Annotated in this window: 39 protein-coding genes and 1 pseudogene; 33 read left to right on the top strand and 7 right to left on the bottom strand. The window is 36.7% G+C overall.

The features are described 5' to 3' along the window. Window positions 1–70: 70 nt before the first annotated feature. Both ACIQYG_RS24230 and ACIQYG_RS24225 read right to left on the bottom strand, forming a co-directional pair. Complete coding sequence (locus tag ACIQYG_RS24230) at window positions 71–1,006, bottom strand: site-specific integrase (protein ID WP_402843423.1); 936 nt, start codon at window positions 1,004–1,006, stop codon at window positions 71–73. Between the two features lies 1 nt (window position 1,007). Then, window positions 1,008–1,967, bottom strand: a complete 960-nt coding sequence (locus ACIQYG_RS24225; protein WP_402843420.1) for a hypothetical protein — start codon at window positions 1,965–1,967, stop codon at window positions 1,008–1,010. Window positions 1,968–2,196: 229 nt separating this feature from the next. Here ACIQYG_RS24225 and ACIQYG_RS24220 point away from each other — a divergent pair, with 229 nt between their 5' ends. The 18 genes from ACIQYG_RS24220 to ACIQYG_RS24135 all read left to right on the top strand — a co-directional run bounded on the left by ACIQYG_RS24220 (window position 2,197) and on the right by ACIQYG_RS24135 (window position 26,482). Then, a complete protein-coding gene (locus tag ACIQYG_RS24220) occupies window positions 2,197–2,391 on the top strand; it encodes a transposase (RefSeq protein WP_402843418.1) in 195 nt (64 codons plus the stop codon). After that, the gene (locus tag ACIQYG_RS24215) at window positions 2,391–2,693 is read left to right on the top strand and encodes a helix-turn-helix domain-containing protein (protein ID WP_402843415.1); all 303 of its coding nucleotides are present in this window, start codon (window positions 2,391–2,393) and stop codon (window positions 2,691–2,693) included. Before ACIQYG_RS24220 ends, ACIQYG_RS24215 begins: the two co-directional genes overlap by 1 nt. Before the next feature lie 42 nt (window positions 2,694–2,735). Further along, window positions 2,736–3,572, top strand: a complete 837-nt coding sequence (locus ACIQYG_RS24210) for a hypothetical protein (RefSeq protein ID WP_402843412.1) — start codon at window positions 2,736–2,738, stop codon at window positions 3,570–3,572. Window positions 3,573–3,586: 14 nt separating this feature from the next. Next, complete coding sequence (locus ACIQYG_RS24205; RefSeq protein WP_402843410.1) at window positions 3,587–4,462, top strand: ATP-binding protein; 876 nt, start codon at window positions 3,587–3,589, stop codon at window positions 4,460–4,462. A gap of 29 nt (window positions 4,463–4,491) precedes the next feature. Continuing rightward, window positions 4,492–4,917, top strand: a complete 426-nt coding sequence (locus ACIQYG_RS24200) for a COG3415 family protein (RefSeq protein ID WP_402843408.1) — start codon at window positions 4,492–4,494, stop codon at window positions 4,915–4,917. Between the two features lie 575 nt (window positions 4,918–5,492). Continuing rightward, window positions 5,493–5,954 carry a YciI family protein gene (locus ACIQYG_RS24195; RefSeq protein ID WP_402843405.1) on the top strand — a complete coding sequence of 154 codons (462 nt, stop codon included), beginning with the start codon at window positions 5,493–5,495 and terminating at the stop codon, window positions 5,952–5,954. 290 nt (window positions 5,955–6,244) lie between these two features. Further along, window positions 6,245–6,754, top strand: coding sequence for a S16 family serine protease (locus tag ACIQYG_RS24190; protein ID WP_402843402.1), 510 nt, complete (start codon window positions 6,245–6,247; stop codon window positions 6,752–6,754). After that, on the top strand, window positions 6,751–7,629 hold the full coding sequence (locus ACIQYG_RS24185) for a hypothetical protein (protein WP_402843400.1): 879 nt from the start codon (window positions 6,751–6,753) through the stop codon (window positions 7,627–7,629). The genes ACIQYG_RS24190 and ACIQYG_RS24185 overlap by 4 nt, the downstream gene beginning before the upstream one ends. A gap of 59 nt (window positions 7,630–7,688) precedes the next feature. Continuing rightward, the gene (locus ACIQYG_RS24180; protein WP_402843397.1) at window positions 7,689–8,672 is read left to right on the top strand and encodes an ATP-grasp domain-containing protein; all 984 of its coding nucleotides are present in this window, start codon (window positions 7,689–7,691) and stop codon (window positions 8,670–8,672) included. 487 nt (window positions 8,673–9,159) lie between these two features. Beyond that, the gene (locus ACIQYG_RS24175) at window positions 9,160–10,764 is read left to right on the top strand and encodes a GMC oxidoreductase (RefSeq protein WP_402843394.1); all 1,605 of its coding nucleotides are present in this window, start codon (window positions 9,160–9,162) and stop codon (window positions 10,762–10,764) included. Between the two features lie 621 nt (window positions 10,765–11,385). Further along, window positions 11,386–14,553, top strand: a complete 3,168-nt coding sequence (locus ACIQYG_RS24170; protein ID WP_402843391.1) for a helicase-related protein — start codon at window positions 11,386–11,388, stop codon at window positions 14,551–14,553. A 24-nt stretch (window positions 14,554–14,577) separates the two neighbouring features. Continuing rightward, entirely contained in the window at window positions 14,578–15,300 is a 723-nt protein-coding gene (locus ACIQYG_RS24165) for a DUF4391 domain-containing protein (RefSeq protein ID WP_402843388.1), read from the top strand. 1 nt (window position 15,301) lies between these two features. Next, on the top strand, window positions 15,302–17,185 hold the full coding sequence (locus ACIQYG_RS24160) for a site-specific DNA-methyltransferase (protein WP_402843386.1): 1,884 nt from the start codon (window positions 15,302–15,304) through the stop codon (window positions 17,183–17,185). Window positions 17,186–17,200: 15 nt separating this feature from the next. Continuing rightward, on the top strand, window positions 17,201–20,287 hold the full coding sequence (locus tag ACIQYG_RS24155; protein WP_402843383.1) for a restriction endonuclease: 3,087 nt from the start codon (window positions 17,201–17,203) through the stop codon (window positions 20,285–20,287). 1,367 nt (window positions 20,288–21,654) lie between these two features. Beyond that, the gene (locus ACIQYG_RS24150) at window positions 21,655–22,995 is read left to right on the top strand and encodes a sensor histidine kinase (protein WP_402843381.1); all 1,341 of its coding nucleotides are present in this window, start codon (window positions 21,655–21,657) and stop codon (window positions 22,993–22,995) included. After that, window positions 22,992–23,627: a response regulator gene (locus ACIQYG_RS24145; RefSeq protein ID WP_402843378.1), complete on the top strand. Its 636-nt coding sequence runs from the start codon at window positions 22,992–22,994 to the stop codon at window positions 23,625–23,627. Before ACIQYG_RS24150 ends, ACIQYG_RS24145 begins: the two co-directional genes overlap by 4 nt. 406 nt (window positions 23,628–24,033) lie before the next feature. Further along, window positions 24,034–25,374: a peptide MFS transporter gene (locus tag ACIQYG_RS24140; RefSeq protein WP_402843375.1), complete on the top strand. Its 1,341-nt coding sequence runs from the start codon at window positions 24,034–24,036 to the stop codon at window positions 25,372–25,374. A gap of 400 nt (window positions 25,375–25,774) precedes the next feature. Continuing rightward, window positions 25,775–26,482: an SH3 domain-containing protein gene (locus tag ACIQYG_RS24135; protein ID WP_402843373.1), complete on the top strand. Its 708-nt coding sequence runs from the start codon at window positions 25,775–25,777 to the stop codon at window positions 26,480–26,482. Between the two features lie 2,679 nt (window positions 26,483–29,161). Here the strand turns inward: ACIQYG_RS24135 and ACIQYG_RS24130 are convergent. After that, a complete protein-coding gene (locus tag ACIQYG_RS24130) occupies window positions 29,162–29,575 on the bottom strand; it encodes a hypothetical protein (RefSeq protein ID WP_402843370.1) in 414 nt (137 codons plus the stop codon). Between the two features lie 702 nt (window positions 29,576–30,277). On the opposite strand from ACIQYG_RS24130, the gene ACIQYG_RS24125 reads away from it, so the two are divergent. Next, a complete protein-coding gene (locus tag ACIQYG_RS24125) occupies window positions 30,278–31,309 on the top strand; it encodes a hypothetical protein (RefSeq protein WP_402843367.1) in 1,032 nt (343 codons plus the stop codon). A 150-nt stretch (window positions 31,310–31,459) separates the two neighbouring features. Here the strand turns inward: ACIQYG_RS24125 and ACIQYG_RS24120 are convergent, their stop codons facing one another. Genes ACIQYG_RS24120 through ACIQYG_RS24110 form a run of 3 tightly spaced genes read right to left on the bottom strand, consistent with a single transcriptional unit; the run spans window position 31,460 to window position 34,352 of the window. After that, entirely contained in the window at window positions 31,460–32,518 is a 1,059-nt protein-coding gene (locus ACIQYG_RS24120) for a polysaccharide pyruvyl transferase family protein (protein ID WP_402843364.1), read from the bottom strand. Window positions 32,519–32,523: 5 nt separating this feature from the next. Further along, complete coding sequence (locus ACIQYG_RS24115) at window positions 32,524–33,654, bottom strand: glycosyltransferase (protein WP_402843362.1); 1,131 nt, start codon at window positions 33,652–33,654, stop codon at window positions 32,524–32,526. Next, window positions 33,651–34,352: a glycosyltransferase family 2 protein gene (locus tag ACIQYG_RS24110; protein ID WP_402843360.1), complete on the bottom strand. Its 702-nt coding sequence runs from the start codon at window positions 34,350–34,352 to the stop codon at window positions 33,651–33,653. Before ACIQYG_RS24110 ends, ACIQYG_RS24115 begins: the two co-directional genes overlap by 4 nt. Before the next feature lie 185 nt (window positions 34,353–34,537). On the opposite strand from ACIQYG_RS24110, the gene ACIQYG_RS24105 reads away from it, so the two are divergent. The 14 genes and pseudogenes from ACIQYG_RS24105 to ACIQYG_RS24040 all read left to right on the top strand — a co-directional run bounded on the left by ACIQYG_RS24105 (window position 34,538) and on the right by ACIQYG_RS24040 (window position 47,147). Then, the gene (locus ACIQYG_RS24105) at window positions 34,538–34,765 is read left to right on the top strand and encodes a DUF2642 domain-containing protein (RefSeq protein WP_402843357.1); all 228 of its coding nucleotides are present in this window, start codon (window positions 34,538–34,540) and stop codon (window positions 34,763–34,765) included. Next, window positions 34,765–34,962, top strand: a complete 198-nt coding sequence (locus ACIQYG_RS24100) for a hypothetical protein (protein WP_133352823.1) — start codon at window positions 34,765–34,767, stop codon at window positions 34,960–34,962. Before ACIQYG_RS24105 ends, ACIQYG_RS24100 begins: the two co-directional genes overlap by 1 nt. A 1,210-nt stretch (window positions 34,963–36,172) precedes the next feature. Next, the gene (gene nikA, locus ACIQYG_RS24095) at window positions 36,173–37,798 is read left to right on the top strand and encodes a nickel ABC transporter substrate-binding protein (protein WP_402843354.1); all 1,626 of its coding nucleotides are present in this window, start codon (window positions 36,173–36,175) and stop codon (window positions 37,796–37,798) included. Between the two features lie 17 nt (window positions 37,799–37,815). Continuing rightward, a complete protein-coding gene (gene nikB, locus ACIQYG_RS24090) occupies window positions 37,816–38,760 on the top strand; it encodes a nickel ABC transporter permease subunit NikB (protein WP_402843351.1) in 945 nt (314 codons plus the stop codon). Continuing rightward, window positions 38,757–39,587 (top strand): nickel ABC transporter permease subunit NikC, encoded by an 831-nt coding sequence (gene nikC / locus ACIQYG_RS24085; protein ID WP_034306314.1) that lies wholly within the window; start codon window positions 38,757–38,759, stop codon window positions 39,585–39,587. The genes nikB and nikC overlap by 4 nt, the downstream gene beginning before the upstream one ends. An 18-nt stretch (window positions 39,588–39,605) precedes the next feature. Next, a complete protein-coding gene (gene nikD, locus ACIQYG_RS24080) occupies window positions 39,606–40,433 on the top strand; it encodes a nickel import ATP-binding protein NikD (RefSeq protein WP_402843348.1) in 828 nt (275 codons plus the stop codon). 33 nt (window positions 40,434–40,466) lie between these two features. Continuing rightward, the gene (gene nikE, locus ACIQYG_RS24075) at window positions 40,467–41,288 is read left to right on the top strand and encodes a nickel import ATP-binding protein NikE (RefSeq protein ID WP_402843345.1); all 822 of its coding nucleotides are present in this window, start codon (window positions 40,467–40,469) and stop codon (window positions 41,286–41,288) included. Between the two features lie 270 nt (window positions 41,289–41,558). Next, window positions 41,559–42,042, top strand: a pseudogene (locus ACIQYG_RS24070) (DUF2975 domain-containing protein). A gap of 10 nt (window positions 42,043–42,052) precedes the next feature. Continuing rightward, complete coding sequence (locus ACIQYG_RS24065) at window positions 42,053–42,274, top strand: helix-turn-helix domain-containing protein (protein WP_402843344.1); 222 nt, start codon at window positions 42,053–42,055, stop codon at window positions 42,272–42,274. Window positions 42,275–42,380: 106 nt separating this feature from the next. Further along, window positions 42,381–42,734 carry a hypothetical protein gene (locus ACIQYG_RS24060; protein ID WP_402843342.1) on the top strand — a complete coding sequence of 118 codons (354 nt, stop codon included), beginning with the start codon at window positions 42,381–42,383 and terminating at the stop codon, window positions 42,732–42,734. A gap of 130 nt (window positions 42,735–42,864) precedes the next feature. Next, complete coding sequence (locus tag ACIQYG_RS24055; protein ID WP_402843340.1) at window positions 42,865–43,539, top strand: hypothetical protein; 675 nt, start codon at window positions 42,865–42,867, stop codon at window positions 43,537–43,539. 166 nt (window positions 43,540–43,705) lie between these two features. Continuing rightward, on the top strand, window positions 43,706–44,713 hold the full coding sequence (locus ACIQYG_RS24050; RefSeq protein ID WP_402843338.1) for a ketoacyl-ACP synthase III: 1,008 nt from the start codon (window positions 43,706–43,708) through the stop codon (window positions 44,711–44,713). 272 nt (window positions 44,714–44,985) lie between these two features. Next, complete coding sequence (locus ACIQYG_RS24045; RefSeq protein WP_402843335.1) at window positions 44,986–45,948, top strand: proline dehydrogenase family protein; 963 nt, start codon at window positions 44,986–44,988, stop codon at window positions 45,946–45,948. A 314-nt stretch (window positions 45,949–46,262) separates the two neighbouring features. Next, the gene (locus ACIQYG_RS24040) at window positions 46,263–47,147 is read left to right on the top strand and encodes an aminoglycoside phosphotransferase family protein (RefSeq protein WP_402843332.1); all 885 of its coding nucleotides are present in this window, start codon (window positions 46,263–46,265) and stop codon (window positions 47,145–47,147) included. Window positions 47,148–47,284: 137 nt separating this feature from the next. Here the strand turns inward: ACIQYG_RS24040 and ACIQYG_RS24035 are convergent, their stop codons facing one another. Next, complete coding sequence (locus ACIQYG_RS24035; protein WP_402843329.1) at window positions 47,285–47,650, bottom strand: hypothetical protein; 366 nt, start codon at window positions 47,648–47,650, stop codon at window positions 47,285–47,287. Window positions 47,651–47,983: the final 333 nt, after the last annotated feature.

Genomic DNA, 47,983 nt, shown 5'->3' with positions numbered 1-47,983 from the left:
AAACTACGTCAGACTTAAACTGAACCGCCGTATACCGAACGGTATGTACGGTGGTGTGAGAGGTCGGAGGCTAGGCACCTCCTCCTACTCGATTTAATTGAGGATGTCCATCATTTCTTGCTAGGATAAACTGGTTATCTAAATAATTTGGCCCTTTCTGTAATTTTATTTCTTTTTGCTTGATCTCATGTCGCTTTAACATTAATACGAGTCTTTCATCAATTCGAATGGTTCGGATTGAGCCTGATGTTTTTGGTGGGAGTAACTCATACTTTTTTATATTGTTACTTGGATTGTATAAAGTCTTAGTAACACGCAATGACCCTCTTTCATCATCAAAATCAGTCCACTTAAGAGCAAGTAATTCTCCAATACGCAAACCAGTATAGGCAAGCGTGGTAAATATCAAAGAATCCATTTCTAAGCCATCTGAATCAGCATAACGTAAGAATAGTGCCAGCTCTTCTTTTTCTAAAAATTTTATCTCCTCTTCTTGGCTTTCAATCTCTTCTACCTTAACTTGATATTTAGGCAAATGAGTATTTTCGGTCGGATTAAGTTTTATGAGACCCAGTTCAACCGCATGATTAAAGATCATTCGACCGCAAGCATGAATGCCACTTAAATAATTCCGGCTGTATTTTTCAGACAACTCAACTATTCGCTTTTGGTACATTTGTTTACTAATCTTTTTAAGTGGATATGTCCCCCATACAGATATAAAGTGTTTCATTTCCTTGCTACGTGCCCTTACACTACTTATTTTAGAATTTTGGGCGTATACCATTATCCAGTCTTCTGCAAAGGATTTAAAAGTCATTTTAGTTTCTTTTACAAAAGCTCCATTTTCAATTTCTGCCTCAACTTTTCGAGCGGCTGAAACTGCTTCTTTTTTCGTAGCAAAGCCCGATTTGGTTTTTTGTTTCTGTTTTTGAGTAAGTGAATCTATCCCAAGAGAGACTGTATAAGCCCATTTTCCATTACTTCTTTTTCGTATATATGCCATGTTAAATTTCTCCTTTTTGTTTTTTTTCTTTTTTTAGTCGGTTGTTGAATGCCATTTCACAGCTAGACCTTTTTCGTCCTGGAAGTACCGAACAAAACCGCTGACGCTGGTGAGTTACTTCGAAGAGTTGTCCGCAGTTTTCGCAAAGTCGCATTTCAGTGGAACTGTTTATAGATAGATTTAAATAAAAGTATGCTGCTTCGAATAAATCTCTAAATATCGAAATAGGTGTAGGTATGTCTTGTTGTCTTTTAATCTTATAGGAGAAGAGGGACTTTTTTTCGATTTCTTTGATTAACATCCGTTGTGCATGTACTTTTGAATTTTCTCTTTTCTTGGGAGCTGTTGGAAGTGTAGAAAAATCATTGGTATTTAAAGCTTTAAAGTAAGAAAAGATCCTTTGGTATTCATGAATCTTTGTGTAGAAGTCTTCAAGAGACATCCAAATGATATTAATATCATTTTCAGGTATTTTTGTTTCAAGGACTGAAATGGTTACACCAGTTGGAAGCCCCCATGTCTTACAAAAATTCATTAAATCTTGAAAGCAATTAAAGTCCCATTTGGCAAATTCAGTGTAAAGAGTTCTTCCAAATTCGTTCAAATTATATTCATTTGTCACTTTTTTGTCAGGAAACAACTTACTTAAATAATCTTCTTTCTCTATAGTCGTTAAAGCCTCTTTTGCAACTAAATAAGCCGCCTTATACTTATAGTTTTTTAACTCAGATTCAGTATCAATACGTTCAATTTGACCATTTGTGTTTTCCCCGTAAAGATGTCCGTTAAAATTAATAGGAACATCTGTAGGCAAAGGAATTATTTTTTTGGGGGCAAAACCTTCATAAGGGATTGCATTCATATTATTTTCAGAAAAAGATAATTTCTCTTTTAATTCATAGTCTTGATAAACATAAAATGGGTTATCTACTTTCATTTCAGTTAAAAAATTTTTTTTCATTTGTCGTTTCCCTTCTCTGATAACCTCCGAAAGGGGCTATTTTTTTGTTTATTTGGAATAATTTTGTGCTTTTAAAATGCAGGATAATAAAAAAACTACATAAAACAGTTTAATTTACGGTATTTTAAGTGTTGATATAAATTCCCTTTTATTGTACATTATCCTTAAAGCGATAACAACATGAAACACAACAAAAAGTATTTATTTTATGTGTAAAGGGGGACGTCATATGTTCAAACGTAATAAAGAAATTAGGAAAGCTAAAGGAATTATTCCATTTTGGATAATTGCAGAGCGACTGGGGGTTCATGAAAATACATTTCGAAATTGGATGAAAAGCGAAATGTCAGAAGAACGTAAGGAAAGTGTCATCAGTGCTATAGCTGAAATCAAGGATGAAATCGAAAAAAAAGGTGATTTATAATGGTAGAAAAAAATATAATTCAATTTTCATTGAATGAAGAAGGATTAAAAGAACTATATCTCACTGAAGTTCATAAGCATCTTGAAAAAATCGAAATGGATACTATTCTCATGGACAGCAAGCAATTGTGTCAGATGTTAAGTCTTTCATGGCCTACTATAGAAAAATTGTTTCTGAGTGACCACAGATTTCCTAAAATAAGGGTCGGTAAAAAATGGGTGTTTAATAGGAAAGAAGTTCAAGTATACATTAATCTTTGGACAGATGAAATACGACAACTGGGTGGCAAGGTCAATATATAAGGGAATGCATTAAAGATCTTTTGGAGAAGCAGGTGAGGCGATATGACTGGATGGGTAAAGGTCCATCGAAAGTTACTAGATAAGCCGATTTGGATTAATTCCACACCGGAACAAAAAACAATATTAATTACGCTGCTAATGATGGTAAATCATCAAGAAAGGGATTGGGAATGGCAAGGTAAGCCTTATAGAGTTGCTCCTGGACAAGTAATAACAAGCTTGGAATCTATCGCTAATAAATGTGGTAAAGGCATTTCACTACAAAATGTAAGAACGGCGGTAAAACGTTTTGAAAAATTTGAATTTTTAACAAACAAATCAACAAATAGAAACCGACTAATAACTATTGTTAATTGGAGTCTCTATCAAAACAATGAGAACGAATTAACAAGCTCTTTAACAAGGAGCCAACAGGCACCTAACAAACAGGTAACACCTAACAAGAATGATAAAAAAATAAAGAATGAAAATGAAATCAAAAAGTTTAAGTCGGAAAGCTACGACGAAGAGAGTGTTCCATATAAGTTGTCCTTGAGGCTATTGAAAAAAATTAAAGTTAATTCACCTGGTTTTAAAGAACCGAACCTTCAAAAATGGTCACATGATTTTCGTTTAATGATGGAAAGAGATAAACGATCGAAAGAACAGATTGCATATCTAATAGATTGGTGTCAGAAGGATTCCTTTTGGAAGTCGACTATACTTTCTCCAGCTAAATTAAGAAAGCAATTTGATCAATTAGCAATCAAAGCTAAATTGGTTCACAAGAGAAGTATTCAGGACTTTTCAACAGAACGCCCTAGTCATTGGGGAGAGCCAAAACCTTTAACATCAGAGGAGTATACCCGTATGAAAAAATCAGAAGCTGAATTGCTTTAATAGGAGGGTTGGAAGTGCAAGATATCAATCGCTTTTTAAATATTGAAGATGTCTTAAAAGATGCAGCTAAAAAGATAAATCAAATATTATCTGATCGCGATGACTTCGAAGTAAAAGGTCAATACAACTTACCCTGTTCAGTTTGCGGAGATGAAACGGCCAGCCGTTTATTTTATCGTATATTTAATCAACAGGATTGGTTTCCAGTCGAGAAAATGATGAATTGTCACGCTTGTAGGGAAAAAGAGGCTTTTAAGGATTACCAAGAAAGAAGTTTACAGGAATTAAAGGCATCAATAAGTGAAAGATTTGCTAAAGAATACTTTCTTCCTCCTGAACCTTTAATGAATGCTGGCTTCAGTAACTATCAGGAAACAGATAACATTACTGCTGGAGCTAAGGAAAGGGTTATTTTATTCACGAAATCATTTTTGGAATTTCCAGAGAAACCTTACAATCTTTTGATTATGGGAAATCCGGGAACAGGTAAAACACATTTGTGTGTAGCAATGGCCAGGAACATTAAACAAAAAGGTTTTACCGTGGGCTTTTTAACCACGGGGAAATTGCTCTCGATTATTAAAGAAACTTACCAAAAGGGAGCTTCTAAAACAGAAAAAGCGATTTTAAGAGATATTTCAAGACTTGACTTACTTATTCTTGATGATGTTGGATCTGAAGCAATAGGAGGAAACGATGATTGGAGAAAAGGCATGATTTTTGAAATTGTAGAAAGTCGGTCTGGTAAACCGACGATCTACACAAGTAATTTAACGGATGTAGATTTGCCCGTTGCCGTGGGAAAAAGAGTCTATAGCCGTCTTCATGATAATACACAATTCATTGATTTATTTACAGATGATTATAGAAAAAAATTTCGGATTAAATAGCTAATTAAAATGAAGAGGGATGTGGAACAATGACTAAGATTGCCAAACTAGACCAAAAAGATCAGTTTATTGGATTAAGAGCCAAAGAAGTACCATATGAGCAGATAGCTTTGCAATTAGGGGTAAGCAAGCCTACTCTTATTAAATGGGGAAAGGACATGGAAATCGAGATCAGCAATCGCAGGGCGTTAGAACTGGAAGCCTTACAAGATAAGTATTATGTCTCCAAAAAGAAGCGGGTGGAATTTTTCGGGGAACAGTTAAACCGCTTGTATGCAGAATTGCAGGAACGTGATTTATCTGAAATCCCAACAGAAAGGTTATTTGATTTGACGATGAAGACAATGGCAAGTTTAAAACAGGAAGAAACACCAATTAACTTAAAGGAAAAAAAAAGTTTGCAAGATTCCTTGATGGATGCCTTTGATGAAACCGTGGTGGAATGGCGGGCATAAAGGTGAACAGAAGTTATACGCTGGTTATCGAAAAAAGATTTTTAAGAGTGGGGTCGCAGGGAGCAAGCCGCGTGGATAGGGCAGAACGTGAGTAGCAACCCAAATAGCGAGTTGACCAAAAGTTTACCATTATTTTACCGATATACAGAGCTTTCCTTATGAGGAAGGCTTTTTTTCAGTCTTTTGGAAGATATTCGAAAGTTACGATAGAGTGTAAAAAGTTAAACAAGAGTAATAATGATGAATTGTTCTTTCGCCAGTTCTAATTTAGCTAAGACTTCTTCCAATTTGTTTATTGTCTCTACTTATTTTAGCTACATAAACAACAGAGTAAAAGAAAACAATCAAGTACTGACCTCTACGCTGCCAGGGGGGTTTCAAAAAGTAAATGTGCTAAATAAAATAAATAACAGTAAAATTAGCGGGATTTAAAGTAGAAATTAGAATAGGTAATGAGGTATTGGTTGCTTCATCCTAAAATCTTCCTCTAAAAATCTCCTTGAAAGGAAAGTGTATATTAGGAAAATGATATGAGCATAATTATGATGCAAGGTGAAATGGATAGGAGGTAGCTTATGAGGAAAAATCCCAAAATGCGGGAGTTGTATCTAACATTATTAAAAGAACAGCAGTCGGCTCAGGTTTTCTTTGGCGGATGTGTTAAGGATGGTAAGGATGGTAAGGATGGTAAGGATGGTGACGGAGGACGTTCTTTAAGGAGCATAACATTAACATCAACCGAAGGGTACCATATTAGCCCGGAAAAAAAAGCCTTTGTGGTAACCTATCGAGAAAAGGCAATAGAAGGTGAGATAAGTAATGAACTGTTAAATGAGCACTTGTCATATCTTCAGAAATTATGTTCAGAGGATATATTGATATTTAGCGGTGCAAATACTTCAAGCGAACAAGGATTGCTAATAATAATAAGTGATTCGCTAGAAACAGCAGCTACCACTGTCAAGGATGATCCGCTTTTTAAGAATGGTTATTTTGCAAAATTTGATGTAGAGGAGTTCTCTAGTTTCAAATGCTAAATTCTGTTAGTTTGAGCTAGTATATAGAATGGATTTAGAAATTTGGAAAGATAACTTTTTGTAAAAAATATATGTTAATTATATTAATAACCGATATGTGAGCTCAACGTACATGGCTTAACTTTGTGAGTGTTAAACTAAATAGACAGGCTCTGTTTTATTGGGGGAATACTTTTCTCATATTTATTAAAAAGATGAACTTAATGACCGCTTATGTAGCTGAATTTTAGTATCGGGACATTATAGTAGAAACTGTGTACTTACTACATTTTTGCGTTGGAGGACTATTTTTGAATTACTCACAAGGTTGGTTAGTTGGACAAGATGGTACTCAAGGATACCTGGTCCCTTTTGAGGTTTGTGTTCGTTTAAATGGTACCTATCAGATAACATGGTCAGGGCCTGTAAGTCAAGACATGATACAGAGCTTTTCCTTGTGCTCTTGGGCTGTACAACTTCTTCTTGAAAAGAAGGGTAAAATTTTTAAATCATTTGACTGTCATTTCCATTTTCCTCTTCATCGAATTAATGGTTCTGGTGTTTCGTGTAGACTAGCTATTGCTTATTCTCTTCTCGAAGCATTTGGAAATAAGTTGTTGCTTCCCGCGACAGAAGTAGCTTTAACGGGAGATCTAAACTTATACGGAGAAATTCTGCCAGTTGAAGGAGTTTCCCAAAAAATTAATGTTGTTCAGGAGGCAGGCTTTAAGCACTTATTCGTATCAAATCTACAACCTGAAACATCCAATTTACTATTTAAAATTCATCATATTGAAGAATTGATAGGAAGGGAAATATGAAATTATTAATAGGTGATAAAACTAATAATACATTACGATTAATATATGACTATCTCTTGAACAATACTAGTGAACAAACGATTTGGCTTGAAGGTAGGGACATAGTAAACGAAGTAATAATTCATGATCAAATCGCCGTAGACACACAAGGAGTAAGAATGAAATGGAATTATCAAGGAACAGAAATTACACCTGATTGCATTTCAGGTGTAATTAACTTACTCTCATATCTTCCTTTATCTTTGTTTGACCAATTTGTAAAGGAAGACCAAGAATATGCGAGGGAAGAATTCACTTCTTATCTGTTATTTAGCCTAAATCAATTTAAGAATGTTATTAACCCACCGTGGGGGGGGAGTTTATCGGGTTATTGTCATAGTCTCCCATATCAATGGATGTTAACGCAGAAGATAACTGAAGGCATTCAAGTACCTAAGTCCTTTTTCGGTTTTACAAAAGACGCTCCAGTTGATTTATACCTAGGACTTAATTCTATAGTTTCAGATAATGCTTTTAATAGTCACTTTTGGAAAACAGGATTACCTAAAAGTATAGTTCAAGACAATTATTATTTATTTTATCAAAGGCCTCCTGGAACCCCATTTGTTATTATTATCTTAGATAATAATATTTGGATTCATCCACTAGGTCAGGACATTAATCATTCTAATGCTATAGAAGAGTTAAGGGAGGGATGCCAGATCCTTATGAAGCATTATCATCTTAGATTAGCTGAGATACTTTTCTTTTATGATGAGCATACAAATTCATTTACATTTGGAAGTATTAATCCTTCTGTAGATGTTAGGCACTTATCGCGTCAAAATACTCCGGATTTTCTAAAAAGTATTTCTATAATCCTAGAGAATAAGTAATGTGGTAACTTGAAAGTTAAATATATAAAATCATTTATTTTCTTGAGGAGGAGGAAGGTATGTACAAACGCTGTTTAATTACTCCAGAATTACGCCCCCATGTTAAAGGTTATAAGGTAAATAAATTGATTCCACAAGATAATTGTTTAACGAATACTTCGAAAAATGAATATCTCTCTGCAGCTACAATTTTGATTATTTCATCAAAAGAAGACGGAACTGCCTCTTATTTTGAAAATTATATTAAAGATAATGATTATCCGGTAGAAACACTATTTATAGAAGATGTACTTGCTATAGGCGAATTTATTCGTAATTTGCAAATTAGTTCTAATCAGGATAAATATCCAAGTATATATTATAGAGGAGGTGGATCTAACTGCGAGAAATATAATGAAGTTTTAGATGTAATGCATGATTTGCTCACCTTTTATCCAGGTACTATAGTAAACCGTCCATCAAGATTATCATTAAACCTTTCAAAACCACTACAGATGGCTGCAGTTGCTAAAAAAAGTGATAAAAATGTAAAACCAATACCAACTTTTCTAAGTAATTTACATCTTCATACCTTAGGTTTCTCTTCTGATAAAACAATTATTAAATCAGCAAGTAGTATTCGTTCGATTGTTGTTAATTTATCAGACCGAAGATTGTACAAGGATATGGGTGATTTAGCTTGTCCAGTACACTTGCAACCAAAAATTCAGGGAATCAATATACGTGCTCACGTATGTGGTGATGCTGTTTATGCAATGCATATCAACGCAGAGGAGGACATTCTTGACTATCGATACGAGACAAAATTATGTATGAGAAAAGAAGAGCTTCCCCAAAATATAGCAGCATGGTGTATTCAGGCAGCTAGAAACGAAGGGTTAGACTTTGCTGGAATTGACCTTATTTATGAAAAAACAACCAACTCATATTGGTTCCTTGAAGTTAATCCTACACCAGGATATCACTTTTTTGAACAGTATCTCGTTGATTCAGGTGAAAATGCTGTAATTTCAGAATGGTTACTACAAACACTCATTAGTTAATAAAGTTTTTTGTAATGGAAAGTTATATAGATTATTATAATTTACTTAGATGTTGAAATAACATTTCTTTTGGTGAACTGGGAAGTATTTCATAAAAAATTATAATGTCGACAGTGAAAATCAAGTTTTGACAAAATTTTCAAATATTTCTCAATTATAAAATTACAAGTATGAACAGATTGGAATTTATTAGCTAACTTGTAATCTTTTATTTCACCTTCGTACTATCTCCTAGGAAGATAAGTTGATTAAATCAGTCATTTTAGAACTTAGGGTAATTGATGAAAATATGGTTTGTGGATACGTTTGTATATCTGGATTTTCACTTTACCACTATTACATTCATTATAAGTCTCATTTAAATTAGGAGAACAATACAAATTGCTTTGTCCTTCAGGCAGATGTACCAAACCTCTGGTCCAGATTAGCTGAAAACAGTGTTTTGTTTTATCGAACTGCTAAAAAGTGTGAAGAAAGGAGAAAAATATTGCGGATACATGTAGCAGATAATTTTGACACTTTGAGAAGTATTGCTATAAAACATAAAATTGACTTGCCGGATATTCTTGCTTTAAATCCTCTAATCCCTGAACCAGACCAAAATATCTCAGGAATTGCTGTAAAACTTCCCACAAAATTTACTTCGATTAAGGATAAGGATACATGTCTCGGAGTTATTCCAGCACCTATTTCAGAGGGAGCTTGGATTCCATTGACCACTTTAGATGAGATGGCGCAAAACGAATATGACGTACTCATTATAGGTAGCGGCGCAGGCGGAGGAGCTGTTCTCTGGAGATTATGTTCACAATGGGGGATTAACAATAAGAGGATCGGTATCATTGAAGCCGGAGATCTTCTCATTCCCACGAACGCACATAATATTGCAACTATGGGAAGTAAACATGTTGCAGACTATTTTTTGAAAAGTTCCTTCCCTGTTGCCAACACTGGTTTTCGGGAAGTGATTGCTCTAGGAGGAAGGATGCTTTTTTGGAATGGAATAAGTCCTCGTATGCACCTTCATACCTTTGGGAAATGGCCAGTACCGGTAAATGAGATGACTAGGTACTTTAACATTGCGGAACAATCTATGAATGTTACTCAAGAATATACAGCGGGATCTCACATCAACAAAGTCTTACTAGATAGGCTTTGGGAGAACGGCTGGGTAGAAGCTATGAATACCCCCCTTGCAGCCGACCTTCAATCAACTAAGGATGGTGAGCTTCATTCAAATGTGTTTTTTAGTACAATCTTATATTTTGCTAGGGCATTAAATTATAGGTCCTTTGATTTAGCTGTCAAAGCTCGTGCCTTACGGGTAATTGTTGAAAATAATAAGGCCGTTGCAGTAGAAGTGATGTCATTAAGTAAAAAATCTTATTTTCTAAAAGCTAAAACAATTATTATGGCTGCAAGCACGATTCAAACACCACGTATACTGTTACATTCGGGTATTACCGGAATAGCATTAGGACATTACTTGAGTGGTCATTCTTATGTTACTACCTATACAAGGATCAATAAATCATATAGCCAAGATGTTTTAGGACCAGTTTCAATCTTGATTCCTGAGACAAATGTTCGGCCTTATCAAGTGTCGATTGAGAACTACCTTGATCAGATTTCGCATGGAAACCAACGGCCTTTTAAGGACCAGCATTATATGGCATTGTATGGTATGGTTACAGCCGAGCCGCGGTTCGAGAATCAAATCATTCTAGACTCTAGAATAAAGGATGAGTATGGCTTACCTGCAGTTAATGTAGATTTTACTCTAAGTGAACGAGATAAATCAATTCAGCAACAAGCCGAAAAAATTTTGAAGAAGATAGTATCAGATTTAGGGATGCCTATCAATGAAATAACAAGAATAACTAGCCTCGGTCACCTTGCATCGGGGACTTGCCGAATGGGTTTAGACCCGGCAGTCTCAGCTACTGACCTTAACGGACAAATTCATGGGGTTTCTGGTCTTTACGTAGCTGATAATAGTGTCTTACCTTGGCTGGGTGCCGCAAATCCGACACTTACTACTATTGCCTTAGCGATTCGAACGGCGGATCATATAATTGGCCAGCTAAAATAAATTTTTACAAGTATTCTGGAGTTATTACCGTTCCTGTATAGGTCTCGCACACAAAAGAAAGATTGCTTGTTTATAAAGGATGTAGAAACACAAAATTCTAAGCGTCAAGTATACTTCTCTTTATTCGGTAAACGAGCTTCAAAAGCACAAGGGAAATCAAAGAAAGAAAAAAGAAAATAGAAAAACTTGGTTCTTTTTATTGTGATCAAGGGGTGGTATTCTGTACCTTCGATGGAAACCTCAAGGGTGGAAGCAATCTAATAAAGCGTGATAAATTCTATGGAGAGTAAGTAGTTAGCTCTATAGCCTAAGGACAAGCGAAAGGCCATTATTAACTCAAAAAGATCGTTTCTTCGGAAAGGGTCTTTTTTGTCAGGTATAGTCACAGATTTGGTCGCGACATCTATTTTCACGTTCGATAAACTCCAGAGATAATCTACGACCCTCAGTCGAACCCCCTTTTATCTATAAGGGAGGTGAAACGATAGTTCGAACTTCTAAGAAACATGGCAATTTCCAAACTAAATAAAAGTGAATAAATAGTATAATGGAATTAAAGTATATTGAACTATTAATGAATTATAAAAGTATGTTACTCGTAGCATAATATGAGGTGGACTGATGGTTAATTCTTTAAACTCAAATGATCAAATAATTAATTCTATAAATCAAATTTTAATAGAGAAAAAGGAGTGTGTTATTAATATAGTTAATGATAAATTAACACTCTCTGTTTTTTCTCTATTAGAGCAGAACTTACACAATGTAAAAGAAATAAATCTGATAATTCGAGATACACAAACGGTGCCAAATACAAAAGAAATCTTTCGGGAGTTTGACATTGAATCTAGCCCCAGCGATTTGTTGTTTAACGATTATGACATTGTCCAAAAAAATAAGCTTGTTCATTTTTCGAAAGCGAAATCGATGTACGAATTTATTAAGAGTCATGTCAATATCCGAAAAACAAGGCCGAATTATCAAATAAAAGGGAACGTTATTTTGATTGATGAAGACTTTATGATTCAAGGGTCATCTTCTCTTGAGATTTCAGAGCGAGCATCAAAAGGCCAAATGAAAATTGTCAATTTTGACACAATGATCAATGCCTCTATGGATAAAGACCAGATTGTCGATATCAAAAAACGCTACGAGCAGATATGGCACTCACAGGAAGCAACCGAAGATTATAAAGAGGAAATCTTAAAAAGTTTGAACTACGTATATAAAGAGCATCCTCCTGAATTTCTTTATTACTTTACATTAAATGAACTGTTTGGCTCACAGCTTGATCACGGTATCGAAAAGTTCGAACAGGATAACAACCATTTTAAAAAGACAAAAATCTGGAATATGCTGTTTGACTTTCAAAAAGATGCTGTTTTATCAGCTATTCAAAAAATCAGCAAATTCAACGGCTGCATCATTGCGGATAGCGTGGGGCTAGGGAAAACCTTCGAAGCGCTAGCTGTAATTAAATATTTTGAGCTTCGTCAGGATAACGTACTTGTCCTCACCCCGGCCAAGCTTTATGACAACTGGAACTCATTTAAAGGTGCGTACAAAGACAGTTTAGTAGATGAAGTTTTTAACTATAAAATTATGTTTCATACAGATTTATCGAGATATAAAGGTGATTCTAAAAGCGGTTGGGACCTTTCCCGGTTCGATTGGACCAAGTTTGACTTAATTGTTATTGATGAATCACATAACTTCCGTAATCGTACCGAAAAAGATGAGGGATTTACACGTTATCAGCGATTGCTGCAGGAAGTCATTAAGAAAAACCTAAATACGAAAGTTCTGCTTTTGTCTGCTACACCTGTAAATAATTCATTGACTGATTTGAAAAATCAAATCAGTATCATTACAGCAGACCGGGATTTCGCTTTTGAGGATGAAGGTATTGCAAGTGTCGATAATTTATTGAGAAGAACAACAGCGATTATTAATACGTGGGATAAAGAACCTATGAAAGACAAAAAAGAACTTTTTGACCGGCTTCCATCTGAGTTTTATAAATTGCTGGAAATGATTACGATCTCCAGAAGCCGAAAACATATTACAAACTATTATGGATCAGAAGAGGTGAAAAGTTTTCCAGAGAAATTGAAGCCGGATACGTACACGCCTGATATTGATACGCGTAAACAATTTCTCAACTTTGAAGAGACGAATATTACTCTTGAAAGCTTGAAGCTCGCTGTCTACACACCGATGGCTTATATCAAAAGTGTACATAAGCTTGAATATCAGGAAAAATACCAATCCAAATCAGCGGATGGACGAGTGCTGCTTAGTAATGAGTTACGGGAATTTGGTACAAAAACACTTCATCGGTTTAACTTATTTAAAAGGCTCGAGAGTTCAGTGTTCTCATTCTCTGAAACAATTCGACGGCTGATTGAGCGGATAGATAATTATATAATGGTGCTTGAAAAAAATGATAGTTCACTTGTCTATGAAGACAACGATGATTCAGAAGGAGAAGTGCTTGATTATAAATATGCAATACATGTAAAGCATTTAAATTTGAGTCATTTTCTTGAGGACTTGTATTATGATAAACACATTTTGGACGGTTTGTATAAAGATATTCAAACTGTACTGGACAATGACCGTGATCAAAAACTGCATGTTCTCTTAAACTTGGTGCGTGATAAAGTTAGGAAAACACCTATCAACAGCAGCAATAAAAAAGTACTAATCTTTACGGCTTTTGCGGATACAGCGAACTATTTATACAGCAGTTTGGAAGGGGAGCTAAAAAAAGAGGGGGTATACTCAGGAGTTGTTTGTGGTTCATATAAACCGAAATCAAACAATCCGACAGTACATCCTGAGTTTAATTCAATCTTATCCTCATTTTCACCAAAATCTAAAATGAAAGTAGACCTCCCAACCGAGCAACAAATCGACATTTTGATTGGAACGGATTGTATTTCGGAAGGGCAGAACTTGCAGGACTGCGACTGCGTTATCAATTACGATATTCAATGGAATCCTGTGTCGCTCATTCAGCGGTTCGGACGCATTGACCGGATTGGTAGTCAAAACAACCAAATTAAAATGATTAATTTTTTTCCTAATGTGGAGCTTAATGAATACTTGAATTTGGAGCAGCGTGTCAAAGGAAAAATGTTGTCGGTTAACATTACTTCAACGGGGGATGAAGATATTTTAACGCCGGAAATGAACGATCTTCAATTCAGGAAGCGCCATCTGGAACGGTTGCGTGAAGAAGTAGTTGAACTGGAAGAAGTCGGTGACAATATTTCATTAACTGATCTCAATATGAATGATTTCCTTTATGATCTCGCGGAGTATACGAAGCGTCACCCTGAAATCAAACAAGTACCGCGTGGTATTTATTCGGTAACCGATGGTGAAGTTCCGGGAGTGATTTTCTGCTTTAAGCATAAATTCATTGTTGGAAAACCGAAAAGTGACAGTTCTCTTTATCCATACTATCTTGTTTACATTGATAATAAGAAAAATATTTTGATGGGAAGTTCTCATGCACGTGATATTTTAAGAGAGTTCAGGAAAATGAGCTACCAGAAAGATGAGCCCGTAGAATCCTTTTATCAATTATTTTATAAACGGACGAATAGAGTAAAAGATATGAGTCATTATTCAAAGCTTCTCTCTGCCTGTATACAGTCGATTCAAAAAACGGAGTCTAAAGCGGCAGAGCAGACGATCTTTGATTTTGGCGGTTTCAACAATAATTTTGCAACCGAAGATACGGATGATTTTGAACTCATTTCATTGCTTGTCATTGAATAGAACACGAAAGTTTTGGTGAGGTAAATGTTCGGCATACCAGAAAAGTATAAAAAATTTCAATTGTTTTCTGTTTCGTCTATGATTCCAAAAGATTTAAAATTGGCTGAGCGTAAAAAAATGAAAGAAGCTATTCAAAAAGTGGAATTGGTTGCGCAAGTGGAAAATGAGATTATTCCATCTCTTATTAATGAAACACATAATTGTCAGGTCATTGTGTTTTTAAATATTAGGCTTAAAAGCTTAAAGGAGGCCACTTTTGTCTCCAATATGCTTCAGCAAAAAATGAAGCCATTTTGCGTGATTCGGCTTTATGATTCGACAAATGAACTGTATTCATTCGCACATAAGCGGGTGAGCAAAGTAGAAGAAGCCGGAATTGTCGTGGAAAATGTATTTTTGACGAAGATAATGCCGATTTTCATTAACGATGAGCAAAAACGTTTGATGGAGCAGTTTTCTTATTTTGACGCGATCATTAATAAAACAACGAAATATGTGTTTTATTTAGAAATGTCTATTAAGACATATATCATTTCACACTTAAAGGTTTTTTCCAAAACAAGACAACTGCTTGAAAGCAACATCTGGTTTAATGAGGATGACATGATTATGGCGTATGAAACGATTATGCAGATGGATCGCTTAAGAACACAGTTGTTAAAAGCTGATCGCGCGGTGGATAAAGTAAAAATCAATGGTGAATTAAAAAAGCTAATTCACGTATTAAATGAGAAACTGGAGGATTAATATGGAGTACTCAAAAGTACCGCAGGAAATATTCAATAAAGTAAACGAAAACGTCAAATCCCTGGGGCAACTTTTTCCGTCAGCAGTGAAAGATGGAGAAGTCGATTTTGAAGCGTTAAAAGAAGCGCTCGGTGAGCATCAGGAAGTCAGTAAAGAAAAATATGAACTTACATGGGTAGGCAAACAAAACGCCAAAAAAATTGCTGATGTTGATGTGCTTGGCCGTACATTAAAATTTATTCCGGAAGACAGTAAAGATGCTGATATAACAGAAAACTTGTATATCGAGGGAGACAATCTAGAGGTATTAAAGCTTCTTCGCCAAAATTATTACAATTCGATTAAAATGATTTACATTGACCCTCCATATAATACAGGGAATGACTTTGTGTACCATGATAACTTTAAAATGAGCGAAAGAAAGAGTGCAGAACTAGAAGGAGAAATCATTGATAATGAACGGTTGATTATTAACCAAAAAAACAGTAATAGATTTCATGCTAACTGGTTGAATATGCTTTATCCACGTTTAAAGGTAGCTAAAGATTTACTTAATGATGATGGCCTGTTGTTTATGAGTATCGATGAAAATGAGTTAAAGAATGCTCGATCTATTTTAGATGAAATTTTTGGTGAAGATTGTTTTATTGCGTCTTTCATTTGGAAGAGGAGACAAAATGTAGATAGTAGGTCGAAAAATGGTGTTTCTCAAGACCACGAATACATACTTTGTTTTGGTAAAATGAGTTCTGGTAGGATTCGAGGTAGCGAAAAAGATTTTGGTAAATATTCAAATCCCGATAATGATCCACGCGGTGACTGGATGAGCGATAATATGATCGGATTAGCAACTAAAGAACAAAGGCCGAATCTTCATTACAATCTAGTAAATCCTGTAACCAAAATCGTATACGCATGTCCAACTACAGGGTGGAGATATGAGAAAAAAAGAATGGAGCAATTAATCTCTAACAATGAAGTTTTGTTCCCAAAAAATCCAAATGGCAGACCCCGTCGTAAAAAGTTCGTAAAAGATTTAGAGAGTGATTATACGGGATATTCAACAATATTAAAAGCTGCATTTAATGCTGAAGCTACTAGAGAAGTAAGAGCCTTATTTGATGGGATTGAGCTTTTTGACTTTCCGAAACCCGTTGATTTAATAAAAAAATTAATAGAGCAAGGTACTGACAAAGATTCATTGATACTAGATTTCTTTTCAGGTTCAGCTACAACTGCACATGCCATTATGCAATTAAACGCGGAAGATAGTGGGAATCGCAAATTTATTACCGTGCAAATTCCAGAAAAAGTACAAGATGAACAACATAATTACCCTACAATAACAGAAATTGGGAAAGACCGTATTCGTCGAGCTGGAGAGAAGATTAAAGAGGAGAATGCTGCTAAAACAGGTATTGAGAGCCTAGATGTCGGGTTTAAGGTGTTCCGGATTGAGGATACGAATATCCGCTGGACACATGAGGCGCTGGGAGAAGGTCAGATGACAGCGAATGAAGCAGAGCTTACAGATAAAGATATGCTAGACTTTATGCCTGGTTTTACTGACCTGGATGTAGTATACGAAATTATGCTTCGTCAACGTGATATTCCCTTATCAAGCAAAGTAGAACAACTTTCGGATATAGGCGCGCGGACGTATATGTTTGCTGATAGTTATACTGTGTGTCTTGAAGAAACGGTTACGGAAGAGTTGATTGAAAAACTTGCTGCAATGGAGCCGTTGCCGATTAAATTTGTGTTTAGAGATAGTGCCTTTGAAGACGATATTTCGTTGAAGGATGAGACGTTTAGACGTTTGCAGTTGCTCATTGCACGAAATACAGGGGAGGAGAAAAGGACGTATACAGTAGAGTTTTTGTAAGGAAGGAGTGGAGAGATGAGTAAAGTAGCATTTCAGTTTGATGATTCATTGCACCATCAGAAAAAAGCCATTGAATCAGTTGTTGAGCTGTTTAGAGGATTACCGAGACAACTTTCTGGCATTTATGAAAATACGCGCCGGGCAAAGAAAATTGGCGAGGGTGACCCGGTCCGCAATCCGGAAATTATTGAAGGAAAAAGGCTTCTTGATAATTTACGCAATGTGCAGCTAAAGAACCATCTATTTGCGGATACGGAGATTGTCGGAAACAATTTCACCATTGAAATGGAGACCGGAACCGGGAAAACATATGTATATTTGCGGACGATTCTGGAATTAAATAGAGAATATGGCTTTACAAAATTTATGATCGTAGTACCCTCGATTCCAATTCGAAAAGGTGTCGAAAAATCTATTGATCAGCTGAGGGAGCATTTTAAGGGACTGTATAATATCGATATTAAGAAGCATAGTTTTATTTATGACAGTAAAAATCCGAAGAAAGTTAGTACTAGTCTTATTGAGACGAAAGAATTGAGTATTTGCGTCATGAATATTCAGGCATTTAACAAAGACAAAAATAAAATTCGCCAAGAAGACGAATACGGTCAAATACTCTGGGAAGACATACTGAGAATTCGCCCCATTGTCATCATTGATGAGCCGCAAAAAATTGAAGGGACAGCGAAAAAACCATCAGCTTCCGCAAAAGCGATTCAAGAGATCAATCCATTATTTACACTTCGCTATTCGGCGACACATAAACAGCTTTACAACCAGCTTTATAAGCTCGACTCTTATGATGCATTTAAAGGTGATCTCGTTAAACGAATTGAAGTGAAAACAGTAAATGCGGTCATTTCAAAAGACGAGCCATTTATTCGCTACGTACAGTTTACGAAAGAATTAAGAGCGCGCATCGAAATATTTTCTCAGGAACAAGGGGGTTTTATTAAGTTTAAAAAAATAAATGTGCGCGGTGGGGATTCACTATACGAACTGTCTGGTGGCTTGCCTCAATACAGGAACGTCCGTATTCATGCCGACCCGCATAAGCTGGAGACATTGAAAATTGCATATAAAAGTGAGATAAAAGAGTTAACTCAGGGACAGAGCACACATGAGTTTACACCGAATGATGCTGTTCGCATTCAAATCCGGCTAGCAATTCAAAGTCATCTGGACAAGCAGTTTGCGATACTTGACAAAGGTGAAAAAATTAAAATTTTATCCTTGTTTTTCATTGATTCCGTATCGAAAGTGCGTGACAACAAGCAGCAGGATGGACGAGGAGAATATTTACGCATTTTTGACGAAGAATATTCAAATATGATCAAATATGAAAAATATGAAAAAAAATTCCAAAAATACAAAGGCCTATTTAACAAATACGATATCGTTGATCAAGTACGGGAAGGATACTTTGCAGTTGATAAAAACAAAAAAGAAGTCGAAGTTGACGGTTGGGATAGCAGCGTTAATTTTGATGAGATCAAGCTAAAGGCGAAGCCGCAAGAAGATGTTGAACGTGGAATTGATCTTATTCTGGATAAGAAAGATGAGTTAATTTCATTTAACGAACCGCTTTCGTTTATATTCTCTCACTCAGCATTGCGAGAAGGCTGGGATAACCCGAATGTGTTTACAATTTGTACATTAAAAAGCGGTGGTTCTGATATTGCGAAGAAACAGGAGATCGGACGCGGATTGCGGCTAGCAGTTGATGTTAACGGAAAGCAGCATAAAGAAGAAGCTATTAATGAGCTGACGATCATCGCAAATGACACATATGATCACTTTGCGGAAGTACTGCAAAAAGACTTCAATGAAGGTTCATCGTTCAATAAAGATGAAGTCACAGCGGATGTGCTCATTGAAACGTTACAATCAGCTGGTATACCGCATGAGAAGGTCACTGCTGAATTTGTGAATGTTTTCAGAGAAGAGCTTAAAATAAAAGGAATCATTTCCGCAAGTAATTTATTAACGAAAAGTGCGGATAATATTAAAGATATTGACTTTACGGATGAAACGCTTAAGGAACATAGTCAGATGATCCTCGAACAGTTTACGAATCACATGCGTAAAAAAGGTTCAAAAAAAATACCGATTAAAAATGGCGATAATGATGCACCTGAAAATGAACAGCATTCGTATGTATCGGAAGAAGATTTTAACAAAATTTTGGAGAGTTTAACCGAAAAATTAACGAAGCGGTCTATGTACAAAGTGCAAATCGATAAGGACAAGTTTATTAATGATTGTATAGTAGAGCTGAGTGAATACTTAAAACATATCAATGTCAGCCGTGATTATATTGTTACAAAAGGTCAAAATAAGTACAATGACGTGAAGAAAATGAATCTATTAAAAAAAGATGAATATACGTTTGAACTCGGTATAACAGAAGCCCTAGAACAAAAAAGTGAATTCGAAATCGTAAATCACATCATGCATCATACAATGATGCCGAGACTCGCAATTATCAAAATCCTCCGCCCACTTGAGCGAAAAGAACTACTAAACAGTCAGGATATTCTTGATCAGGTGACCAGGAAAATTCAGGAGATGCTTAAAGATGCGAAAGCAAAAGCATTACGTGAGGATGGATATTATGAAGTAATTGACGGCTATAATCTTGACAGCGGCAAAGTATTTGAGGTGGAAAGAATCATAGACGAAGAGCTGCTGAAAAAAGAGAAGGCAGTTTATGTAACGAATGCAGAACAACGGAAAGCAATTAATAAATTTTACCGAATGGACAGCGAAGGTGAATACGACTTCGCCCAAAAACTCGAAAGTAATCAAAACGTACTGTTATTTACCAAATTGAAAAAGGGCGGCTTCATCATCGACACTCCATATGGAAACTACTCCCCGGATTGGGCTGTTGTCTACAAATTAAATGACACCGAAGCAAGACTGTTCTTTATCGTCGAAACAAAAACCGATAAAGCCGAAAAGGACTTAACAGAAGTTGAACGAACCAAAATTAAATGTGGTATCGAACACTTCAAAGCCGTCTCCCCAGAAGTTACATTCGACTGGGTGCAAGACTATAATGACTTTAAACGGAAATTTGGGGTTGAGGATAAGTTTTAGAATTATAAATCACAGGAATATCGAACTATTTATTCCTACTTGAATTTTAAATTCAGCGTAGAGAAAGTACTAAGTAAGGGAATATATATGTATAGGAAGTCCGCTACGTTTTTAGTCTTGTAGTGGACTTCTTTTTTTGATCTGATAAAGAGAATTTAGATTTTCTTCATAAACTACCCTGGGAATTTTTAATCTTTCTAATGGTGCATCAAATGGTTAGTTCCCACAAAAGAAACATGGGGTGGAAGGTGCTTAATATTATTCTAAGTAGTAAATATACCCCGAGAGTTAACGTTATATTATTATATTTAACAGATAAGAGTGTTTAACAACCTAGTAGTATTACAAAACATTATAGACAAAGTAAATGATATCGAATTAAATAGTTGGAAGTCACTAATTTTTTGAACACATTCTGACCTCTAAATATATATGGAACGGTATATTATTTCATTATTTGTTTAATAAAATTACTAGACCTTGATAGGAAAAGGGTAGTTTTATTTCGTGTTTCTGCCTATTTGATGCACATATAAATGAACGTAAAAGATACGTTTGAAAAATTCTTAATTGGGAAAAAGGTTGGACAAAGTGACCTATCCAATGATCATAAAAAATGCTCATAATTTTGCTCATTGCTTTTTTTTCTTCTGTTTTAAAATATTTTAAATGGAAGCTAAAAAACCAATAATATCAATGATTTTATAAAACTGTTTTTTTCTATTATATATCTTGATGAATGGGCGGCATGATGTAATCATCGCTTAAATCCCTTAATGTAGGGGTTTAACGAGAGATTCAGTCATGAATGCTCACCTAACATGTTAATATTTTTAAAGTTGAAGGCCTCCCACAGTTTTACTGTGGGAGGCCTTTTCTTTATATTTGAATTCTGTATGTCCTAATCGTTGTTAATTTTTTTTATTCCTGCACCTGCTTCGATCAGTAAGGAGGTATGCGTGCCAGAATGAATGCAGCTGGATTTCCTTGTTGATATGCGGTGACTTCTTAAGTAGACGTTGTATACAGGCAGTTTTTACCCCAATGATTTGTTAGAATCATAGAATCCTGGCATAAAACTGACTCTCCTATCCAAATCAGGAACATATTGATAGACCTAACACATAATGGTTGTGCGAGCTATGGATAAGCCTAATAATTTCATGTACATAATGCTTCTAAAGAGATCACTTGCAAGATGTTCGGATTTTTGCACCAGAACCCATTTTTTTATAATTTTCATAATTATGATGAATTGCGTATAATGAGGTTATGGAAGGGTATACATATATTTAAAAAAAGATGAAATGAAAGAATGGTTATCATTCTATTCTATAAGCAAATAATCTATTAAAGGTGAAATGATTATGATAGCTAGTCTTATGAAGTCTTGGACAATATGGATGAAAATTGGAGTGATTTTATTCGGGGTATTCTTACTGTCGTGGTTGGGTCCTGACGAAATTGGCCTTACTGATTTGCTTATTTCATTAAGAGAAGGTGAAGAAACGGGAAATAAGCTAATGCTTGCCGTTTTTTTGCTAGTGTCTTTAAATACTGTTTTAGCTTTGTTTCATTATATTGGTGCACTGCTGTTGGGAGACGAAATCGCTGCTCGTTTAAACCGTCCATGGTTAAAAATCATCATTCCTCTTATTGTTATTCCTCTCGATTATATCGTGATAAATGCTTATTATTCTTTAACATACTCATTTAGCGCATATGCGTTGTTATTGTTGTTAGCCATCTTATTATTGCAAGCCTTTGAGAAGGATAGGCTAAAGCCCATTATTAAAACAATTATTTGTTCTCAATTAATCTTTGGGATTGAATGGCTGAATGAGATTCCTTCTTTATCCCAATATGGTTTTGGCCAAGGGTCGATTTCTAAGGAATTAACAGATATAGCGGTTCAAATTGGATTCGAGCAGTCTTTAACATTGTACAGTTTAACTTTGTGTTTGATTTTTGTTATTAATGCCGTTATTTTAGCTGTGTATTTTTCATTGGCTGAACAAAAGTGGCGGATAAAGCAAGAGCTTCATTATGCGCAGTTGGAAGCAATGCAGTCAAGATCAGGACGGGAAGCACTATATCTGGTCCATGATTTAAAAACGCCTCTAACAGCAATTGAGGGGCTAAATTCTTTAATTAGTATGAAAGTGGACGATTCTAAAATTAAAGAATATTGCCAAAGGATTTCAGCATCGATTCTTTCCGTTAGCGACATGATTTCCGAGATTTTATATGATGATAAAAAACATTGGTGCCGTATAAAAGATTTAGTTGAATACGTCGAAGCAAGCAGACTGAGCGGGACAAATCTTAATCTGAAGGTAGACTTTCAAACAGATCCTGAAATTAAAATTTTCATTAATAAAATCCGAATGACAAGGGCATTGGTGAATTTAATTGACAATGCTTACGATGCAGTGAATGGAGTGGAAGATGGCAAGATTTTGCTTAAGGTAAAAGCCTATGAAAATGAACTTTGGTTGGGGGTATCAGATAATGGGATAGGGATTTCACCTAAAGAGCAGGAGAAAATATGGAAAGCTGGGTTCAGTACGAAATCGCATCCAGGGATGGGATTAGCTTTCGTACGTCAAGTTGCTGAAGGACATGGTGCATCGGTGGAAATTGACAGCAAGCTTGGGCACGGGACAATAATTTGGATTAAACTAGCTGAGGGGAGTGTGTCAAGATGAACATTTTAGTCATAGATGATGATGCATCAATTCAATACATGCTAAGTGAAATTTGTGAATTTGCCGGCTGGAATGTAGATACGGCGAACAATGGAAAAGAAGGGTTGAATGTGTTTGCAGAAAAAAGAGCGGATGTTGTTTTAGTTGATTATCATATGCCGGAAATGGACGGAATAAAAACAGTGGGTGAGCTTCGTAAACTTAATGCCGATGTTCCGATTCTTGTATTAACAGTCGATGAACGACAGGAAATTGCTGATCGCTTTCTTGAAGCAGGCGCAACGGATTTTGCCTTAAAGCCTGTAAAAGCGCCTGATTTGATTTCAAGAATTCAACTGCATGCCCGCCTAGCAAAATTAACTCAATCAGCTCCGCAGCAAAAATCCAGTGAAGAAAAGGATGTATTTGTTACAAAGGGAATTAGTAAGAGAACACTTCGTCACGTTAGTGATTTTCTGCATTCTAATCGTGAACCTTTTTCTGTTGATACAATTTCTAAGGAAGTTGGATTGGCTTATCCGACCGTCTATCGCTATATTATGCATTTACTTGATGAAGGAAAAGTGGAAACTATTGTGAGTTATCAAAAAATAGGAAGACCGAAAAATTTATATCAATGGATTGTTGACTAAGAAACTGCCTTAATACAAGGCAGTTTTTTATTATAATGGGGGTCGTCTCCGTTGTTGTATAGGCCGCTAATGCAATAAGACTTTTTTTCTTTTTTTTCTGTATTTTTATATTTTCTGATAATATAAAATTATTTTACAACACTAAAGATTCTTTAAAATATAAATGCCTTCATTGAATGTCTTCAAGTTAAATGAATGAATTTATAAGTTAATGCTCATGTAGACTTTGCTATCAGATTCTTTTTTGCACCAGAGCGAAGATTAAGAATGTAAGCGCTTACTGGTGGTGAGTTGGATGGCATGCGTGGCCAACATCGTACCAATCAATTGTCTATTTAAATAAAGACCATGCAATTAGTTGTGAATGTAACGATTGGTGGTTAACCATATTGAGGAGGACTTTATTATGCAAGCACTATTAAAAGATGATGTTCAGCAGCCATACGAGTCAAACCAGCCCAGGAAAAAGCATCCTCCTGGACTGTATATGCTGTTCGCTACTGAGGCATGGGAGCGCTTCAGCTATTACGGAATGAGGGCAATTCTTGTTCTATACTTAACGGCCACGGTTGTAAACGGCGGGCTTGGAGTCGACAAATCTGCGGCTATGGCCATATACGGATTCTTTACTGGTGCCGTTTATATTACGCCAATGATTGGCGGATACTTGACTGACCGTTTCATAGGAAGAAGATTGGCGATCACGATTGGCGGTATTTTAATGGCGCTTGGTAACTTTTCGCTATTCGCAAGTCAGAGTTTGACAGCGCTTTACATTGGTCTTGGTTTATTGATTATCGGTAATGGTTTCTTCAAGCCAAACATCTCGACAATTGTTGGTGATCTTTATGAAGACAATGATCCGCGTCGTGATGGGGCTTTCACCATCTTCTATATGGGTATTAACGTTGGGGCATTCTTCGCACCATTAGTAGTCGGGCTTATGAGCTATAAATATGGGTTCTTGACAGCAGCAATTGGCATGATTGTAGGACAGTTAGTTTTCAACTTATTAGGCAATCGCTATTTAGGTGATATCGGTAAAGAACCTACTGGCAAACCTGATGTTACAGCTGGTAAAAAATCAGCTGCACCGTTAACGAAAAGAGAACAAAAACGTACAACGGCTATCGTGATTTTGGCAGTCTTCGTCATTGCTTTCTGGGCCGCTTTCGAGCAGGCAGGAAGTTCATTGACATTGTATGCTAATGACCAAATTGATCGGAATGTATTTGGCTTTGAGATTCCAACTGCCTGGTTCCAATCATTGAACCCATTATTCATCGTGATTTTAGCGCCAATTATGTCTGCATTATGGTACAAGCTTGGCAGCTCAAAACGCGGTGACTTAAAAACCCCAACGAAGATGGCTCTTGGTTTAGTCACTGTTGGTTTAGGTTTCTTAGTACTGCTTCCTGCCGTTATGTACACAGGAAACGATACAGCGCTGAAAGTAAACATCCTGTTCATGATTGTAACGTATTTCCTTCATACATTAGCCGAATTAATGATTTCACCAGTTGGTTTATCAATGGTAAGTAAAATTGCTCCAATCAAGCTTGCCTCTCTTCTAATGGGAGTATGGCTGGCAAGTTCCGCAGTGGCCAATATGGTAGCCGGACAATTAGCTGCATATACGCAGTCTTTAGGTTACCTGGAAATCTTCAGTGTGATTGGTTTTGTAACAATTGGTTTAGGTATTGTATTGTTGTTTCTTTCGAAGCCAGTCGCAAAGCTGATGAAATAATGAGAAAAGGAGCTCGATCCAAAAGGCATATTATGTGTCATTTGGGTCGAGCTTTTTTTAGTGTGAAAAAATAATAGGGTCAGTCCAAACTGATGTAAGAGAAGGAGTCTCCACAACGACCTAAACCAGAAAGGAACGATTATCTGAAGTTTTCAAAGGCACGGGACCAGGCGCCAGGCCCAACCAGATGTAACATCCTCAATGGATAAGGGGAGATGGAGGCTATGCAAGAGAAGGAAGGTAAGTGAATAGGTGATCTAATCCTATATGGAAACAGAAGAAAGGAAAAGGAAGCTTATCGCTATCCCTAACGACTTCTGGATAGGCTATACTTATCTAGACAGAAAATTTAAGGTCAGGTAGACTACAGATACAACTAGTTATAGAAAAGAGGTCCGATATGCGACGCGATATACAACTGAATGAACGAGCTTTCTCCTCCAAGGAAGTGGCAGAAGAAGTGGGGATTGCAACTCCCACTGTTCGAAAGTATGGTCAAATCTTAGAGCGGAATGGATATGAGTTTTTGAAAGATGGAGATCGGCGTATCTTTGTTAAATCTGACATAGTAGCGCTTATAGCGCTACGCGATACGGACAAGCCCCTAGACGATACAGCTAAAGACCTTGTATATCAACAAAAAGAAAGATTAGAAGGATCCAATGAAACACAGATAGCGATACCCGATACATATGAAAATTCACCCCACGACCCCAATCAATTAAATGAGGTCTTAATGTTTTTAGTTAATGAACTCGCAGCCACACGTGAAATGAATGTCCAACTGACGAACGATATGTCACAGCTTAAAACAAAGGTTTCCCGGCTCCAGCAAGATCATCATGTTATAAGTTCTAGTATTGGAAATTCAGCGCAAAGAACTAATTCTAAAATTGAACAATTAACTGAACAACAAAATACCCATTACGAAACATTGCTGGAACAAGAAAAACAAAAAAGTGAACTCTTACAAAAAGAAATACAAAATATGCGGGACGAACAGAAAAAAGAATGGAGTTCACAAAATGAATTTAATAAACGTTTAGAAGAGGCTATACAAAAACGTTCCGAAAAATGGCGGGGGATTTTCTCCATATTCAGGAAATAAGTTGACTGTTAAGGTTTTTTGCCTAGCTGTGTATTGATTTGTTATTGATGAAGAAACATTTGATATAAATATGTTTTAAATAAATAAAGATTGAGAAAAGCATTGAAATGCGAATCTACAAAACTTTAAAAAATTCATAGTGCCATATATGATTCGCGTAGCTGAAAAACAGAATTAAGAAAGAATATTTCAACTTTACAGGTTTGGCACCTGTTATGTAAGAGCTCGGCGATACAAATGTATCGGACGTTCTACCATAGGCAAGCGAAGGCTCAATTGAAATTCATTGGAGATTTATTTAAGCGATATACATCTAAAACAAAATACACAATTTGAAGCAAGCAAAAAAGGCATGTTTGATAAAAAGGAAGCTGAGGGGGTTGAAAGCATGCATTCAAAAACAAAAGTCATCCTTAATAGAGGTGCTCCAGACAGGGATTGATCGGCTCTTTTTTTGTGTGTTTCGTATCGCTGGGCGATATAACTTGCAAATAAATTCGAATCTTTAGGTTTAATAGAAAAGCGGCGTTTGATATGCAAACATGATATTTATCCGAATGAACGAGTATTCTTTGTATTCAAGTGGAAGAAGAAGTGGGGATGCACACCCACTGTTCAAAAGTATGGTCAAAACTTAGAACGAAACGGATATGAGTTTTTAAGATGGTGGTTACCTATCTTTATTCAATCTGACATCGAAGCGCACATAGCGTTACGCGATACGGACAAGTCCCTAGATGGTACAGCTAAAGACCTTGTGTATCTACAAAAAGATAGATTAGAAGGAACCGATGAAACAGAGATAGTGATACTCGATATAATGACAACTTAACCCAAAATTCCAAACAAATAAATGAGATTTTAATTGTTTTAACCAATGAACTTGCAGCTACCCTTGAAATGAACGTCCACTGACAAACGATATGTCTCAGCTTAAAACAAAGGTTTCCCAGCTCCAGCAAGATCTATGTCCTCAATAGTGTTCTTCAAGAAAGGGGCTTATCGGTTCTTTTTTTTGTTTCGTATCGCTGGGCGATACAACATGAAAATAGTCCAAAAAAACCTTCATCTATAAATAGAAAGGGAATTCGATATGCAACAGGATATACTTCTGAATGAATGAGCATCCTCTTCAAAGGAAGTAGAGATGCAATGTTCGAAAGTATGTTTAAAACTTAGAGCGAAATGGATTACCGTTGTTAAAATGTGGAAGTTTGTATACATTCGTTCAATCCGACATCGAAACGCTTAATGCGATACGCGATACGGGGTGCCCCCTAAACGATATAGCTAAAGACCCTTGTATCAAGAAAAAGGAAGATTAGAAGGAACCAGAAACAGAGATAGCGATACCCGATACATATGACAATTTAACCCATGTTCTCATTCAATTAAAAGAGAACTTAATTTTTCAACCAATACACTCGCAGCTAAGCGTGAGATGAACCATTTAACTGACAAACGATATGTCACAGCTTAAAACTGAACAACAAAAAAACAATTAAGAGTTAATAACAATTTAAACCGAGGCAATCAAATCAATAGTAGAAATTCCTTTGTTCCAATTATTCAGAATCACTATTTTCAAATTTCAACAATTTCCCGAGAAATAACTACAAATTCTGAGTAAATATCGACAAAATTAGAAGGTTCTAAAAGATGTAGTAAAACATTGGTGAAAATTATGACCAATTGAGTTTTTTAACAAGGAATTCAGATGGAAGCGTGGTTGATTGAGTTAAAAACTTGATTGAAAACGTTTATAGGTATTGAGTATGGGGAGGTAGTCGAACTATATCTCTTTTGAATGAAAGCGTATGTGTTTGAGAAGAACACACCTTTCAGGACTAAAGAAATATAAAAGGGTGAATGAGGGCCAACCTACGATAGTACTGAAGGCAGCTAAATTGCCGTGAGTAGCGACCTGTGATGGCTCGAACATCACAACAAGACCTAGACAAGTCAAAGAGAACAAGGCTAAGACCGAAGGCAAAAGGAGGTCCCAAGGCAAGGGATACATATGTCCCAGCGTAGTCAAGACAAAGCAGGTAAACAATGATCACGTTTTGTTTAAGTAAATTAAAAAAGGCAGCTAATCCCCGCGAGTAGCAACCTATGCTAGTTGACAAGTACTTTGCAATCTCTAATTGGTCTAGAAAATCAACTATATAAAACGTTACAAGCTTAGCACCTTAAACAGGTGCTTTTTTTATGTGCATACTTAATAAACACTCCTTTTAAAAGGAGTGCCCTCTTGTTATACAATTTCAGAGTGATAACTATCTGGTAATTCACTAAAAATCTACATACTAAAGCTATCTAAACCTTGTTGGGTCAAAGCAAAGAAACAATTGCCCAATTTTGAAGCTTTTTCGAAGTAGACAAGCAATAACTTAATCGTTTTCTTTGTCCTCGGGTTTGTCCTCTTCTTTGTCATTTTCACGAAAGAAATACATATTGTTCTGGGGGATGGAGGGGAACAGCTGTTCCTATAATTTTTCCAGTGAAAGGGGCTGTTGAAAGTTGGGTTGAAAATGTGACATAGGGGCTTCTGAAATGAAATAACTAGGTTAAGAGCGCATAGTTCCATACAATGTCCCCCTGAAGCTAGTGAGTGGATTAGAACGATTAAAGCCTACATCCCAATTATAAGGATGTAGGCTGTTATTGAATGGAATATTATTGCGTTACTTTAAATGTATAAGTTATTTTTGCACTACTGGTATTTTCGAATTTAACACGGTATGTAGCGCCTTGGGTAACACCCGTCCAGTTTAGTGCTGTAGTGCCATTTTTAGCAGGATATTTTGTACGGTAATTATTCCAGACACCATTAGTCTTTTTTTGCAGAACTGCTTTGAATGTTCCAGATGCAGAGCTACTTGCTTTTACAGTAGTCCAAATTTCGTCTTTATAAGTAGTGGTCATGGTACGTTGGTAAACATAATTAGTGAATGAGCCAGAATGATAATAGTCAGTCCAAATAGTTCCTGGAACTGACCAATCAGCTGCCTCTGCTTTTTGAGTGCCTCCAAAGCTTGAAAGACTTAAAACAAGTGCAAGTGCTAGTGAAGCGATGATGCTTTTTTTCATATGTATTGGCCTACCTTCCTAATTTTATACAATATGATTCTAACACAAATACACAATAGTAAAATTACACAATTTCAAATTTTTTTCTTTATATTTTAGATTGTTACTCCTGTTTTTTCACGTATATTTTTCACTGACTCATTTTCATTTGAGCAAACGGATTATTTCATTATAACTCAGATTGTTGGACGACCTTTAAATTTTCCTCTTTCTTTGCAATAGCCAAGCCCTCTTTTTGTGCTTCCCTAATACGTTTCCGTTCTTCCTCAACTGTCCATGAAAGGATAGTTGGGGAATAGATCAGGCACTAATTTCCCTATCGCCTTAGATTCTTCTTTAGAAGATAAGAGTTTCGATTTAATAGTATCCAATATGGGTATTCAAGATCTTGCAAATTATGAAAAATCATTTTAAGAAATGTATCTTCTATTAGTGGATGCTGTTTTATACTTTCGATTCTACATCCTTGTTTTGTTACTCCAGAAAGTGGTTGGAAGAAAACAAGAGACTGTAGATGTCTGTATGCCCTAAACGCCGCTGAATTTCCATTACTCCTACACCCACTTATGGTAGTGATGGGCGTCTTTAAATGTTCATACTCCACAATATCCAATCTATTTATTTCACCCAAAAAGTCCAGCCCTAAAGGTGTTACCTAGCATAATATATAGTAAAATTCATTGTCTTCAGGAGAGGGTAACATTGACAAACTATGAACGGATTCCGAGTGGGGTTATCGTAATGTGGAGCGGTTCCATTAAGAATATCCCAACAGGTTGGTTGTTATGTGATGGAACGAAAGGAACTCCGGATTTGAGGGATCGCTTTGTTTTGGGAACAGGTAAAAATTCGGAAATTGGTGACACGGGCGGACATAAAAGAATAAAACTAAAGAAATCTCAACTTGTTCCCCATAGTCATACCGGCAACACGGCTGAGGCTGGAGACCACACACATATGGGTATGACGGATGTGGGGGGAGACCACACGCATACGGGAACAACGAATGTTGCTGGAGACCATACACATATGGGTACGACGGATGTGGGGGGAGACCACACGCATACGGGAACAACGAATGTAGCTGGAAACCATACGCATACCGGGACAACGAATATGGCTGGAGACCACACGCATACGGGAACAACGAATGTAGCTGGAAATCATGTGCATACGGGAACAACGAATGTAGCTGGAGACCATACGCATACGGGAACAACGAATGTAGCTGGAAGCCACACGCATACGGGAATAACGAATGTAGCTGGAAGCCACACGCACACCGGTATGACAGATCCTTCTGGAATACATTCACACCAATACGTTGATCGCGGCGACACAACCACTAATAAACCGGCAGGCGGGAATCAAGCAGCAGCCAATAACACTTCCGGCATTTACACCACATCTCCTGCAGGGGAACATACTCACAACTTTACGACATCTGAGGCGGGAGCCCATAGCCACGAATTTACGACAACAGAAGCAGGAGCCCATAGCCACGAATTTACGACAACAGAAGCAGGAGCCCATAGCCACGACTTTACGACAACAGAAGCGGGAGCCCATAGCCACGACTTTGCGACAACAGAAGCGGGAGCCCATAGCCACGACTTTACGACAACAGAAGCGGGAGCTCATAGCCATGACATTACGACAAACTTAGCAGGTAGCGGAAAGTCTATTAACATAATGAATCCGTACTATAAACTGGCATTTATTATGAAAAAATAGGCAGCTAAGGTCTAGTGGCCTTTTTCTTTTGCGCCCAGTTTGAGTTACCCTCAGAAAAAAACTCACCCCCAAAACTTAATGTCTGGAGGTGAATTTTAAGAGAGAAAATATATTTGAACTATTTGGAAGTTGTATATTAAAATCAAAAACTTAGTCTACTGTGAAATTATTTTTTATAGGTTCAATTATTAAGGGACTAAAATGTTCCTTTCTATTTTTGTACTGTTCGATTATCTTTTCATTATTTTGTTCAATTTCCCGGATCCCTTCCATAATATCGAGAGCTAGAGTATCAGAATCGGTTGAAACTACTAAATTCTCCAGCCCAAGGGACTGAAACAAATCGAATACTTTAAATCTGTAACCCAGGGCGATACAGGGGACATTACCTGCTAAGGAAAGGATATTAGCGTGCAGTTTAAAGTTAATGCTCAAACTGCAGGCAGAGAGTTTTTCAATAAGCTCTTCCTCTGAGTATAGTGATGGATCATAAGTCACATTCAAGGGGTCATTCAATTTATCGTAAAGTCGGTTGGAGGCCTCCCGGTCGCTGCCCCAGACAAGGTACAATAAAATTTTATAACCTGATTTTATTAATTTTTTGGATACTTGAAGAAGCGCATTTTCAATAGCAGCTTCATCCTGGCCGTACAATCGGTTGAATGTTGTACCCCAGTTTATTGCTGCTATTTTTTCCTTTTTCCTAATCACTGCGGGCGGGTTAAGCAAGACCCCGGGATCTCCAATCAGTTTAATTTTGTCACTGTTGATTCCAAATGTCTCTAGAACCTTTTTGGTAATCGGTCCCCTTACACCAACAAAAGCTGCTTTTTCAAGGGTCTCACGAAACAAGATTATATCTTTTTCTGTAAAAGTCTTTTCTAATGAAAATGATTGTCCCGAGTTTATAATGTCCAGCTGTTCCTTAGTTATCCAGTCTAGGCCGCTTCCCCATATAAAAACGTCTTTTCCAAGGTCTATTGCCTGTTTTAGTACTGCCATATAACCGGGGAGTAATAGGGAACCACCACCTAAGATAACTGTGTCATATTCTTCGGTATGATTGATATCCACGCCAGGCAGAGAAGGAACAATCTCAATCTCGGTGGAGTAATTATAGTGCTTGTTTAACTCTTTAAACACGTTCCATAATAACTCGTCCCCCAAGTTGCCAAAACCAATCCAACCGATATATAATACTTTCTTCAATACACTCATCCCTTAATTAGAGTTTTATAACACTCGAGCAGATTGGCTACACTGAATTTAATATCAAACTTTTTTAACATCCATTCGCGCGAAGCGGACCCTGCTTTTAATAGACGGTCAGATGGAGATAGTGAAGATCGAATGTCATTTGCCATTGTAAAGCGGCTGCAGGGTTTAAGAGAGCCGTGATCCCCAAAATAACAATGCCAAGCATCTTCAAAATTATGTTCTTCCACTAGACCGAAATATCCATGGCTTCCTGCCGCGATAACAGGTTTGCCGCACGCCATTGCCTCCAGGGCGACTCTGCCCGTTCCAATCACACAGTCAGCCAATGAGTAATAATGCTGTAAATCAAGTCTTTCACCCACTAAATTGATAAAGTTATCTGTTGATGAGCGATGTATCGTATCCGTTATGTCTTTTATTTCTTTAAACCGAGGGCCGCCACCAACAACTACAACATTTAAATTGGGAATGTCCGAAAGCTTTAAGTCTTTACAGGCTTTCAGGAAAATCATGCAGATATTTGCCTTAGTCCACGCTATTCGGCTGCTGTATAAAAGAACAAATGAATCCTTTGGGATCCCAAGCTGGACTTTTAGATCAGAGGAGTCTGATGGAGAATATCGAGTGGTGTCTATTCCGTTAGGGATGACAATTGTCGGTTGGTCAGTCAGTTGCTTTATGAATAGTTGGATTGGCGGGCTTACACAGATGATTTTATTTGCCAGGGGCAGTACCCGCAATAGTTCAGATTTTGGATAATAAGTTCCATGCACTGTAAATATTGAAGGAATACCAAGCTCTTTTGCTGCTTGAAAGGTTAAGAAAGCTGAAGGAGTTTGATGGCTATGAATAAGTGTTATTTTTTCAGTCATGATAATTTGTTTGATTTCTTTACATAACTTCTCCTGTAAATCCGCTGGAATTGGAAGAGAGTAGGGGAATGGCACTTGGTAAATGGGACATTGTAATCGACTGAAGGATTGTAATAATGAACCTCCCCTGCTTATGATGACGATCCCTATACCTTTATTTATCATTTCCTCAGCTAGACTCAAAACATGTGTTTCAGTACCGCCTACATCTATTCCATCAAGTGTCATTAGAACACGCATTGTAGATTCGCTCATATCTCGTTTCTGCCTTCCCCAAAAAATTCACGGGACCGCTGCATAGGATGGAGACGATAATAATAGAGTGCTTCTTTTAAATTTTCGATCTGGTAATTGGAGTTCAGACATTTTGCAATAAATTCATAGTCTTCAGCACCCTTTATCCTTCTGGTAGGGCCACCTAACTCATCAAAAACCACACCACGGAATAAAATCGTTCCATGACAAATACAATGACCTCCATTCCAATACACTTCCCTTATATCCTTACCGTACTTAAGCCAGTGTACATTATCCTGGTTTTCAAATTCACCATCTGGAAAGACTTTATAGTTTGTCCCAATCAACACATGGTCTGGATTCTTTTTCAAGAAGTTTACTTGTTTTTCAAACCGGTTTGGATGAGAAATGTCATCAGCATCCTGTACCGCAATATACTCACCAGAAGATAAATAATAACCAGTATTCAATGCCCCTGAAAAACCTACATTCCTGGGCAGCTCCACCACTGCAACTGGGAATGAAGGATTGTTTATTTTGATCCAGTTATCAATCCTTTCAGCAGTGTGATCAGTAGAAGAATCATTTACTATAATAAGTTCTATATTCTTATAAGTTTGGTTAAGTATACTATTTAAACAGTCATCAACATATGGGGCTACGTTATGACAAGTCATGACCACGCTTACTAACCCGGGAAATCTTTCGTATAACATTTTTCATCACCTCGGACATACTATATGTGAAATTGGTATCAAAGGTGAAACTTATCAAGCAAAATATTTAATTTGGTAATTCTACCTTTCTTTCAAAATATTCTATTTAGTTGTGTCAATAACTTGTCTACTGCATATCCTTTAGAGTGCAAGCAAAGTTTAAGAACATGGAAAGGATGAAAAGCGTGTTATATACAGATTTAATCTTAGGGCATTTTCGGTCATTAAAAGAGGCTCTTAAAGGTTTGGTCAATAGAAATATTATCATCACAACACATTTCTCGGGAGTAACAGGACAATTGATTCAAGTAAAGGATGACTATGTCGTATTGCGGGAAACGGGCGATAGCTTAGTATACATCCCGATTAGAAGTATAGAACTGGTAACACTCGTCGAGGAGGAGGAAATATAATGTTTAATGAAGTCCTGAACAATCTAATCACTCACAATATACAAGTGGCGACAGATACAACTTTAGTGGAAGGACTATTGGTGAAGAGCCAATCTGGTTTGATTGAAATCGTTGAATCGATAACAGGGTATGAAAATCAAACAAGGCTTGTAATTATACCGATAGTTTCCATTAATTTTGTGAGAGTTGCAGCTTAGAATAAAAGATAATGCCTCTATAAGTTTTCCTTAATTACCAACATAAACCTCACTGTATATATAGGATAGAAAACCTTGTACGGATGCCTGGGAAGTTCATTTTCTTGTAGTGTTGTTTTCATAATAGATTCAACTTTTTGGATGAAACCAAAGGGGAATTGATTGTGAGAAGGAAGGTGATGAAGGACTGGGAATGTGTCACCTGACATTTTCTCATTTTTTTGTATATCGCCATTGTTCATTTGGTTTGGCGATCCAGGCGAAGTGGAGTGTGGACTGTTTACAGCTGCACTCCGTTTTCCATTACTGGAGACACCATTCAAAACCTTGTTACTTCCATATTAAATTATTAATTGAATGGGCGGCATGTTTTCGCTTGAATCCCTTAATATAAGGGGTTTGTAAGGTGGAGAATAGTGAAATGCTAATTTTCAGTTCTTGATACAACTTAATTTCACCGATAGAGGAGACCTTTTGTAAGTTCACTGAACTTATGGGAGGTCTTTTCTTCGATATTTTTATGTTCATCGTGCTACTTTACGGACCTATTACACGGCTTTAAAAATTCTATTTTCCATATCTAGAACAGCAGAAAACAGGGGAAAGGAATATAGTATGAAGTGATTGATGATTATAATCAGGGTCATAACTTTGTTTTTGTTAAATTGCTGGCGAAAGTCCAGGACGCCAATGGAATATCATTCTATTTTTCAAGAACTTAAAGGGAAAAAACGGAATGCATCTAACACCATATGTCCACCCTTCCGAAGATGAGAACCTGCAGGATTGGGAAAAGGCGGCTTTAAGGAGAACTCCAAAGGGAATTTACATATTGTATCCGCGATGCATAAATCATTATTTTAGAATAATAATGTCAACTTTATCCTCTTATGAGGTTAAGATTATTGCAACTGATGACTTTGTTATCAAAAAACAGGTGAATGATGATTATATCTTCACAACGGAATGTAAATCATTTTGGCCATATTCCTAACTTTCACGAGCAATACCGGCTTCAAAAGGGGTCGAACGCAAGAATATTTGGAGTAGCATCATAGATGAAAAGGAGATTGAGGTTCTATGTATCTAAATATGCTTTGTTATAAACATATATATATTTTTCGAGAGTTTCGACATTATATTGACAATAATATAGTTACTCATTACAATTGAAAATAATTCTCAATATGGTACAGGGGGCACCAATGTTATGTCAAAACGAAGAAACAGCAAACAAGTGTTATTTATATCTGCAATCGTTTTAATTTTATCGACGCTTTTACTTGGATGTACAAATGAATCCAAAGAAAATTCAACTTCAAACAAAGACAGTAAAGACATGCTTACTTTTGCTTGGCCTAGGGATATAGGTGAAATGAATCCGCATGTCTATAATCCTTCTCAATTATTCGCTACATCAATGATATATGAACCTTTGGTCAGCTACCAAGATGGAGGTAAGGTGAAACCGCATTTAGCTGAATCTTGGGAAATTTCCAAGGATGGGAAGGAATATACGTTCAACCTCCGTCAAGATGTGAAATTTTCTGACGGTACGAGCTTTAATGCTGAAATTGTGAAAAAGAACTTTGATACTATATTGAAAAATGTTGATTTACATAGTTGGTTGGGCTTTATTCCGAAAGTGGATCAAACGGAAGTAATTGACCAATACACATTTAAACTAACATTAAAAGAACCATATTATCCTACTATTCAAGAGTTAGCCGTCGTTCGTCCAGTCCGATTCTTAGGTGATGCTGGATTCCCTAAAGATGGGGATACTTCAAAGGGTGTTAAAAAACCAGTCGGTACAGGTCCATGGATTTTGGAGGAACATAAAGCGGATGAATATGCTATTTTCAAACGCAATGAAAATTATTGGGGTGAACTCCCTAAAGTAAAGAAAATCAAAGTCAAGATAATTCCTGATGCTGAAACCCGTGTTCTTGCTTTTGAAAAAGGTGACCTGGACCTAATTTATGGTGAAGGTGCTATCAGTCTGGATGCTTTCAAACAATTAGAAACAACAGGTAACTATGAGACTAGTATTTCTGATCCGGTTGCGACAAGACAACTAGTTATGAATACGAAAAAAGAACAACTTTCAGATTTACGTGTCCGCCAAGCGTTACAATATGGATTTAATAAAAAAGCAATGGTTGACGGAGTTACTTCTGGGTTGGAAGAGAAGGCAGATTTCATTTTACCGACAAACTTCCCGTATACTTCAGACATTGATGTAACAGCGATTGATTATAATGTCGAAAAAGCAAAAGCCTTATTAGATGAAGCAGGATGGAAGCTTCCAAAAGGAAAAAACGTTCGTGAGAAAGACGGAAAGCCGCTTGAAATCGAGTTAATGTACGACTCTGCAGAATCGATTCAAAAAGCAATGGCCGAAACATTACAATCTGAGTGGGCGGCACTAGGTGTTAAATTGAATATCGTTGGAGTTGAGCTTACGGTACAAATTGAAAGATTCAAAGCTAATGATTTTGAATTGAATTTCTTTAGTAACTATGGAGCTCCATATGATCCACATACTTTCGTAAATGTCGTTGGTTCAGAAGGATTTGGTTTTAACGAAGCCATTTCATCTTATCCGAACAGAGATGAGTTGTTAAAACAAATTGCAGATGTTCCTGGAACGACCGATGAAAAAGAACGTCAAGAACTTTACTCAACCATTTTGGAATCACTGCAAGACCAAGGAGCGATTGTGCCTATTTCTTATATTAAGAAAATAGCTGTTTACCAAAAAGATGTATCTAATTTTACATTCCCTGCTAACCGGGATGAACATCCATTCACAGGAATTAGCATCGAGAAGTAAGTTACAGGAGGGTTTTCATGGGTAATTATATCTTGAAACGAATTATGGCCATTATTCCCATCTTTCTTTTGGCCACTCTTCTAACGTTTGGAATGATTCACCTTTCACCAGTGGACCCAGCTGAGGCATATTTATCTGCAGCACACATCCAATCTACAGATGAGATATTGGCTCAGAAAAGACATGAGTTTGGCTTAGATCAACCCCTCCATGTTCAATATGTAAATTCTATTATTAAGATATGCCAATTTGATTTTGGCATATCTTATCTTTCGAATAAACCTGTTTGGGAAGAGGTTACATATCGAATGCCAGCGACCATTCAGTTAGCTTTAGGTAGCATCATATTGGCTATCCTGGTCAGTATCCCTCTTGGGTTTTTGGCGGGCATAAAGAAAAACAGTGGGATTGACCATTTTAGTCGCCTTCTCTCTTTTTTCGGGGCATCCATCCCTTCTTTTTGGCTTGGATATTTATTGATATTTTTCTTTTCTGTTAAACTCGACCTATTCCCTGTTGAAGGAATCGGGACTTGGAAACATTTGGTTCTCCCTTCCGTTACTTTAGCTTTGCCATTAATAGCTTTGTATACTCGATTATTACGTGCTAGCGTTCTTGAAAATTTACAGGAACCTTATGTCCTTTTTGCTCGTACAAGAGGGATTCATGAGAAAATCATTATGGGAAAGCATGTATTGAGAATAGCCATATCTCCTATGATTACTGGACTAGGAATGAATTTAGGAAAGCTGCTGACTGGAACCATTATCGTCGAAGCGGTCTTTTCCTGGCCAGGATTCGGACGTTATTTCATTGAAGCTATCTTTAATCGGGATGTTCCTGTCATTCAGTGCTATGTGCTTTTAGCAGCGGGACTATTCATTATTAGCAACTTGATTGTTGACCTTATTCAAATGTGCATCGACCCGCGCATCTCCAGAAAAGGAGGGGAGCGTCAATGATAACAAGTCTTCGTATTATGATGAGAAGTCAGAAAGTGATAGTCCTTTGTTCAATAATATTGAGCTTCCTATTTATCATCACCATCTTGGCTCCTTGGATTGCACCTAATGATCCTATTGCTGTCAATTTAGCTAATAAACTACAGCCATCTTCCTTTGAGTATCCATTGGGAACAGATCATTTAGGAAGATGTACGTTATCACGCATCTTATATGGAGCTCGCATTTCGTTAGGATTTGCCACATTGATCTTTATTTCATCTTTAGGCATCGGTTTGATTGTCGGAACCATTGCTGGTTATAAAGGCGGATGGGTGGACCAGGTGCTAATGAGACTGTGTGATGGTGTTATGGCATTTCCGAATCTTTTGCTCATTCTTGGACTTGTTGGTATATTGGGACCTGGCCTTAAACAGGTCATCATAGCATTGATGCTTGTGCAATGGGTGTATTATGCGAGAATTTTCCGAGGAATGGTACTTAGTCTAAAAGAACAAAACTATATAGCGGCAGCTAAAATAAGCGGTTCTTCTCAATGGAAGATAATAAAGAAACATATTGTTCCAAATGTTCTTCCTCCGCTCGCTGTTATGGGTACATTAGAAATGGGTTGGGCCATCATGGATATATCGGCCATGTCGTTTCTAGGTTTGGGCGTGCAACCTCCTACACCAGAATGGGGAGCAATGATTCATGAAGGGAAATCCTATATTCGGACGAATCCAGAATTAATGCTATATCCAGGTTTGATGATTATGCTTGTTGTCGTCACCTTCAATTTATTAGGCGAAGCGCTATCAGAACGTTTTGGAGTCAAACGTCGTTAATAAAAAGGAATGAGAAGATTGAGAACAGAACGGTCGAATGTATTAACAGTGAGCGATCTACATGTAAAAGTACAAACAAAGGAAGGTGCTTCCACCCTCATTCAGGATATTAATTTCGAACTGGAAAAAGGGAAGGTATTGGGCCTTGTTGGGGAAAGTGGGAGTGGCAAAACCGTTACGAGTATGTCCATTCTACAGCTTCTTGATCGGAAAACAACGACAATTGAAGGGAGCATTACCCTCCAAGGGCGTGAATTAAATGGTTTGGACGATAAAGAAATACGTGGAATTCGCGGCAAGGATATTGCCTTTATTATGCAAAATCCGATGAATTCATTTACGCCTGTTTTTACAATTGGCAATCAATTTGTCGAAACGATTAGGTCTCATACCGCATTGAATAAAAAACAAGCAAAAGAGCTTGCCATCGAGGCGATGCAAAATGTAAACCTGCCAAATCCCGCGAAACTATTAAAAAGCTATCCTTTTCAACTGAGTGGAGGTATGCTTCAACGCGTGATGATTGCGATGGCCGCATGTTTACAGCCTTCCGTTATTATTGCTGATGAGCCGACAACTGCACTCGACGTTCATAACCAACTACAGGTACTTCGCCACTTGGATAAAATTCGTTCTGAATATGGAACATCCATTTTACTCATTTCTCATGATCTTGGAGTCATTTCTGAAATGGCAGATGATGTAGTCGTTATGCAACATGGCAGAATTGTAGAAACAGCAAATGTGTATGAACTATTTGATAATCCGCAGCATGAATATACAAAGAAACTGCTAAATGCCCGCCTTAGCATTAAACATGATGAGCCTATCACCCATATGTTGTGATATATGGACTGCATTTTTTTGAGGGGTGAACAAATGAGTTTATTACAAGTAAAAGCAGTAACTCATAGCTATAATTCTCATACGTTTTTAAAATGGAAAGAGCCTTCTAAAAAAGTACTCACTGACATTTCCCTTTCTATTGACGAAGGAACATGTTTAGGGCTGCTTGGCACGAGTGGAGCTGGAAAAAGTACATTAGGAAAAGTGATCCTTGGCTTAGAACGTCCGCAGCAAGGACAGGTCCTGTTTCAAGGGCATGATATCTACACTGCTGATAAGATTACTCGACAAAGGCTGCGCCGAGATCTACAAGTCGTCTTTCAGGATTCATATTCAGCTGTCAATCCACGAATGACAGCCGAAAGTATTATAGGCGAGCCATTAGAAAACTATGAAAAACTAACCGTAGCCGAACAAAAAAGAACGGTTATTGAGTTATTGGAAAGAGTGGGCCTAAGTGAGAAGGATTTGAAAAAATACCCACACCAATTTAGCGGTGGACAATTGCAAAGAATTAATATTGCTAGAGCAATCTCTCTTAAGCCACTGCTAATTGTCTTGGACGAATCTGTAAGCAGTCTGGATATGGTTAATCAAACACTGATTTTAGAATTATTAAGTGAGTTGAAAAAAGACTTCGGCTTATCTTATCTTTTTATTACACATGATATTAAAGCAGCTTATTCAATCGCGGATACTTTGGGTGTACTGGAAAAAGGGGAATTAATCGAGCATTACAATTCTAAAGATCAGTTTTTTTCATCAGAACATCCTGTCGTTAAACAGATGAGAAGTTCTATACTTGCTGAGCATCCGCGTTTTCGTTCTCTTCCAATGAGGATTAACAAGTCCTAGTTTAGAATATATATTTGAAGGCCTCGATTTCAGGTTGAAAATCGAGGCTCTTGTTTATCATATTGGGGAGTTGCAGTAGGATACTTTTTACCCGGTTATTCGTTTTTTACGATTTAGCGCTGTGGGCGTTTCGTTTATTATTGAATATCCGGCTGCCATCTGGCAGCTTCTTTTTAGAGTATAAGTTAAATTGTATAGTTTAAAGTTATCGAGCATTTCGCTGTAATGGGGAATGCTTTTTATTTTTGCCCTATAAATGAGGTGCTTTTTATGAAACGAAGTTCAACACTCTTTTTAAAGGTAGCTGTTATTTTTATCGGAATTCCGGTTCTTGCTTTGTGTCTATTTCCCAGATAGCGAATGAAGCAAATGAAGCAGCAGAAAGAGGTTCAGACTTGGCTTATGTGGTATATGGCCTTTTAATGGTTATGTATGTGTCGGCAATCCCATTTTACTTCGCTTTGTATCAATCTTTTAACCTATTAAGCTATATTGACAAGAACCAAGCTTTCTCGGAATTATCTGTAAGAGCTCTAAAGAAAATCAAAAACTGTGCCATCACAATCAGTGGCTTGTATGTGGTGCCCTACCATTCGTCTTTATCCTAGCGGAAGTGGATGACGCACCGGGTCTCGGACTAATCGGAATGGTCATGATTTTTGCCCCCATGGTGATTGCTGTCTTTGCGGCTGCCCTTCAAAGACTTTTACAAGAAGCCATCGATATAAAATCAGAGAATGACTTAATAGTCTGAGGTGAATAACATGGCAATAATAATCAATATTGATGTGATGCTTGCTAAAAGGAAAATGAGCGTAACAGAACTTTCGGAAAGGGTTGGAATAACGATGGCTAACCTTTCCATATTGAAAAATGGAAAGGCAAAAGCGATTCGACTATCCACGTTAGAAGCGATTTGTAAGGCTTTGGACTCTCAGCCGGGAGATCTTATAGAATACAAAAGTGAAGAGGGGAATCAAGGATAATAGACAACAAATTTAACGGGTACTTTACTTCATTTAGGGAGGCTGCTATGGCAGCCTTTTGCTTATGGAACTCCCATGAAAATTAAAAAAAAAGGAATAACGGAAAGTGTTGGAATTCATAGAACCACAGTTTGCAACTAATTTTTTAAATGTCGAAGTTAAAGTTTTCGATAAACATTTGCATATATTGCTTAATGAACATTATCCTTTTTTAGCTTTTGCGTCTTTTGTTGATTTTGAAAATGTTAAATATATTGCTGAACCCGAATTATTGAAACAGTTTAGTCCTTTTTATAAGGTTTTGAGTATTGAGGGACTTAACGAGCCCTTATATATTAAAGAGAGTACTGGAAAGATTAATTTAGAAAATGATAATGAATTGAATAGTGCTGAATTGGAACAAATAGCGTATTGGAAGCCAAAAAGTGTTAGAGAGACAATCTATAATTTTTGGGATTAGAATTAATAATACTATTGAACAAACGGGTGCGTTAGCTGAAGAAAACTCTAATAAGCCAGTGAAAACAACATTTTCACGTGGTATATAATAAAAATATAACTATCCGAACCTTTTAAGAGAGGCGAATAACTTGAAGATAGAAATAAGCTACCTCCCTCCAGAAAAAATAATAACTGTACCTGGCCCAGAAGCCACTTATCCTTTTGAGATTACCGGTGAGTTCCAATATATCGTAGAGTTTTCTTGTTATATTGATGGGGATTATACAGATGCCCATGAAGAATTCTTTTGCAATTGGTTGGAGAGCCCAAATTATTACCCTATTTATTCACTTGCGGAAATCTATGATTTTCAATTAGAAGAGTACGAAGAGCTGTTTAAGATGCAAAATATAGAGTTCAATTATATGAAGGGGAGTAGCAAAGACACGTTCTTTGTAAAGGCAATTATCCGCAGCCCACAGCAATTTAAACAATATTATCCTTATTTGCACGGGAATGGGAGCATGTTGAACTTATCATTATGGTCCTTAAAACAGGATGTCTTCAGACTAGAGGAAAGGGAACATGAGTCGCCTTATCCCGTAAAAAGGACTAAAAATAACCGAACAAGACTTATTAAACTAAAATGGATAGCCAATACCCTGATAGCAACTTTAACAGAGAGTTCCACTATGTTTTGGGTAGGGCATGATGGCGATTATATAGCCGCATTCTCAAATGATGAAAACTTTTCAACAATAGACTCTCTTCAAAAAATAATGCCGGAAAAGGTTGAGCTGGTGACTGATTATGAATGGGAATAGTGTTTTCCCTTTCCATACCCTTGTTGAACTAACGGGGCAGTTTACTTCAATAAGGAGTAAGTGTTTTAGAAAAAAAAGGAATTTAAATTGATTAATAACAATATAAATTGTTATAATTAGTACCAGGTATTAATACTAACTTCTAATAAATATTTGGGGTGAGCGTATGATAGGGGCAAGAATAACAGCTATCGGGACATATGTACCAGAAAAAAAATTAACAAATTTTGAACTTGAGCAAATGGTTGAAACAAATAATGAATGGATTATTCAAAGAACCGGGATTCATGAACGAAGAATAACCCGTCCTGATGAATTTACCAGTGATTTATGCGTATCTGCAGTAAAAGATTTAATGCACAGATATAATAAAGAAGTCAAAGATGTAGATATGATTATTGTGGCAACAAGCACACCAGATTTACCATTCCCATCTGTCTCAAGTATCATACAGGACCAATTAAATATATCCCAAACAGGTGCCATAGATTTAAGTGCAGCGTGCGCAGGATTTGTTTATGCAGTACATACAGCACACAGTTTAATTTCTTCTGGGCTCCACAAAAAGGTACTAGTTATTGGAGCAGACACACTCTCAAAAATTACAGATTATACGGATAGAAATACATGTGTTTTATTTGGTGATGGTGCTGGTGCGGTATTAGTTGAAAGAGATGAACAATCAAAAAGTTTCATTGGATTCCACCTAGGAAGTGATGGAAGAGGAGCACAACATGTATATCGACCTGGACTATCAAAAAAGATCAATGGGATTGAGTTAATAGATACTCAATATCTTGTACAAAATGGTAGAGAAGTTTTTCGATGGGTTGTAAGGAATGTTCCTGAGAGTATAAGACAGATATTAGAAAAATCGCAAACGATTTTAGATCAAGTTGATTGGTTTATACCTCATAGTGCTAACTTAAGGTTGATAGAGCCAATTTGCGAAAAATTAGAATACCCAATGGAAAAAACGCTTTATAGCTTAGTCAACTTTGGAAATACCTCTGCTGCAACCATTCCTTTAGCTCTTGATCTTGGAATCCGTAAGGGAAAAGTCAAAAATGGAGACCGAGTTCTTATGTACGGATTTGGATCTGGATTGGTTCACGCTGGACAACTTTTAGAATTAAATTTTGACGAACAAATTAATACTCCTACACCGTTGTGATGTATTCTAAGTAATCATTTAGATAAACAGAATATTTTATGACGCATAAACTTTATCCTCGAGAAAGATTGTGAAACATTCTACTTAAACTAACGGGTGCTTTAGCTGAAGATCGAAGCTGTCTTTAAGGCAGCTTTTTCTTATGGGGCCAGGTAGTGTATACGGACTTTACGGTAAAACATATCATGATCTAGTAAAATGGTATACTATATAAAGAAATCAGAATTTTCACAAACGAATCTAAACTATCCATAAAAAAGGGCGTGATATAAATGTATAACGAAGCAGAACAGCGTGTTTCAAAAGCATTGAAATCGATCGCACGAAACGAAGATATCAAAGAATACATACAAAACTCTAAGGAACTTTTCCCTCTCTTTATGAAAGCTGCAACAAGATTTGTCTCAGGCCATACACGGGCAGAGGGAATGGCACGTATTTCCATGCTTGCTCAAATGGGTTATCAAGTATCCATCGAGTATCTTGGTGAAAACACACGATCCGAAAATGAATGTATCTCAGCAAAGAATGAATTTCTCTCACTGATTAACGAGATTGGCGCTAAAGAAATGAAATCAACCATTTCTTTCGATCTTTCACATATAGGTATGTCGATCTCAGATGCTCTTGTATCTAAACACTTGAAAGAAATCGCACTACAAGCTCAACAATACGATATCCAGCTCATGATTAGCATGGAGGAGTCAGAAAAGACCGATCAGATCCTTAACATATATAAAAAACTGTCACCGATGTATGCCAATCTCGGTATAACATTACAAGTACACTTACTCCGTTCCCAATATGACCTGCAAGAATTACTGGAATTTCAAGGGAAAATTCGCTTAGTAAAAGGTGCTTATCAAGAAAAAGAAGGTACGTATATCCCACGATCTGTAGAACTAGATAAGCGTTACGTAGATTTTGTTATGGCTTGTGTGGCAAGAAACCATCCTCTGTCGATAGCAACACATGATGAAAAGCTTGTCGCAGCACTTAAAGAAAATGGACTGATAGCCAATCCATATACTGAAGTAGAAATGTTAGATGGTGTTCGTCCAGATTTAATTAAATCACTTAGAGATGAGAATTTCCAGACGAAGGTGTACGTCACATATGGAACGGAATGGTACTTGTATCTTGCACATCGCATAGCAGAGCATCCACCAAATCTGTATACGTTTGTGTCTGATATGATTGAGTCAAAAAACCTACAGACCTCCCTTTATGAATAAAGAAGACTATGGATATTTTAAAGGCAGAATGATTGAGCTCTGCCTTTTTTTATTTCTCAGTTTATTTCAACTCTACATAAGTCTTAATGAACTAACGGGTGCTTTAGCTTAGGATCGAGCTGTCTTTAAAAGGCAGCTTTTTCTTTATGCAACTGTCGGGGCAGGATAGTGGAATAAGAGGTCCTTGTAGTAAGTATATGGTACATTAAATGTAATCAAATTAAAGGGGTTGATAAGGATGCGTTTATCAAATAAATTTGTGACTGTAACTGGGTTTTGGGTGATGAATAAATAAAATTATAGGGAGAAATTAAATGATAAAAATCGACGTAGATTTAGTTTCGAAGTTAATAAATAGCCAATTTCCAGAGTGGTCTAATTTGGAAATTAAGCCTGTTAAAAAAAGTGGAAATGATAATAAAACTTTTCACTTAGGCAACAGTATGAGCGTTAGGCTACCAAGTGATGAAGCCTATGTACCCCAAGTTGAAAAAGAACAAAAATGGTTACCCATTTTAGCCAAGCATCTTTCTAAACCAATATCTGAACAATTAGCTAAAGGAGAACCAAGTGAGGATTACCCACATCCTTGGTCAGTCAACAAATGGTTGGATGGAGAGACATTAACTTTAGAAAATATAGATGATTCAAATCAATTTGCAAATGATTTGGGGAAATTTTTAGTTGAATTACAATCTATTGACGCCAGTGAAGGTCCCTTAGCTGGCGAACATAATTTTTATAGAGGCGGAGATATTGTTGTATACGATGATGAGTGTAGAGATGCCATTAATAATAATGTAAATACTTTTAATAAACACCTATTGAAAGAAATTTGGGAATTGGCATTAACTTCAAAGTGGGCTGGTGAACCAGTTTGGGTCCACGGTGACATAGCCCCAGGAAATATATTAATTGAAAATGGTAAATTGTGTGCGGTTATTGATTTTGGGATATTGGGAGTAGGAGACCCTTCTTGCGATGCTGCAATGGCTTGGACTTTTTTTGATGATAGTAGCAGAAAGACATTTAAGAATGCATTGAATTTTGATGCAGAAACTTGGAATAGAGCAAGAGGTTGGGCTTTATGGAAGGCTTTAATAACCTACAACTATAATAAACAATCTAACAAAGCAGTCGCAGATGAACAATGTAATATTATAGAAGTAATCATTAATGATTACGAAACTGAAAGATAAAGGCATTAAAATAGATTTTTTTATTGCACTAACGGGTGCGTTAGCTGAAGATTGGGGCTGTCTTTAAGGTAGCTTATCTTATGGTACTAACGGGGCAGTTTAGTTAAGGAAAGAGATGTTAATTACAACATCTCTTTTTACTCCACTTCGTCTTCAGTTTTCAGCATTTCTTCATCTATGATGTCAACTAATTCTTGAATACTAAACATATAAAGAACAACTTCTTTATCAACATCTTCAATATGAACTTCGGCTTCAATTCGTATTTTTGTTTCTTTTCCTTTATAAATAACATCAAAAGTTCCAATTTCTTTAACTTCGTTGTGTTTCATTGTGTCGGTTTCAGATGTAATAGAATTGATTTCATCTTGACTAAAACCTGAATCCAATACTGTGGATGATAAATGTTTTAAAAAAGGTTCTACTTCTTCAGGATCAAAATTCATTCCAGCTGCAAATGGTGCTTCTTCGTTGTCATTTGTATTATTTTTTTTGTTAACCATATAAATACTACCTCCAACGAAAAGTATAATAAGACTAATGATTAAAAATTTCACATATTTTCACGCCTTTTTATTTAGCATTATAAAGCAACATTTAATCTTCTTGGATATTGCTAATCGGTGTAAATAATTCCAATATTTTTTTGATATAAATAAAAGAATAAAAGGTTTCTTAATGAACTAACGGATGCTTTAGCATAAGATCAAAGCTGTCTTTAAGGCAGCTTTTTCTTATGCCACTAAAGGGGCAGGTTAGCATTCCTGTAGATCGTTAAATATCAGGTTTGAAAAAAATAGAGCCCCTCAGTAAGATACGAGTATAGAGTCCAATCT

The sequence above is a fragment of the Peribacillus sp. NPDC096622 genome (genome assembly GCF_044762665.1).
GTDB lineage: Bacteria > Bacillota > Bacilli > Bacillales > DSM-1321 > Peribacillus > Peribacillus frigoritolerans_B.
The sequence above is the reverse complement of the archived record's forward strand: the minus strand, read 5'-3'. Positions and strand labels throughout refer to the sequence as shown.

What these genes read in the sequence shown, in the direction of transcription:
- ACIQYG_RS24230 (WP_402843423.1), bottom strand. Translation starts at nt 1,006, where the DNA reads ATGGCATATATACGAAAAAGAAGTAATGGAAAATGGGCTTATACAGTC.
- ACIQYG_RS24225 (WP_402843420.1), bottom strand. Translation starts at nt 1,967, where the DNA reads ATGAAAAAAAATTTTTTAACTGAAATGAAAGTAGATAACCCATTTTAT.
- ACIQYG_RS24220 (WP_402843418.1), top strand. Translation starts at nt 2,197, where the DNA reads ATGTTCAAACGTAATAAAGAAATTAGGAAAGCTAAAGGAATTATTCCA.
- ACIQYG_RS24215 (WP_402843415.1), top strand. Translation starts at nt 2,391, where the DNA reads ATGGTAGAAAAAAATATAATTCAATTTTCATTGAATGAAGAAGGATTA.
- ACIQYG_RS24210 (WP_402843412.1), top strand. Translation starts at nt 2,736, where the DNA reads ATGACTGGATGGGTAAAGGTCCATCGAAAGTTACTAGATAAGCCGATT.
- ACIQYG_RS24200 (WP_402843408.1), top strand. Translation starts at nt 4,492, where the DNA reads ATGACTAAGATTGCCAAACTAGACCAAAAAGATCAGTTTATTGGATTA.
- ACIQYG_RS24195 (WP_402843405.1), top strand. Translation starts at nt 5,493, where the DNA reads ATGAGGAAAAATCCCAAAATGCGGGAGTTGTATCTAACATTATTAAAA.
- ACIQYG_RS24185 (WP_402843400.1), top strand. Translation starts at nt 6,751, where the DNA reads ATGAAATTATTAATAGGTGATAAAACTAATAATACATTACGATTAATA.
- ACIQYG_RS24180 (WP_402843397.1), top strand. Translation starts at nt 7,689, where the DNA reads ATGTACAAACGCTGTTTAATTACTCCAGAATTACGCCCCCATGTTAAA.
- ACIQYG_RS24170 (WP_402843391.1), top strand. Translation starts at nt 11,386, where the DNA reads ATGGTTAATTCTTTAAACTCAAATGATCAAATAATTAATTCTATAAAT.
- ACIQYG_RS24165 (WP_402843388.1), top strand. Translation starts at nt 14,578, where the DNA reads ATGTTCGGCATACCAGAAAAGTATAAAAAATTTCAATTGTTTTCTGTT.
- ACIQYG_RS24160 (WP_402843386.1), top strand. Translation starts at nt 15,302, where the DNA reads ATGGAGTACTCAAAAGTACCGCAGGAAATATTCAATAAAGTAAACGAA.
- ACIQYG_RS24155 (WP_402843383.1), top strand. Translation starts at nt 17,201, where the DNA reads ATGAGTAAAGTAGCATTTCAGTTTGATGATTCATTGCACCATCAGAAA.
- ACIQYG_RS24150 (WP_402843381.1), top strand. Translation starts at nt 21,655, where the DNA reads ATGATAGCTAGTCTTATGAAGTCTTGGACAATATGGATGAAAATTGGA.
- ACIQYG_RS24145 (WP_402843378.1), top strand. Translation starts at nt 22,992, where the DNA reads ATGAACATTTTAGTCATAGATGATGATGCATCAATTCAATACATGCTA.
- ACIQYG_RS24140 (WP_402843375.1), top strand. Translation starts at nt 24,034, where the DNA reads ATGCAAGCACTATTAAAAGATGATGTTCAGCAGCCATACGAGTCAAAC.
- ACIQYG_RS24135 (WP_402843373.1), top strand. Translation starts at nt 25,775, where the DNA reads ATGCGACGCGATATACAACTGAATGAACGAGCTTTCTCCTCCAAGGAA.
- ACIQYG_RS24130 (WP_402843370.1), bottom strand. Translation starts at nt 29,575, where the DNA reads ATGAAAAAAAGCATCATCGCTTCACTAGCACTTGCACTTGTTTTAAGT.
- ACIQYG_RS24115 (WP_402843362.1), bottom strand. Translation starts at nt 33,654, where the DNA reads ATGAGCGAATCTACAATGCGTGTTCTAATGACACTTGATGGAATAGAT.
- ACIQYG_RS24110 (WP_402843360.1), bottom strand. Translation starts at nt 34,352, where the DNA reads ATGTTATACGAAAGATTTCCCGGGTTAGTAAGCGTGGTCATGACTTGT.
- ACIQYG_RS24100 (WP_133352823.1), top strand. Translation starts at nt 34,765, where the DNA reads ATGTTTAATGAAGTCCTGAACAATCTAATCACTCACAATATACAAGTG.
- nikA (WP_402843354.1), top strand. Translation starts at nt 36,173, where the DNA reads ATGTCAAAACGAAGAAACAGCAAACAAGTGTTATTTATATCTGCAATC.
- nikB (WP_402843351.1), top strand. Translation starts at nt 37,816, where the DNA reads ATGGGTAATTATATCTTGAAACGAATTATGGCCATTATTCCCATCTTT.
- nikC (WP_034306314.1), top strand. Translation starts at nt 38,757, where the DNA reads ATGATAACAAGTCTTCGTATTATGATGAGAAGTCAGAAAGTGATAGTC.
- nikE (WP_402843345.1), top strand. Translation starts at nt 40,467, where the DNA reads ATGAGTTTATTACAAGTAAAAGCAGTAACTCATAGCTATAATTCTCAT.
- ACIQYG_RS24065 (WP_402843344.1), top strand. Translation starts at nt 42,053, where the DNA reads ATGGCAATAATAATCAATATTGATGTGATGCTTGCTAAAAGGAAAATG.
- ACIQYG_RS24050 (WP_402843338.1), top strand. Translation starts at nt 43,706, where the DNA reads ATGATAGGGGCAAGAATAACAGCTATCGGGACATATGTACCAGAAAAA.
- ACIQYG_RS24045 (WP_402843335.1), top strand. Translation starts at nt 44,986, where the DNA reads ATGTATAACGAAGCAGAACAGCGTGTTTCAAAAGCATTGAAATCGATC.
- ACIQYG_RS24040 (WP_402843332.1), top strand. Translation starts at nt 46,263, where the DNA reads ATGATAAAAATCGACGTAGATTTAGTTTCGAAGTTAATAAATAGCCAA.
- ACIQYG_RS24035 (WP_402843329.1), bottom strand. Translation starts at nt 47,650, where the DNA reads ATGGTTAACAAAAAAAATAATACAAATGACAACGAAGAAGCACCATTT.